This window comes from Shewanella sp. SP2S2-4 (assembly GCF_031932025.1).
Lineage (GTDB): Bacteria > Pseudomonadota > Gammaproteobacteria > Enterobacterales > Shewanellaceae > Shewanella > Shewanella baltica.
Genome location: NZ_JAUOER010000023.1, coordinates 1 through 57,671 on the forward strand (window position 1 = coordinate 1; position 57,671 = coordinate 57,671).

General features: G+C 46.0%; 42 protein-coding genes. 23 read left to right on the forward strand and 19 right to left on the reverse strand.

Going from position 1 to position 57,671, the window contains the following annotated elements:
* Window positions 1–856: 856 nt before the first annotated feature.
* Entirely contained in the window at window positions 857–3,454 is a 2,598-nt protein-coding gene (gene acnB, locus Q4Q54_RS16475; RefSeq protein WP_311989004.1) for a bifunctional aconitate hydratase 2/2-methylisocitrate dehydratase, read from the reverse strand.
* A 434-nt stretch (window positions 3,455–3,888) separates the two neighbouring features.
* Between acnB and hxpB the strand changes: the two genes are divergently transcribed.
* Window positions 3,889–4,548 carry a hexitol phosphatase HxpB gene (gene hxpB / locus Q4Q54_RS16480; RefSeq protein WP_311989005.1) on the forward strand — a complete coding sequence of 220 codons (660 nt, stop codon included), beginning with the start codon at window positions 3,889–3,891 and terminating at the stop codon, window positions 4,546–4,548.
* Between the two features lie 115 nt (window positions 4,549–4,663).
* Window positions 4,664–5,017: a DUF2845 domain-containing protein gene (locus Q4Q54_RS16485; protein ID WP_006083338.1), complete on the forward strand. Its 354-nt coding sequence runs from the start codon at window positions 4,664–4,666 to the stop codon at window positions 5,015–5,017.
* A 79-nt stretch (window positions 5,018–5,096) separates the two neighbouring features.
* On the opposite strand, the gene Q4Q54_RS16490 is transcribed toward Q4Q54_RS16485, so the two are convergent.
* The 9 genes from Q4Q54_RS16490 to ampD form a co-directional block, all read right to left on the reverse strand.
* On the reverse strand, window positions 5,097–7,139 hold the full coding sequence (locus Q4Q54_RS16490) for a M13-type metalloendopeptidase (protein WP_311989006.1): 2,043 nt from the start codon (window positions 7,137–7,139) through the stop codon (window positions 5,097–5,099).
* Window positions 7,140–7,370: 231 nt separating this feature from the next.
* Window positions 7,371–9,587, reverse strand: coding sequence for a patatin-like phospholipase family protein (locus Q4Q54_RS16495; protein WP_311989007.1), 2,217 nt, complete (start codon window positions 9,585–9,587; stop codon window positions 7,371–7,373).
* Window positions 9,588–9,817: 230 nt separating this feature from the next.
* Complete coding sequence (locus tag Q4Q54_RS16500) at window positions 9,818–14,290, reverse strand: EAL domain-containing protein (protein ID WP_311989008.1); 4,473 nt, start codon at window positions 14,288–14,290, stop codon at window positions 9,818–9,820.
* Window positions 14,291–14,429: 139 nt separating this feature from the next.
* Complete coding sequence (lpdA, locus tag Q4Q54_RS16505) at window positions 14,430–15,857, reverse strand: dihydrolipoyl dehydrogenase (protein WP_006084361.1); 1,428 nt, start codon at window positions 15,855–15,857, stop codon at window positions 14,430–14,432.
* A 147-nt stretch (window positions 15,858–16,004) separates the two neighbouring features.
* Window positions 16,005–18,002, reverse strand: a complete 1,998-nt coding sequence (gene aceF / locus Q4Q54_RS16510) for a dihydrolipoyllysine-residue acetyltransferase (protein ID WP_311989010.1) — start codon at window positions 18,000–18,002, stop codon at window positions 16,005–16,007.
* A 12-nt stretch (window positions 18,003–18,014) separates the two neighbouring features.
* Entirely contained in the window at window positions 18,015–20,681 is a 2,667-nt protein-coding gene (aceE, locus tag Q4Q54_RS16515) for a pyruvate dehydrogenase (acetyl-transferring), homodimeric type (protein WP_006083344.1), read from the reverse strand.
* Window positions 20,682–20,762: 81 nt separating this feature from the next.
* Complete coding sequence (pdhR, locus tag Q4Q54_RS16520) at window positions 20,763–21,515, reverse strand: pyruvate dehydrogenase complex transcriptional repressor PdhR (RefSeq protein ID WP_006083345.1); 753 nt, start codon at window positions 21,513–21,515, stop codon at window positions 20,763–20,765.
* 239 nt (window positions 21,516–21,754) lie between these two features.
* Window positions 21,755–22,606 carry a beta-lactamase regulator AmpE gene (gene ampE, locus Q4Q54_RS16525; protein WP_012090379.1) on the reverse strand — a complete coding sequence of 284 codons (852 nt, stop codon included), beginning with the start codon at window positions 22,604–22,606 and terminating at the stop codon, window positions 21,755–21,757.
* Window positions 22,607–22,675: 69 nt separating this feature from the next.
* The gene (ampD, locus tag Q4Q54_RS16530) at window positions 22,676–23,239 is read right to left on the reverse strand and encodes a 1,6-anhydro-N-acetylmuramyl-L-alanine amidase AmpD (protein ID WP_311989011.1); all 564 of its coding nucleotides are present in this window, start codon (window positions 23,237–23,239) and stop codon (window positions 22,676–22,678) included.
* A 270-nt stretch (window positions 23,240–23,509) separates the two neighbouring features.
* On the opposite strand from ampD, the gene nadC reads away from it, so the two are divergent.
* Together nadC and Q4Q54_RS16540 are read left to right on the forward strand one after the other, a co-directional pair.
* The gene (gene nadC / locus Q4Q54_RS16535) at window positions 23,510–24,391 is read left to right on the forward strand and encodes a carboxylating nicotinate-nucleotide diphosphorylase (protein WP_006083348.1); all 882 of its coding nucleotides are present in this window, start codon (window positions 23,510–23,512) and stop codon (window positions 24,389–24,391) included.
* Window positions 24,392–25,070: 679 nt separating this feature from the next.
* Complete coding sequence (locus Q4Q54_RS16540; RefSeq protein ID WP_310795177.1) at window positions 25,071–25,481, forward strand: prepilin-type N-terminal cleavage/methylation domain-containing protein; 411 nt, start codon at window positions 25,071–25,073, stop codon at window positions 25,479–25,481.
* Window positions 25,482–25,528: 47 nt separating this feature from the next.
* Here Q4Q54_RS16540 and Q4Q54_RS16545 read toward each other — a convergent pair whose 3' ends face one another.
* Window positions 25,529–26,950, reverse strand: coding sequence for an O-antigen ligase family protein (locus Q4Q54_RS16545; RefSeq protein WP_311989012.1), 1,422 nt, complete (start codon window positions 26,948–26,950; stop codon window positions 25,529–25,531).
* Between the two features lie 318 nt (window positions 26,951–27,268).
* Here Q4Q54_RS16545 and pilB point away from each other — a divergent pair, with 318 nt between their 5' ends.
* The 8 genes from pilB (at window position 27,269) to Q4Q54_RS16585 (ending at window position 34,368) form a co-directional block, all read left to right on the forward strand.
* Entirely contained in the window at window positions 27,269–28,981 is a 1,713-nt protein-coding gene (gene pilB / locus Q4Q54_RS16550) for a type IV-A pilus assembly ATPase PilB (protein ID WP_259214674.1), read from the forward strand.
* 148 nt (window positions 28,982–29,129) lie between these two features.
* Window positions 29,130–30,401, forward strand: a complete 1,272-nt coding sequence (locus Q4Q54_RS16555) for a type II secretion system F family protein (protein ID WP_259214673.1) — start codon at window positions 29,130–29,132, stop codon at window positions 30,399–30,401.
* A 39-nt stretch (window positions 30,402–30,440) separates the two neighbouring features.
* Entirely contained in the window at window positions 30,441–31,355 is a 915-nt protein-coding gene (locus Q4Q54_RS16560) for an A24 family peptidase (protein WP_311989013.1), read from the forward strand.
* A 148-nt stretch (window positions 31,356–31,503) separates the two neighbouring features.
* On the forward strand, window positions 31,504–32,121 hold the full coding sequence (gene coaE, locus Q4Q54_RS16565; RefSeq protein WP_311989014.1) for a dephospho-CoA kinase: 618 nt from the start codon (window positions 31,504–31,506) through the stop codon (window positions 32,119–32,121).
* Window positions 32,114–32,848, forward strand: coding sequence for a cell division protein ZapD (gene zapD / locus Q4Q54_RS16570; protein WP_311989015.1), 735 nt, complete (start codon window positions 32,114–32,116; stop codon window positions 32,846–32,848). The genes coaE and zapD overlap by 8 nt, the downstream gene beginning before the upstream one ends.
* Window positions 32,849–32,921: 73 nt before the next feature.
* Complete coding sequence (gene yacG / locus Q4Q54_RS16575; RefSeq protein WP_311989016.1) at window positions 32,922–33,131, forward strand: DNA gyrase inhibitor YacG; 210 nt, start codon at window positions 32,922–32,924, stop codon at window positions 33,129–33,131.
* Window positions 33,132–33,208: 77 nt separating this feature from the next.
* Complete coding sequence (gene mutT / locus Q4Q54_RS16580; protein ID WP_107402786.1) at window positions 33,209–33,601, forward strand: 8-oxo-dGTP diphosphatase MutT; 393 nt, start codon at window positions 33,209–33,211, stop codon at window positions 33,599–33,601.
* Between the two features lie 230 nt (window positions 33,602–33,831).
* Complete coding sequence (locus Q4Q54_RS16585) at window positions 33,832–34,368, forward strand: thioredoxin family protein (RefSeq protein ID WP_311989017.1); 537 nt, start codon at window positions 33,832–33,834, stop codon at window positions 34,366–34,368.
* Window positions 34,369–34,432: 64 nt separating this feature from the next.
* On the opposite strand, the gene Q4Q54_RS16590 is transcribed toward Q4Q54_RS16585, so the two are convergent.
* Window positions 34,433–35,359: an exopolyphosphatase gene (locus tag Q4Q54_RS16590; protein ID WP_006084375.1), complete on the reverse strand. Its 927-nt coding sequence runs from the start codon at window positions 35,357–35,359 to the stop codon at window positions 34,433–34,435.
* Window positions 35,360–36,676 carry an ATP-dependent RNA helicase RhlB gene (gene rhlB, locus Q4Q54_RS16595; protein ID WP_311989018.1) on the reverse strand — a complete coding sequence of 439 codons (1,317 nt, stop codon included), beginning with the start codon at window positions 36,674–36,676 and terminating at the stop codon, window positions 35,360–35,362.
* 152 nt (window positions 36,677–36,828) lie between these two features.
* Between rhlB and trxA the strand changes: the two genes are divergently transcribed.
* Together trxA and rho are read left to right on the forward strand one after the other, a co-directional pair.
* The gene (gene trxA / locus Q4Q54_RS16600; RefSeq protein WP_006083360.1) at window positions 36,829–37,155 is read left to right on the forward strand and encodes a thioredoxin TrxA; all 327 of its coding nucleotides are present in this window, start codon (window positions 36,829–36,831) and stop codon (window positions 37,153–37,155) included.
* 209 nt (window positions 37,156–37,364) lie between these two features.
* Window positions 37,365–38,630, forward strand: a complete 1,266-nt coding sequence (gene rho / locus Q4Q54_RS16605; protein ID WP_006083361.1) for a transcription termination factor Rho — start codon at window positions 37,365–37,367, stop codon at window positions 38,628–38,630.
* A gap of 53 nt (window positions 38,631–38,683) precedes the next feature.
* On the opposite strand, the gene Q4Q54_RS16610 is transcribed toward rho, so the two are convergent.
* Window positions 38,684–39,610: a LysR family transcriptional regulator gene (locus tag Q4Q54_RS16610; RefSeq protein ID WP_311989019.1), complete on the reverse strand. Its 927-nt coding sequence runs from the start codon at window positions 39,608–39,610 to the stop codon at window positions 38,684–38,686.
* A 134-nt stretch (window positions 39,611–39,744) separates the two neighbouring features.
* Here Q4Q54_RS16610 and Q4Q54_RS16615 point away from each other — a divergent pair, with 134 nt between their 5' ends.
* Entirely contained in the window at window positions 39,745–40,767 is a 1,023-nt protein-coding gene (locus Q4Q54_RS16615; protein WP_311989020.1) for a zinc-binding alcohol dehydrogenase family protein, read from the forward strand.
* Window positions 40,764–41,048, forward strand: coding sequence for a putative quinol monooxygenase (locus tag Q4Q54_RS16620; RefSeq protein WP_006084381.1), 285 nt, complete (start codon window positions 40,764–40,766; stop codon window positions 41,046–41,048). Before Q4Q54_RS16615 ends, Q4Q54_RS16620 begins: the two co-directional genes overlap by 4 nt.
* A gap of 48 nt (window positions 41,049–41,096) precedes the next feature.
* Here the strand turns inward: Q4Q54_RS16620 and Q4Q54_RS16625 are convergent, their stop codons facing one another.
* From Q4Q54_RS16625 to Q4Q54_RS16640, 4 genes are all read right to left on the reverse strand, one after another.
* Complete coding sequence (locus tag Q4Q54_RS16625) at window positions 41,097–41,828, reverse strand: fumarate reductase iron-sulfur subunit (RefSeq protein ID WP_311989021.1); 732 nt, start codon at window positions 41,826–41,828, stop codon at window positions 41,097–41,099.
* The gene (locus Q4Q54_RS16630) at window positions 41,828–43,834 is read right to left on the reverse strand and encodes a fumarate reductase flavoprotein subunit (RefSeq protein WP_311989022.1); all 2,007 of its coding nucleotides are present in this window, start codon (window positions 43,832–43,834) and stop codon (window positions 41,828–41,830) included. Before Q4Q54_RS16630 ends, Q4Q54_RS16625 begins: the two co-directional genes overlap by 1 nt.
* A gap of 108 nt (window positions 43,835–43,942) precedes the next feature.
* Window positions 43,943–44,614, reverse strand: a complete 672-nt coding sequence (locus Q4Q54_RS16635; RefSeq protein ID WP_300480132.1) for a fumarate reductase cytochrome b subunit — start codon at window positions 44,612–44,614, stop codon at window positions 43,943–43,945.
* A gap of 172 nt (window positions 44,615–44,786) precedes the next feature.
* A complete protein-coding gene (locus Q4Q54_RS16640; protein WP_311906481.1) occupies window positions 44,787–45,509 on the reverse strand; it encodes a fumarate reductase cytochrome b subunit in 723 nt (240 codons plus the stop codon).
* A 384-nt stretch (window positions 45,510–45,893) separates the two neighbouring features.
* Here Q4Q54_RS16640 and prmA point away from each other — a divergent pair, with 384 nt between their 5' ends.
* The 3 genes from prmA (at window position 45,894) to fis (ending at window position 48,240) form a co-directional block, all read left to right on the forward strand.
* Window positions 45,894–46,775 (forward strand): 50S ribosomal protein L11 methyltransferase, encoded by an 882-nt coding sequence (prmA, locus tag Q4Q54_RS16645; protein WP_311891999.1) that lies wholly within the window; start codon window positions 45,894–45,896, stop codon window positions 46,773–46,775.
* 174 nt (window positions 46,776–46,949) lie between these two features.
* The gene (gene dusB / locus Q4Q54_RS16650) at window positions 46,950–47,918 is read left to right on the forward strand and encodes a tRNA dihydrouridine synthase DusB (RefSeq protein ID WP_006083370.1); all 969 of its coding nucleotides are present in this window, start codon (window positions 46,950–46,952) and stop codon (window positions 47,916–47,918) included.
* A gap of 16 nt (window positions 47,919–47,934) precedes the next feature.
* Entirely contained in the window at window positions 47,935–48,240 is a 306-nt protein-coding gene (gene fis / locus Q4Q54_RS16655) for a DNA-binding transcriptional regulator Fis (RefSeq protein ID WP_006083371.1), read from the forward strand.
* A gap of 178 nt (window positions 48,241–48,418) precedes the next feature.
* Here fis and Q4Q54_RS16660 read toward each other — a convergent pair whose 3' ends face one another.
* On the reverse strand, window positions 48,419–49,300 hold the full coding sequence (locus Q4Q54_RS16660; RefSeq protein ID WP_311989023.1) for a hypothetical protein: 882 nt from the start codon (window positions 49,298–49,300) through the stop codon (window positions 48,419–48,421).
* Window positions 49,301–49,489: 189 nt separating this feature from the next.
* Here Q4Q54_RS16660 and hsdR point away from each other — a divergent pair, with 189 nt between their 5' ends.
* The 4 genes from hsdR to Q4Q54_RS16680 all read left to right on the forward strand — a co-directional run bounded on the left by hsdR (window position 49,490) and on the right by Q4Q54_RS16680 (window position 57,636).
* Window positions 49,490–53,053, forward strand: a complete 3,564-nt coding sequence (gene hsdR, locus Q4Q54_RS16665; protein ID WP_311989024.1) for a type I restriction-modification system endonuclease — start codon at window positions 49,490–49,492, stop codon at window positions 53,051–53,053.
* 303 nt (window positions 53,054–53,356) lie between these two features.
* Complete coding sequence (gene fic / locus Q4Q54_RS16670) at window positions 53,357–54,478, forward strand: protein adenylyltransferase Fic (protein WP_311989025.1); 1,122 nt, start codon at window positions 53,357–53,359, stop codon at window positions 54,476–54,478.
* 114 nt (window positions 54,479–54,592) lie between these two features.
* Window positions 54,593–56,188 (forward strand): N-6 DNA methylase, encoded by a 1,596-nt coding sequence (locus tag Q4Q54_RS16675; RefSeq protein WP_311989026.1) that lies wholly within the window; start codon window positions 54,593–54,595, stop codon window positions 56,186–56,188.
* A complete protein-coding gene (locus Q4Q54_RS16680; protein ID WP_311989027.1) occupies window positions 56,185–57,636 on the forward strand; it encodes a restriction endonuclease subunit S in 1,452 nt (483 codons plus the stop codon). The genes Q4Q54_RS16675 and Q4Q54_RS16680 overlap by 4 nt, the downstream gene beginning before the upstream one ends.
* The last annotated feature ends 35 nt before the right edge of the window (window positions 57,637–57,671 follow it).

The following is a 57,671-nucleotide window of genomic DNA, read 5'->3' on the forward strand; positions in this document are numbered from 1 at the left end:
ATTTGTTTCCGCATTCTTTTCATAAAGAGAAGAAAGCGAAACCAAAATTATGTACATATTGCTATGAACACTCTTCATCATTGATTTAATTCTTTGACTGCCAACCCGAAGGTTAAGCAGTTTCGATTAACTCAACACCTGTGAGTGTCCACACAGATTTCTTGTTTTATCTTGTTAAAGAGCAACTCAATATTCGTAAGAGAACTTGAGTACCACACTGAGCGCCGAACGCTTCCAGTTGGCTAGGGCTGCGTATTCTACGCATTTCCCGTTTCGCGTCAAGGAGTTTTTGCAAACTTTCTCAACGCTCATCAATCAGTAAACTCATCGATGAACTGTCACATCAGGCTGCTTAACGCTGTCTGCCGTGTCAGTGGATGCGCATTATAGGGAGCAGGAGATTTTGTGCAACCCCTATTTTAAGGAAATTTGCAGTTAATTCTAATTATCTAATCTAACCACACCATACCCACCACTTACCCCCAAAGTTATCCACACTTTAGTCAAAACAATGCCTTTACTCTGCATTTTTCATAGCAAAAGCCCATGGAATGATCTGTTGGTAAATATGAAAATAGAAGGTTCAGTCTTTCAAAAACTAGATTCAGTGAGGTGAAGCCGGACACTGATTGGGATAGCGCCTTTAGTGAACAACCTAAAGACAGATGCACTTGGCTATTTATGCTTATTTATTAATGCTTCGTTATTTATAGAATCCTAGCCTGTTATATGGAAGAGACGAAGCATCACTATTTAGATGAGCTATTTGTACATATATATGCGCAGAGAGAAACTTACCCACAAAAAAGCCAGCTTACGCTGGCTTTTGACATCAAGTTACCTTAACGGTAATCGATTATACGGCTGACTGGAAGATCACTTCTGAGGCTTTCTTAGTGTAAGACTCAATTTGATCGAAGTTCAAGTAACGGTAAGTGTCAGCCGCTGTCGCGTCCAACTCTTTGGCGTATTCTTGATATTCTTCAGGTGATGGCAGACGACCTAACAGTGCAGCTACCGCAGCCAGTTCAGCAGAGGCTAAGTATACATTAGCATCTGTACCTAAACGGTTAGGGAAGTTACGAGTCGACGTCGATACCACAGTCGAACCTTCAGCCACACGTGCTTGGTTACCCATACACAGTGAACAACCTGGGATCTCGATACGCGCACCTACACGACCGAAAATCGCATAGTAGCCTTCTTCAGTCAACTGATCTCTATCCATCTTAGTCGGTGGTGCAATCCACAGACGGGTTGGCAGAGTTTTAGCAAACTTATCTAGCATCTTACCGGTTGCGCGGAAGTGACCTATGTTGGTCATACAAGAACCAACGAACACTTCGTCAATCTTAGTTTGCGCAACAGATGACAGCAGAACGGCATCATCAGGATCGTTCGGCGCACACAGGATTGGCTCTTTGATGTCGTTCAAATCGATTTCGATTACCGCAGCGTACTCAGCATCTTTATCGGCGCTCATCAGTTCAGGATTCGCTAACCACTCTTCCATACCTTTGATACGACGTTCAATGGTACGACGATCGCCGTAACCTTCAGCGATCATCCACTTCAGCATGATGATGTTTGAGTTCAGGTATTCGATGATAGGTTCTTTGTCTAACTTGATAGTACAACCGGCAGCAGAGCGCTCAGCTGAAGCATCAGACAGTTCGAAAGCTTGTTCAACTTTCAAGGTTTCAAGACCTTCGATTTCCAGTACGCGACCAGAGAAGATGTTGACTTTACCTTTCTTCTCAACGGTAAGCATGCCCAGTTCAATGGCTTTTAATGGGATAGCATGTACCAGATCACGCAGTGTGATACCGGGTTGCATTTTGCCCTTGAAGCGCACTAATACTGATTCCGGCATGTCGAGCGGCATAACACCAGTCGCCGCAGCAAACGCCACTAAGCCAGAACCTGCTGGGAATGAAATACCGATTGGGAAACGCGTATGTGAGTCACCACCCGTACCAACGGTATCTGGCAGCAGCATACGGTTTAACCATGAGTGGATTACGCCATCGCCTGGACGCAGTGATACACCGCCGCGGTTCATGATGAAATCTGGCAGAGTATGATGTGTGTTCACATCAACAGGCTTTGGATAAGCCGCAGTGTGACAGAATGACTGCATAGTCAAATCAGCACTGAAACCTAAACAAGCTAAATCTTTCAGCTCGTCACGGGTCATAGGACCAGTGGTATCTTGTGAACCAACGGAGGTCATCTTAGGTTCGCAGTATTGGCCAGGACGCACGCCAGCTACGCCGCATGCTTTACCAACCATTTTCTGTGCAAGCGTATAACCTTTACCCGTATCAGCCACGTCTTGTGAACGCACGAATACGTCAGATACGCCTAAACCTAATACTTCACGGGCTTTGTCAGTTAAACCACGACCAATGATCAGTGGAATACGACCACCAGCACGAACCTCGTCTAACAGCACTTCAGTTTTTAAGCTGAATTCTGAAATCACTTCGTCGCTGTCGTGACGCTTAACCACACCGGCGTATGGGTAGATGTCAATCACATCGCCCATTTCCATTTTGTTTACGTCAAGCTCAATTGGCAGTGCGCCCGCATCTTCCATAGTGTTGAAGAAAATCGGTGCAATTTTACCGCCAAGGCAGAAACCGCCAGCGCGCTTATTGGGTACGAATGGAATGTCATCGCCCATAAACCACAGTACTGAGTTAGTCGCTGATTTACGTGATGAACCGGTTCCCACAACGTCGCCCACATAGACTAGTGGGAAACCTTGCGCTTTTAACGCTTCGATTTTTTTCACTGGGCCAACGGCGCCAGCAACGTCAGGCTCGATACCATCACGGGCGTTTTTCAGCATAGCTAACGCGTGTAATGGAATATCAGGACGTGACCAAGCATCTGGTGCTGGTGACAAGTCATCGGTGTTGGTTTCACCAGAGACTTTAAATACTGTCAGAGTGACTTTGTCGGCCAGTTTTGGACGGTTTAAGTACCAATCTGCATTCGCCCACGCTTCAACCACTTGCTTAGCAAACTCATTGCCTGCTTCCATCTTCTCAACCACATCGTGGAAAGAATCAAACATCAGCAGAGTGTGAGATAAGGCTTTAACGGCTAAAGGTGCTAACGCTGGGTTATCCAGCTGCGCGATTAGAGGTTCGATGTTGTAGCCGCCTTGCATAGTGCCTAATAACTCAGTAGCACGCTCAGCAGACAAAATAGGTGATTTTTCAGTGCCTTTGGCAACCGCATCTAAGAAAGCAGCCTTAACATAAGCGGCTTCATCAACACCTGGGGGAATTCGATTTTCAAGCAGGTCGAGAACGAAAGCCTCTTCACCTGCGGGTGGGTTTTGAACTAACTTAACCAGTTCAGCCACTTGATGTGCATCTAATGGCTTAGGGACTACGCCCTCTGCAGCACGTTCTGCGACGTGTTTACGATATGCTTCTAGCACGGCAACATTCCTCTTTGTTTGGCGCTCTAACAACGAAACTGCACGTCTTCTTAATTGAAGCTGACAGTCCGACATGATCGACCCGTATTTCCGGCCTGCAGTATACTACAGCTTTGCAAAAGTATGAATCAGGTCACACTCGGCAAAAAGCGAAATAAGGACTAAATCCGGCGGCGAATGCCAACTTACGGGAATATTAAAACAAGTGAAATTAGACAATAGTTTGAAAACAGACAAAAAACCATACACTACAAATAGTTAACAATGTTTCATTAATTTTAAATCGAACAGGCAATTTTCAGCGCCCTAGATCAAATATGTGTAAATTTTTCTCATCTTGCGCCATTTTGGCTTTTAAGATGCAGTGCGAGAACTTACACTCAGGCTTAATTTACTGCATATCTCAGTTATTTCCCCAGTCCATCGGAGCACCAATGACATCCCTTAGCATTCAAGCCGTTATTTTTGATATGGATGGCGTTTTAATCGATTCAGAACCCCTATGGCAGCAGGTCGAGTATGAAGTGTTATCCGCACTTGGCGTGCCCGTGACCATAGAAACGATTCAACAAACCACAGGTTTACGTATCGATCAGTGCGTCGATTATTGGTACCACAAGGCTCCTTGGCCTCACTACGACAATGCCAAGATCAGCCAAGCGATTGTTGATAAGGTCGCGAGTGAAATTCTGATTAGCGGCGAAGCTATGCTGGGCGTTCACGAAGCAATTGATCACTGCCAAACACTGGGTCTTAAAATCGGCTTAGCTACTTCATCCCCAAATACTATTATCCAAGCAGTATTAACTAAGTTAGATCTCAGTGAAAAGTTTATGGCGATAGAATCGGCTGAACACCTGATCTACGGCAAGCCACACCCTGAAGTGTATTTGAATTGCGCTAAGGCGTTAGATGTCGATCCCCGCTATTGCCTTGCGATCGAAGATTCTTTTAATGGCTTAATTGCCGCCCGAGCGGCCAATATGCAAACGCTTGCGATCCCCGCGCCAGAGCAAAGAAGCGAAGCTAAGTGGGTTATCGCCCACCATCAGGCTGAGAACTTATTGGCCTTGCCGACACTCTTAGCTCAATAACGCCATAACACGCCTAGTCTCTGCTGGGCGGATAAGCTTAGTTTTAGCTATATGGATAATGAGTCTTTGTCGTGTGGATGAATAGCAGAATGATGTATGTCCGAGAGGGGAGCCAATGAAGTACCTGTCTTTATTATCACCCGTATTATTACCCATGGGCTTAATACTCATGTCCGTCAGCTTGTCCGCTAATGCGGGTGGTGCTATGCACTGCAAGCAACAAGTGGTCAACACTGGCGATACCTTAACCACTGTGCTGGAGAAGTGCGGCTCACCCAGCGATATTCGTGAGTACAGTCTGCCAGCGACTTATCTCAACTCAGACGGCGACCGAGTGATCGATCCCAGCAAGTTGCCGACTGAGTATCAAGAATGGACCTATGACTTTGGACCGACACGCTTAATGCGCCGGCTTTATGCCACTGATAATAAAGTCACTAAAATCGAATCCTTAGGTTACGGACATTAATCAGCAGCATCCTAGATTATTGTCGTCAATAAAAAAGCCAGACATTGTCTGGCTTTCTTGTTTCAATCAACTGAATGTATTACCAAATTTTTACACGTTCATCTGGCGTCAAATACATTTTATCGCCTTCTTTCATCTCGAAAGCTTTATAGAAGGCTTCCACGTTACGCGGCGTCCCCATAGCGCGGTAGTGACTCGGTGAATGCGGATCTGTCAGCAAACGACGGCTCAGCTCTTCATCACGGTAGTTACGACGCCATACTTGCGACCAACCCACAAAGAAGCGTTGCTCACCCGTTAATCCATCAAGCACTGGCGCTGGTTTGCCATTAAGGCTCATTAGATACGAGCGTGCCGCTACGGTTAAGCCGCCTAAGTCGCCGATGTTTTCCCCTAAGGTCAAATCACCGTTAACAAACTTGCCGGGCAGTGCTTCATAACCTGAGTATTGCGCTGACAGTTGTTTACCGCGTTTTTGGAACTCTTCGCGGTCTTTATCTGACCACCAATCCCGCAGGTTACCGTCGCCATCGTACTTAGCGCCTTGGTCATCGAAACCATGGCTGATTTCATGGCCGATCACAGCTCCGATACCACCGTAGTTCACCGCATCATCGGCATCCATATTGAAGAATGGCGGCTGCAGAATCGCAGCAGGGAATACGATTTCGTTTTTCACTGGGCTGTAATAAGCGTTCACCGTTTGTGGCGTCATGCCCCATTCGGTACGATCGATTGGCTTGCCAAGCTTGTTGATCATGTCTTGATATTCAAACTGTGCGTAACGCATGTAGTTACCGACTAACTCGTCAGCCTTGATATCTAAACCTGAGTAATCTTTCCACTTATCTGGATAACCGATTTTATAGGTAAACTTAGCCAGTTTTTCTTGGGCGGCGACTTTGGTTTCTGGCGTCATCCACTCAAGTTCATTGATGCTGACTTCAAAACCTTTGATCAAGTTTTTGATCATGGTTTCCATACGCGCTTTAGCTTCTGGCTTGAAGTATTGCTTAACATACTCTTCGCCCACTAACTCACCAATCACTTGGTCGGCGCCATCAACGGCTTTTTTCCAGCGTGGTTGTTGCTCTTCGATACCCATTAAGGTTTTACTCTTAAAGGCGAAGTTCAAATCAACAAAGTTTTTGCTCAGTAACTCGGCGTAGCTATCTACTAAGTGGAACGCGAGATAATCCTGCCAAGCCGATACAGGGAAGGTCTCGAAACCTGCACCGAGTTTTTCGAAGTAAGAAGGTTGGCGCACTATGATGTCAGTGACTTTGTCGCCTAAACCTGCGCTGGTCGCGAAGGCATTGAAATCAAATTGACCCGTTAACTTTTGCAGTTCAGCGCGATCTAACTTGTTGTAAGCCTTATTGGCGTCACGAGATTCCACTCGGCTCCACTGACTTTTGGCGATCATCATTTCAATATCGGCAACGTTTTTAGCCGCGCGTTTAGCATCCTTGTAACCCGCTTCGGTCAGTATGTCTGTCACATACTTGGCCATGGCTTGGCGATTAGCGGCAAACTTAGGGTCATCTTTCAGGTAATAATCTCGGTCCGGCAGCGTAAGGCCCGACTGACTTAGATACACGGCGTACTGAGTTGAGTTTTTGGCGTCATTATTGACGTAAAAACCAAAGGGAATACCAGAGCCGGTCGTCAGCAATTTACCCATAACGGCAGGTAAATCAGCATGTGTTTTTGCGCTAGCAATATCGGCCAGCAATGGCTTAAGCGGAGTCACACCTAAGGTCTCAAGCAAATCGGCATTCATAAAGCTGGCATTGAAATCACCAATCTTCTGCTCATTAGAACCTGCCGCTGGATTCTTTTTAGCAGCCGCTTCGTCGATGATCTTTTTCAATGCATCTTGGCTTTGATCGTACAGCACAGAAAATGCGCCGTAGTTAGACTTGTCGGCAGGTATAGGCGTATTCGCCAACCATTTACCGTTAACGCTGTAATAGAAATCGTCTTGATGGCGAACTGAGGCATCAAAGTTTTGCAATTCAATGCCAGAAACCGCGGCGACTTCAGTTTTAGGCTCAGTACTACAAGCGGCTAAACCTAAACTCAGGGCGATACCCAGTGCCAGTGTGCTTATCTTCTTCATTGTTTTCCCCAGCTTCCTTAAGAGTTATTATTTTTCCCGCAAAACCTTAGCATCTTGGCACGCCCCACAGTAGCAAGATTTTGTAAAAGGATATGACACTTTAGCGACGCGCGAACCGATTCAGGCACTATGCCATCAAGACCGTTTAGGATTTTTATCGCACAAAAAATAAGGGCACGACCTCAGTCATGCCCTTAAGCTCTTAACATCAATCTCAAACTAGAACTCAAACTAGAAGTTTTTACCCACAAATAAATAGAAGGACTTATCGCCAAGATCTGTGATCCCAAAGCCGATTGCCGCAGGTCCCATGGAAGTATCAGTACCAATGTAGAGACTCGATGCATAAATCAGATCAGTGAGAGTGACTTCAGAGCGCTCATCCCAGACATTCCCCGCTTCCAAACTCCAACCTAGATACAAAGGATAATCTGTCATTCCGAGCGCATCACGCCCGAGATCATATTGATAAACAAAGGCGCCAAAGACTTTATGCGCGCCTGTCAGTGAGTCTTTATGGTAGCCAGATAGATTTAAAAATCCACCCAGCTCAGATAGATGCAGCGTATTCATCCCATCATTATCGTTGGTTGAAATCGATGCCTTACCCACAAAAGCATGATTGCCGACACTCAAGGCGCCCTTCCAGTCGGCCTCTATCTGCACACTGTATTGGTTTTGGTTATCGTCGATAATGTCATCGAAATCTTCATTGCGCACATAGACGTTTAAGGTCACGCGATTACCCGATGTCGGGAAACTAATACTGTCTAAGCTGTCGTAGCCGAATCTAAAGTAAGCTCCATAGGAGCTAAAATCTAAGTCCCGTAACAGCCAGGCATCATTAATTATCGCGCCCTTCTCCGCCACTAAACCCAGTTCAATCGTGCCCTGTGATGTGTAGTTGTAGCCGATACCCAGTTCTATGGTGTGGGTTTTCTTGTCAAAGGTTAGCAGACGATTGTTATTATCGTATAAGTCCCAATTACGGGTATCGTATTGATAACGAGCGCGGCTAAAGAATTGTTGGTCTCTGTCTAATGGCTGATAGAACTCAGTCGCAAATAACTTTTCCATACCGAGTTTGATTTCATTGCGCCACTCGCCGCCATTGAAGGTCAAATCCGTCATGGTATAGGCCATGTCAAAACTGATGGCAGATTCAGAGTTAAAATCATCCTCCCAGTTAAAGCCTAGTTGGAAATAATTTGGCCCCCAAGACTTAGCTTTAGTAGTCACAGTCAGTACTCGGCCGTCTTCACCCTCGACAAACTCAGCATCGACACGCTCAAACTTATTGAGGGAGTAAATACGCTTTAACGCCTCATTCAGCTCGTCCTTAGACACAGCTTGCCCAGGTTTAATGTTCAAGGTTTCCGTTAAGAGATTCAGACTCACCTTAGATTGGTTATCGAAGACAATTTCATTAACAGAATGACGCACATCCGCCATTAACAACTTACCTTTGGCTTTTTTGGCCTCGACGTAGGCGGCATATTCCTCAGGGCTCACGCTCATGCTGCTCAGCTTATCAAGCTGTCCATTAGCGGCTTCTTTGCCGAGGGTTAATGCCAAGGGCATGATAGTGAAATCTGTAGTGCTCAAGGCGTCGATCGCGGGACGGATCAACACATCCTTATCAGTCAGCAGCAGTTTTTGTTTTTCGGTGCTGGCATTGGTCAAAAAGTTGGAGAGCTGATCGAGTACGGCAATAGTGCTGTCTAATTTATCTTTTTTGACTAGAGGTGAACCAATATCGACGGCAATAATAATATCGGCGCCCATGGCCTTAACGACATCGACAGGCATATTGTTGGCAATACCGCCATCGACCAATAACTTACCGTCAATTTGAGCGGGCTGCAGCGCACCGGGAACCGTCGCAGAGGCTTGCATGGCTTTGACCATACTGCCGTGACTGATCACCACAGGTAAGCTGGTTTCTAAATCGGTCGCCACTGCACGGTAAGGAATGGCTAAATCATCAAAATCACCAAACTGCTGTACTAGATCGGTAGACTGACGCAGAAGTTGCGACATAGTTTGACCACGCAGCAACCCACTTGGCGCCCTTACTTGGCCTTCGTTATAACCAATGTTCAGTGGAATGTTGTAGCGATCGCGTAACTGTTTATCCCTATAACTCAAAATATTGCGCGGGATAGTATCCGAGTAGCCACTGTCCCAATCAACACCCATCATGATCGCTTCGACTTCGCTGGCGCTGTAACCCAAGGAGTACATGCCTGCGACATAGGCACCGATACTCGTGCCCGCGATGTAATCGACCGGGATATTATGTTCTTCTAATATTTTAAGCACCCCCACATGGGCTGCGCCTTTAGCGCCACCACCACTGAGTACGACACCAATTTTAAGGCGCTCTGCCGCCATCGACGGAGTCATGCACATACACAAAATAATAGAAGCGAGTAGTTGACGCATCATGGTGAGGTTACTTTTTTATGGGATAAAAATCCGAGTTATATTACCAAACTTATCGATTTAACCGTCAGTCATATTTTATCTGGACCGACTAGTGATAAGACTGTGTACTATTTACACAAACAGGTGAAGTTTAATTGAATAAATGCCGAAACAAAATATCAATCCTAACTGAATATATCGTCATTTAAATTTCAAGGACGCTAGTGAATATCTTGCTGTTATAGCCTAGCTTAATGTTCAATAACGACGATTCTGTTATCTGTTTCTAAATAGCGTTCAAAATCATCCACGCACATAGGCTTAGCAAAATAATACCCTTGAATAATATAACAGCCGCGGCTAAAAACTTGCTCTAACTGTTCAACCGTCTCAATCCCTTCGGCAACCACATTTAATTTAAGGTTACGGGCTAATTCAATAATACTGCTCACAATCGCCTGATCGGCCGTATTAGTGGCGATATCAATTAAGAAGGAGCGATCGATTTTTAAGGTGTTTACTTCAAAATGGCGCAAATAGGCCAGCGAAGAATATCCCGTTCCAAAGTCATCAATGGCAACTTCAATCCCTAAGGATTTCAAACGCGTAAGATGGTCTTGAGCAACATGCAGCTCCTTCATCAATACGCCTTCGGTGATTTCTAAACCTAAAGATGCCGTCGGCATTTGGGTGTCATGCAGGATTCTTTGTATGTCTTCAATAAAATCTGGCTGCCTAAAATGCACCGCCGAAATATTAACCGACAACTTAAAAGTAGCGCCATAACGCTTTGCCCAATGCGCCCCCTGTACACAGGCTTGCCTTAACACCCAACGATCAATATCCACAATTAAGCCGCAGGCCTCGGCAACTTTAATGAAAATATCGGGACGAATAAAACCGTCCTGCGGATGTTTCCAGCGAATTAATGCTTCCATTCCTATGGGCTTATCGTTACGTAAAATATCAATTTGCGGCTGGTAATAAAGCTCAAACTCTTGCCGTTCGATGGCTTTACGTAAATCGGCCTCAAGCCGTAAATGATAGAGGGCTTGGGCATTACGTTCAGAAGAATAATATTGGAAATTCCCCCGCCCTTCTTCTTTGGCGTGGTACATAGCGAGATCGGCATTCTTGATAAAAGCCTCAGGCTGCACCGCATCGTCGGGCCAAATACTGATGCCAATACTGGTCGAAATATAAAACTCACGACCATATAACTTAAAAGGCGCCACAATTTGTTCCAGTAGTCGCTCGGCAATGTGATTGATCTCGTCAATGCTATTGGCATTTCTGAGTAAAATCACAAATTCATCGCCGCCAAAGCGGCAGAGCATATGCTCGCTAGCAATACAAGATTGCAGTCGGCTTGAGGCTTCGACCAGTAAGGCATCGCCCATGCTATGTCCATAGGAGTCATTAACATGCTTAAATCTATCGAGATCTAAGAAGAGTAACGCTAATTTCTCACCCGTTTGCTGCGCGGCCTGAATCGACTGTAATAGACGGCTAGAAAATAAGGAACGGTTTGGCAACCCAGTAAGCACATCGTAATTAGCTAAGCGGCGTAAATCGGCCTCAGTCCGTTTACGTTCGGTAATATCCGAGAATACCACCACATAATGGGTCACTTTACCGTTAGTACTTTGCATCACCGACACGTTCAGCCACACGGGGCAAGGTTGCTGACTGGCATTGATTAACTCACGCTCGCCCGTCCAAGACTGGCTATCACTAAGAAGTTGCTGGATTTCCGATGCCAAACCGTCATTCATCTGCACGAATTGAGCAAAGGATTGACCGACTAAATCAGCAGAATCGATGCCGATAATTTGTTGTGCAGCGTAATTCGCCACGCGAATACTGCCTTCGACATCTAAAATCAGTACACCTTCAGAGGTGTTACCAAAGGCTTTTGCCAGCAAATTCACTTCATCTTCTAACTGGCGTTGCACGGTAATATCACTATAAATACCCGCGACCCGCTCAACCTCATTGGAGTGTTTATTACGCGCAACGGGTCGCCCTTTTACCCTTAACCAGCCCCAATTACCCTCCTTGCGCTGATAACGATATTCGGCTTCGAATCTATCGTTCTCCCCCGATATCATGCTATTCCACTGATCGATCACTTTTTCCCTATCCTGTGGATGCACGGGCAAATCCTCTAAACTCACCACAATCTCATTGGCATGGGTACCAAGCACAGAACCGCGATTATCGAGGTGAAATGCCTGCGTATTCTTATGCCATTCCCAGAGATCTGAGTCACTGCCGCGTAAAGATTGCCTTAGTCTGTCATCACTCTCAGTTAATGCCTGATTCATTTGTTTAAAGGTATTGATCTGACGTTGTCGGTACCAAGCAAGACTTAAGGCAATAATGGAAAATAACAGCAGTAAAATGCCCTTAAAACCTTGGGATAACCACCAATGCTGCTCAACATAAAAGGGATAGGTAAAAGGTTTGTCTGACCATATGCCATTCACCTGACTCAAAATATCTAATACATAACCACCCGCAGCTAAACCTGCGAGGTTAATCTGCGCCTCCCCCTGAAGCAGCACATAACGACTCTCTTCATCTTGATGACGTAAGCGATATTTAAATTGGATGGGCGAATCATCGAGATAATCTAAGTTAGTGATTTGAAAACTAACCATATTGGCTTCGGGTTTGATGGTCATCAGGTTACGCGGCAACAAGGAAACTTCTGTCGTGTTGTTATAGTAAACAGAGACAGATTCAAGCATCACATGGTCATCGGTAATGCGGTTAGCCAGCCTATCGACATCCAGTCGCATCACGCCCTCGGGCGTGCCTAAGTAAAAGCCTGTTTTAGGTGAGTAAAAATAGGCGCCTTCGTTCATCTCATCGGAAATTAAACCATCGAGTTGATTAAACATTGCGATATTGCCTGTTTGAATATCCTGACGAATCAAAGAATCCGAGCAGCCCACAAGATTAGACTTAGGCGTTTTTTGAATAAAAAACACTGAGCTGCAATTTAATTGCCATTCGGAAGTCAGTGAAATTAACGATCCCGTTTGCTGATGGTATTCGAATAAACCTTTTTCATAGGAGCCAAACCAGATCACCCCAGGTGACATTTCTTCAATATGACTGACCGTTGGCTGTGCCGCAAAGGCGTTAAATAACTGCCGCTGATCATGAAACTCGTTTTGGCTGTCGATATAGCCAAAGACTTTTTTACCACTAACCCACAGACGACCGTCAGACGTACGATAAATCGTGCGGATAACGGGTCGCTTGGGGCCATCAAATTTGTCCGATGATTTATCAATATCAAAGGGCTGAGGTTCGTACAGTCCCATTTCCCAAAAATACAGCCCTGATGTGGTCGCAATCCAAATGCGTCCTTTCAGTTTAGGGTCGAGGTAGGTTTTATAAATGAGCTTATTTTTAAAGCCATCATTACCGTGAGTCCACTTAGCAAAACTGCTGCCTTGCAAAGTGTCTTTATCGACAACAAAGAGACCGCTAGTTGTCGATAGCAGCAAATAATGTCCCTCAAACTCACTGATATCATAAATGCTTTCATGGGGATTAAATCCCTCAATCTGCACATTAAATGCTTTACTACTGCCTTTAGCAATAAAATCCAAATTGGAAGAACCTAGCCAAACGCCTTCATCACTGGCATGTACTGACCAAGTCATGGCATCGCTCAATTGATAGGGTTCATCGCCGGTATAAGTGTCGAGGATAAAATCAGGCTGTGACGCCAATAAAGCCAATCCATCGCCTGAACCTCCGACCCACATCAAACCCGCATCATCAAACAACATGGCTTTTAGCGTTTCCATGTCGGCCTCAACCTTCAACTCCTTTTGATAGTTTTCAATCTGCCGCGTTTCGGGCGACCATTTCAATAAACCGATGCGACTGGAAAACCACAGATCCCCTTTAGCATCCTCAATGATCACTGTGCTCCAATCGGGCAATTCTGGCACGGGGATAATCTGCCTAGAAACTTGATCTAATTGATAAACGCCGCGGCCAGTCGCAATCCAGATCCTATGCTGAGAATCCTCTAACATATCGAGAATACTGCCCATAGATTCGGTCCAAGAGTATTGGAATACCCGCTCGCCATTTTGCTCTAGCAACTCTAATTGCAAGGTTCCCGCGACCAGCATTTGACCATTCGGCATGACCAGCAATTTACGCCAAGGAAGATCGCGGTTAACCGGCAATTGAGTAATAAGGCGCAGCTCGGACTTTGAAGGGGAGAATTCATATATCTGGCCATTATCGATTAACAATCGCCATGTTTTACTATTTTTTCGGGCTGCCGAGACCAGTGCACCACCGGGAAACTGCGGGAATAAATAGGGAGAACCAAAGGCGGTAAATTGATTTTGGACAATATCGTAGAGGTAAATCGCTGCGTTAGTGCTGACCAATAACTTATCACGTTCTATGTTCACCACTGAGGTTAAAAAGTCATCCGCCAGTCGCGATTCGGTGCCGATTTTATCGATACGCCGCACCTTAGAATTACTGACTCGATACAAGCCCTGCTCAGTCGCTGCCCAAACAAAACCGTAATCATCTAAGGCCAAACCGCGGATACTGGTGACCGCTAAACCGTCCCTATCAGTAAAAACTCGCTGCACAAAACCGCCCGCCCAAGCCGAGTGGACGCAAGTCAGTGAAAGGATGAAACATGTCAGAATTGTTCTAATTATTTTTGTTTGCATGTGACGGCTTACTTCATACCATAGTTGTACTGTAGCAGCTCAATCCTATCAATTCATCCGCTTGTTTACATAAAATTTACAAAAAAATACAGGCAATAAAAAAGCGCTCAAATGAGCGCTTTTTTAATCGACAGCTAAATTACTTTTTCTTTGCCTTTGGGTTTGGCAAATCAGTAATAGAACCTTCGTACATTTCAGCCGCTAAGCCCACTGATTCGTGCAGTGTTGGGTGAGCGTGAATGGTTAATGCTAAATCTTCAGCATCACAACCCATTTCAATCGCTAAACCGATTTCGCCTAACAGCTCGCCGCCGTTAACGCCAACAATAGCACCACCGATTACGCGATGAGTGTCTTTGTCGAAAATCAGTTTAGTCATGCCTTCGCTCGCATCAGATGCGATAGCGCGGCCACTTGCAGCCCATGGGAAAGTTGCGGTTTCGTAAGCAATACCTTGCTCTTTCGCTTCTTTCTCAGTTAAACCAACCCAAGCGACTTCTGGGTCTGTGTAAGCAATTGATGGGATCACTTTTGGATCGAAGTAGTGCTTCATGCCAGCGATAACTTCAGCCGCTACGTGGCCTTCGTGCACGCCTTTGTGAGCCAACATAGGTTGACCAACGATGTCACCAATTGCATAGATGTGCGGTACGTTAGTACGCAGTTGCTTATCAACCTTGATAAAGCCACGCTCATCAACGTTAACACCTGCTTTTTCAGCATCTAACGACTTGCCATTAGGTGCACGGCCAATTGCTACCAATACGGCATCGTAACGGACTGCTTCAGTTGGTGCGCTCTTACCTTCCATAGAAACATAAATACCGTCTTCACGGGCTTCTACCGCTGTGACTTTGGTTTCAAGGATCAGGTTGAATTTCTTCTTGATTTGCTTAGTGAATACGCGAACAACGTCTTTATCAGCTGCTGGGATCACTTGGTCGAACATTTCAACCACGTCGATCTCGCTGCCTAAAGAAGCGTACACAGTACCCATTTCTAGGCCGATAATACCGCCGCCCATCACTAACAACTTGCCTGGAACTTCTTTCAGTTCTAATGCGTCAGTCGAATCCCAAATACGTGGATCTTCATGCGGAATGAATGGCAGTTTGATTGGGCGAGAACCCGCAGCAATGATAGCTTGCTCGAATTGAACCACTTTGACAGTGCCATCTTCAGCAGTCACTTCTAGCGTGTTAGGGCCAGTGAATTTACCAAAACCGTTAACCACGTTAACTTTACGCATTTTGGACATACCGCCCAATCCGCCAGTTAATTGGCCAATGACTTTTTCTTTAAAGCCACGTAACTTATCTAAATCGATAGTTGGCTCGCCGAAAACCACACCGTGAGCAGCAACGGCTTTGGCTTCTTCGATAACTTTAGCAACATGTAATAGGGCTTTAGATGGGATACAACCCACGTTAAGACACACGCCGCCTAAAGTGCTAAAACGTTCAACGATAATGGTTTCTAGACCTAAGTCCGCTGCACGGAAAGCCGCAGAATAACCTGCAGGACCTGCACCTAATACCACTACCTGAGTTTTGATTTCGTTACTCATGTTTTCCTCTAATTCTCATTCAATCCGTTGGAGGAGCTATCCTGCCAACCGAAAATGCGCCAGCGCGTAAGGTGGGCGCATTTTAACCTGTGTTTGATACTGATCACAATAAACAAAAGGCCACTCAAGATGAGCAGCCTTATATGCTTACAGAACCAAAGTACGAATATCGGACAGAATTCCTGACAGCGTCACACTAAAGCGTGCAGCCATAGCACCATCGATCACGCGGTGATCGTATGACAGTGACAGCGGCAACATCAATTTAGGTTCGAACTCTTTACCATTCCACTTAGGCTTAATTTCAGATTTAGACACACCTAAAATCGCCACGTCTGGGTAGTTAACGATAGGCGTAAACGCTGTACCGCCAATGCCACCTAAACTAGAAATAGTAAAACAGCTACCTTGCATGTCAGCAGATTTCAGCTTGCCATCACGGGCACGGATAGAGATATCAGCCAGTTCACGAGATAACTCGATAATGCCTTTCTTATCCACGTCACGCACGACTGGCACAACCAAACCGTTTGGCGTATCAACCGCCACACCGATGTGGAAATACTTCTTCTGGATCAGTGATTCGCCATCGCTACTTAAGCTTGAGTTGAACACTGGGAACTGTTGCAACGTTTTAGCCACAGCTTTTAGCATAAACACTAAAGGCGTGATCTTGTAATCGGCTTTCTTCTTCGCCGCTACATCGTTTTGCTGCTTACGGAACTCTTCCATTTCAGTGATATCAGCTTCATCGAACTGAGTCACGTGCGGAATAGTTACCCAGTTGCGGTGTAAGTTAGGGCCAGAAATCTTCTGGATACGGCTTAATGGAATCTCTTCCACTTCACCAAACTTACTGAAATCAACTTTAGGTGCTGCAATCACTTGCAGACCGCCGCCGTTACCTGAACCCACAGAGGTTGCCGCAGTCGCTTTCGGACGAGACAGTTCGTATTTCACATACGCCTGTACGTCTTCTTTCATAATGCGACCTTTACGGCCAGAACCTGTCACTTGGGTCAAGTCGACACCAAATTCACGGGCTAAACGACGTACCGCAGGAGACGCATGTACCGCACCGGTAGACACAGGTGTACCTGCACTTGGGTGGTGTGGTACTGGAGGACGGCTTGCAGGTGTTGGGGCTGCAACGGGCGCCGCGCTCACTGGAGCAGGAGCCGCAGCTTGAGCAACAGGTGCAGGAGCTGCACCCACTGTCACAGTTTCAATCGTCGCAATAACGCTACCTTGAGAAACCTTGTCACCCACTTTAATAGTCAAAGACAGCAGTTTACCGGCGAATGGCGCAGGCACTTCCATGGTGGCTTTGTCAGTTTCAAGGGTAATCAAACCTTGGTCAGCAGTGATTTCATCACCGACAGACACGAGCACTTCGATCACATCGACATTGCTGGCATCGCCAATATCCGGCACTTGAATTTCTTTTACCGCAACCACACTTGCCGCTGGTGCAGCAGGTGCTGCGGCCACTGGCGCTACCGTAGCGGCAGGAGCCGCTTGGGCAGCAACAGTTGGCGCGGCTGCAGGTGCAGCGCCGCCCACTTCAAGCATGATGACTAAAGAGCCTTGCGACACTTTATCGCCAACTGCGACTTTAACGTCTTTAACCACACCCGCGAAAGGTGATGGTACGTCCATGGTCGCTTTGTCTGTTTCTAGGGTAATTAAACCGCTATCAACTTCAATCTTGTCACCGACAGCAACCAGGACTTCGATAACCGACACATCAGTGTCGCCACCGATATCAGGTACAGTGACTTCAACCACTTTGGTTGCGCCCGTCGCAGGAGCAGCAGCCACAGGGGCAGGAGCCGCTTGAACTGGTGCAGATGCTGGTGCCGCCTGAGCGGGTGCAGCAACTGGAGCCGGAGCAGCAGCTGCCGCGCCCGCTGCTTGCATCATAGCAATCAAAGTACCTTCAGATACTTTATCGCCCACAGCCACTTTCAATTCGGCTAAAACACCGGCGAAAGGCGCTGGAATATCCATAGTCGCCTTGTCGCTTTCGACGGTAAGAATCGATTCTTCTGCCGCTAGGGTATCACCCACAGCCACACAAATTTCGATCACTTGCACTTCATCGCCGCCGATATCAGGAACAAAAACTTCTTTTAATTCAGCCATTTTTATTGCCTCTTACGCGTACTGTGGATTGATCTTGTCAGCGTCGATACCATATTCTTTAATGGCTTTTGCTAACACATCGACAGGCAGCTCTTTGCGATCAACCAGTGATTTCAGTGCCGCAATAACGATGAACTTAGCGTCCACTTCGAAGTGGTGACGTAGATTCTCGCGGCTGTCTGAACGACCGAAACCGTCAGTACCTAACACTTTGTAATCGGTAGGAATGTAAGCACGTAACTGTTCGCCGTAAATCTTCATATAGTCAGTCGCGACGATTGCAGGTGCATCACTTGAAATCACTTGGCTGATATAGGCTTGTTTTGGCGTTTCGGTTGGGTGCAGCATGTTCCAACGTTCAGCAGCTTGACCATCGCGAGTCAATTCGTTGAAGCTAGTTACGCTAAATACGTCGGCAGTAATACCGAAGTCTTTCGCCAGTGCTTGCGCCGCTTTACGGGTTTGTTCAAGGATAGTGCCACAGCTCATTAACTGAACTTTGCCTTTACCTGAGCCCGCAACCGTTTCTAACTTATAGATGCCTTTCACTATGCCCACTTCCGCGCCTTCTGGCATGGCTGGTTGCTCATAGTTTTCGTTCATTGTGGTCAAGTAGTAGAAGATATCTTCTTGATTCTCGCCGTACATACGACGGATACCATCTTGTACCACAACGGCAATTTCGTAGCCGTAGGTTGGATCGTAAGAAATACAGTTAGGGATAGTGTTCGCCAATACGTGGCTGTGACCATCTTGATGCTGTAAACCTTCGCCGTTAAGCGTTGTACGACCTGAAGTACCACCGACTAAGAAACCACGAGCACGCATGTCACCCGCTGCCCAAGCCATGTCGCCAATACGTTGGAAACCGAACATTGAGTAGTAGATGTAGAACGGGATCATAGGTGTATCGTTGACAGAGTAGCTTGTCGCTGCCGATACCCATGAAGACATAGCACCGAGCTCGTTAATCCCTTCTTGCAATACTTGACCAGTTTTATCTTCACGATAATAAGCCACTTGGTCAGAGTCTTGCGGTACGTATTTTTGGCCTTCGTGAGCATAAATACCCACTTGACGGAACAGACCTTCCATACCGAAAGTACGGGCTTCGTCAGGAATAATTGGCACAATGTTTTTGCCAATTTTCTTGTCTTTCAGCAATGCTGTCAGCACGCGAACGAACGCCATAGTCGATGAAATTTCACGGCCGTTTGAGCCCTGCAAAATCGAATCGAAAATCTTCAGTGACGGCACTTCCATCTCTTCAGTGAACTTTTGACGACGTTGTGGCACGCTACCATGCAGCGCTTCACGACGGCTCATCATGTACTTCACTTCTTCAGAATCTGGACCTGGGTGATAGAAAGGCAGATCTTCTAACTGGTCATCTGGGATCGGGATATTGAAACGATCGCGGAAGTAACGGATAGACTCAACGCCCATCTTCTTCACGTTGTGCGCGATGTTTTTACCTTCACCCGCATCACCTAAGCCGTAACCTTTAACGGTTTTAGCTAGGATAACTGTTGGACGGCCTTTGGTTTTTTGTGCATGTTCCAGTGCAGCGTAAACTTTAACTGGATCATGACCGCCACGGTTTAAGCGCCAAATGTCATCATCTGACATGTTCGCCACCATTTCGGCCGTTTCAGGATACTTACCAAAGAAGTGTTCGCGTGTATAAGCGCCACCTTTGGCTTTACAGTTTTGGTATTCACCGTCAACGGTTTCTTCCATCAACTGCAGTAGTTTACCGCTGGTGTCACGGGCTAATAATGGATCCCAGTAACGACCCCAAATCACTTTAACAACTTCCCAGCCTGCGCCGCGGAATTCGCCTTCAAGTTCTTGGATGATCTTACCGTTACCACGTACAGGGCCATCAAGACGCTGTAAGTTACAGTTAACGATGAAGACTAAGTTATCTAATTCTTCACGGGCCGCTAAACCGATAGCACCTAAGGCTTCTGGCTCGTCACACTCACCGTCACCTAAGAAACAGTAAACAGTTTGTGCTGAACAATCTTTCAGACCACGGTCAGTCAGATATTTCAGGAAACGGGCTTGATAGATGGCTTGGATTGGACCTAAGCCCATAGAAACCGTTGGGAATTGCCAGTAATCCGGCATCAGTTTTGGATGTGGGTATGAAGACAGACCCTTGCCATCCACTTCTTGACGGAAGTTAGCCAGTTGCTCTTCGCTTAAACGACCTTCTAGGAATGAACGCGCATAAATACCTGGGGCGATATGGCCTTGGAAATACACGAGATCGCCACCGTCTTTTTCATTCGGTGCACGGAAGAAGTGGTTAAAACATACGTCATAGATAGTCGCGCTTGAAGCGAAACTTGAGATATGGCCGCCCAACTCTAAATCTTTCTTAGAACCACGCAGAACCATAGCCAAAGCGTTCCAACGGATGATGGCGCGAATGCGACGTTCCATCTCTTGGTTGCCAGGCATGTGAGGCTCTTGACCCGCTGGGATAGTGTTCAAGTAAGCCGTTGTGGCATTGTAAGGCAAGTGAGTGCCATTACGACGCGCTTTATCGATCAGCTTCTCTAGTAAAAAATGCGCGCGCTCTGGGCCTTCCTGTTCCAACACGGCTTGCAGGGCATCAACCCATTCCTGAGTCTCTAATGGATCTACGTCTTGTAGCATATCTTCAGACATGACACTGTCCTTCTCTATATACATGATAATGAATGGTGTTTGCGGCATATTCCGATTTAGCAGGCAGCTAAACTACAGAACTTAAGCGCCACTCTTTAAACGGCGCAAGCTTCGCTGCAACCGGCTATCTTCTTCCCGCACAGATAACATCACCTCTTCGATGTAACTTAAGTGTTCATTCGAGGCTTCTCTGGCGGCTTCGGGATCACGACGAACGATGGCAGCGAGCAAGGCCCGTCTGTGATCGTTAGCCATAGTAGAAGCTTCTTCGCGGCGGCTTAAAAGCTCCAAGTTTTGCGCCACATTTTGATGCAGCACAGGGGTTAAACTGAGAACGAGGTGTAACATAGCCACGTTATGTGACGCTTCGGCAACGGCACGATAAAAGCGCACAATGGCGGCGGCTTGTTTTTCAATATCGGTGGCGGCTTCCACCTCGAGGATCATACGTTTGATATTTTGCATATCGGCGTCAGTACCACGCAGCGCCGCAAAATAAGCCATCATACCTTCGGTAGCATGACGGAACTCCAGCAAGTCGTATTGACTCTCTGGATCAGAATTCATAAGTTCAACGATAGGATCGGCAAGACTCTGCCAGAGTTGCTCTTTGACATAAGTACCACCGCCTTGGCGGCGCATTAACAGTCCTTTTGCCTCAAGCTTTTGGATAGCTTCACGCAAAGAAGGTCGAGACACTTCAAACTGGATCGCCAGTTCGCGTTCAGGCGGTAACTTCTGACCGGGCTGCAAACTGCCCTCTAAGATCATCTGCTCTAATTGAGCCATAATCACATCAGAAATTTTTGGCTGATTAATTTTACTATAGGCCATCAGGCGCTCAGCTCCGTTGTAAATTGGTCTTACCAATTTTTTTGAGTGAGCGCACTTTATCAAATCAGCGTTTTGATGTCCAGATTGAAGATCACTCCTTAAAAGCGATCTCGATCGAAAGCACTCACGAAGAGAGAGCATAGCGGAAAAAAATGTCTATGGGGTCAGACCATTTGACAGAGCTGAGCTATCTCAGCTCAGACTGCCAAATTCAGCTATCGCTGTGACGCTGATATTGCTTAACTCACCAATCCAAAAATGGTCAGCAGTGACAGTACCGCGACGATAAGTGTAAAGTTGCGTTTACTCAGTACTAATAATGCCAAGGTTGACTGTACACATATAGGTGCACTCGCGACCTCAGGTAAAGGTTGCGCTGCTAATGCCGTCTCAACAACGACAGTGCGAGCACTGGTATTTATGGTCAAACCATGATGGCGCCACGCGGCTAACCCTTCGCTAAATTGGCCACTTAACGCATAACCAAAAGCAAAGATGCGGCTAGGTAACCAATCCAACACGCTAATCACTTCGTTGACTAATGGCAGATCAAGGGATTTACGGGCATTTTCTTCTGCATAAAAACGCACAGTGCAATACAACACAGCACCGACTGGCCCCAGAAAAATGAAGAACAAAGCAACGGCGCCGTAATAACGATAATTAATCCAAGCAACACTTTGACCCACTTTAGCGCCAAGGTCTTTCTCGGATACCGCATCCAAACACTCGCTACAATCGAGCTCAGCGGCATAATGGTAACAAGCTTGGACGTCAGAACGACAAGCCGCTTGCATATATTTCTTGAAAATATCACGCTGTTTCTGATGGTTAAAACAAACCACCGCTACGACAATCCATAGCGCTAAACTTAATAAGCCCCAAAACATTCCCGCCACTAACCAAGACAACACATACACCAACAGGGCTGGCAGCACTAACGCCAGCGCCATCATAACGCTCGTCAGTGAGGCTTTATCACCAAAAAACGTCGTTTGGTAGGACTGCAGTAAACGATCAAATTGCCATGATGAAGGAAGAAATTTAAGTCGCTCCACTAAAATGGCGACCAAGAGTGAAAATAATGCCATGGGCTGTACCTCTATAATTTGTCCATAAATAGTCTAGGTTTGTGTGAAATACGTCTAAAATCCAAAAACCTAAGAGCGCAACGCCTGAGTATATTCCTTTAGCTTCCCTAAATATCTTTCCCAATCAAAACTTTGCCCAGGGTCTGTTTTGCGCATTGGCGCAATATCACAATGACCCACAATTCGTTCGGTACTCAGCGATGGATACTCAGCCAACAGAGCTTGCGTCAACGCTGTCAGTGACTGATATTGCTCAGGTGTGTAAGGCTCAGTATCAGTGCCTTCCAGCTCAATACCAATGGAGAAATCATTACAATTCTCTCTCTCGCCATAACGAGACACCCCAGCATGCCAAGCCCTGTCGTTACAACTCACGTACTGCACACGCTCGCCATTACGGCGGACCAAAAAGTGCGCCGAGACTTCCAAGCCCTGCAGCTGTGCAAAACTGGCATCCGCATTCGTATCTAAACACCCTTGAAATAATTGATCAATATAGGGTAATCCAAAGCAACCTGCTGGCAGGCTAATATTGTGGATCACCAATAAACTCAATTCACCCAAGGGACGTTGATTAAAATGTGGTGACTCACAACGCCTTGCACCCTCACACCAACCCAATTCAAACCGCATTATGAGCTTATCCTCTATGCCACATAAACTGAGTTACTCTAACAGTATTCAGCCAAGCAAAGAAGAAACCCAGCACACGGAACAGGCTGACTTCATCATCTTTTAATATTGAGATCATGGAGCAAGCCATTCACTCCCAACTTAAATAAGCCAGAGGTTGAGTCCTGCAGCACAATCTTCCAAGCTGTTCCGTGAGACCTAAGGCCGTGGTAATCTTAACCTAAGATGCAAGTAGGTCGTCAGTAATTAAAGAATGCAAGGACCCCGCTCATGTTAGAAAACGATATTCGCCAGTCAGTAAAATCCGCACTCAGTGAAGACTTAGGCGGCACCGAAATCAACGATCAAACCAAGGCCATCGCTTATGGTGATATCACAGCAATGTTGATCCCTGCTGATAAGTACGCTGAAGCCACCCTTATTACCCGTGAAGAAGGCGTTTTTTGTGGAAAAGCATGGGCCGAACAAGTTTTTAATCAACTCGGTGGGGAAGTCGCACTGCATTGGCATGTGGATGATGGCGATCTGGTGTTACCTAACCAACTACTGTGTGAACTCTCAGGCCCAGCACGCACGATTCTCACCGGCGAACGCACGGCAATGAACTTTATCCAAACTCTGTCTGGCGTTGCGACCTTAACTAAGCATTATGTCGATAAACTGGTGGGCACTCACACTCGCCTATTAGATACTCGCAAAACCATTCCAGGCCTGCGCACCGCCCAGAAATATGCTGTCACCTGCGGCGGAGGTAAAAACCATCGCATTGGCTTATATGATGCATTTTTGATTAAAGAAAACCACATTATGGCCTGTGGTGGCATTCGCCAAGCCGTAGATACCGCCCGCAACTTGTACCCGAATAAACCCGTTGAAGTCGAAGTGGAATCACTCGAAGAACTCGCCTTAGCACTCGACTCTGGCACAGATATCATCATGTTAGATAACTTCGATATCACTAAAATGGTCGAAGCGGTTGAAATGAACAATCAATATAAAGCGAAAGGCGCCGGCGCTAAGCTTGAAGTCTCCGGCAATGTCACCTTAGACACTTTAGCCGAATTTGCTAAAACTGGTGTCGACTATATCTCAGTTGGTGCACTCACTAAGCATGTTCGCGCCCTAGACTTATCGCTTAGATTGAAAGCTTAAAACCGACTTAAAGTAAACCGTAACATTTGTTAAATCACAAAACGCTTTGCATGTACCAGACTCAAGAAGCAAAGCGTTTTGCCCTTATGATACGAATATCAGCAATGGCTAAACTCCTTCAAAAATCAATCGAAAATCCGCCATCACCTTGACTCTAGCGCTAATACCAGTCAATCAAACTGACATTGTCAAAATTTTGTTATAACACAATGTGTTTAATCTCCTATTTCTTAGACAAATGAATCATTTTATTAGTACTTTATGAGTAAAAGTTGTTTCATTTTATGCAACTTTGTACTAACTTTTACAAAGGCGAGATGGCCGTTTGGTCAACCTCACCTAAGGTCAGCACTGGAATGCCTGTCAAAATACTCTAATTTGCGTTTCAGGAGCACATTTTGAGGGGCATTAGCCTAAGGTGCGGTTACCGAAAGGATTTATTCAAACAGACATTAGCTCAGTAAAGTGGCTTTGGATAAATCAGCATGAGTCATTACACATGGGTCATTCAAGATCATCGGTGTACTGTTAATGTTACATAGATCATATAAATGATTTTATTAGCATCAATGAGTAAAAAAGTTTGACGAGTCAAAACAATTTATAGTGTAAAACAGCGTTTAGGTTTAACACTCTATTCAATCAAAGTAAGTCACTAAATAGTTAGCTGGAGAGAAAAATGAAGGCCATGAATTTAAAGAAACAAGCTCAGGGTTTTACTCTGATCGAACTAATGATCGTAGTTGCCATTATCGGTATTTTGGCTGCGGTAGCATTGCCTGCTTATAAAGATTACGTCACATCAGCCCAAGGTGGAGCCGCAATGAAAGGCGTTAGTGCTTTTGCCCAAAAAATTCAAGCATGCAACACAACTGGAATTGGCTGTACAGGTATACAAGCTGAAGTAGCAAAAAACACAAAAATGACTGCTTTGGCAGCGGAGCCATCACAAGGTGCAGGCGTTACTTTGGTCTGGACAGAACCTAAGTGCACACTTACAGCAACATTTGATGGAAATGGTGGTGTATCATACGCAATGACAGGTTCCGAACAATCCATCTGTAAAAAAGGCGCTGGTCTCGGCAGCTAATCTCGCAAATTCTTCTAAAGCCCCATCTTGGGGCTTTGTTATTTATATCAATTAATTATCCCGGTTAACCATAATCTTGGATAAAGTTGTTGATTAAGCCCGGCATCACTAAGGCTAGCGATTAACAGCGCACCACAGATTATCACTATTGCCACTAGCCCCACTTTCCAAGGTAACGCTATCACTCGCAATTGATATTGGCGACAATTAAGCGCCAATAACGCGACTAACAATGCTTGGGATAATGGCATCACAATTACCCCATCAAACATGGCATAAATCCATACTGCGCAAATAGCAAATACCAGCACAATATCGGTTACGTCCATATTTGTGTCGATGTTGGTATCGATGCTACTTTGTAGTTTTACAGCCAAATACTCATTCGGCTTTGCCCCCAATAATGTCAGCCTCTTTAATATTGTCCGTAATTTCATCACTGACCAACTCGCCAGCAAGATAAATGAAAATACACCAAACTCATATAAAAACTGCAGTAGAGCATTATGGGGGTGGGCATTAGGCAAAGGTCTTGCTTCTGCCCATGCAAAACTCATTGGCCCGTAACCTAACCAAACACATTCAGGGATCGTTTGCAAAATATAAATCCACATGTCAATGCGACCTGAGCTATTGGTTCTTAATTGCCAAATTTGGCTATCAAAAATAAACAGTGGAATAATAATGATCAACACTAACCACAAAAGCGTGCCTAAAGCCACAGCCTTCATAATTGGGAGAATAAAGGCTTTACGCAGGTCGACAGGTAAAAAACTATACACAACAAAAGCTGCCACCACCATTGCGAGTAATGCCCCGCGAGCCTCTGATTGCAGCAAGATTAACCACAACACACTAAAGGCCAACATGGCTGCCTGCTTATATTTATTGAGTTGTTCAATATAAAAAGATAAGCACAAAAGCGGCATCATAATAACTTGCAACTGATTGAAAAACCTAACATTCATAAAGCCAGCAACTAAAGAATGCACATCGGGCCGATTAGCATCGAAGGCATGAAAAAGCAGTAGCAAAAAAAACTTAACTGAAATACAAACCGAAAAAAATAATGCAAACCAAAAAAAATATTGCAGCACAACAGTTTTGCCTATATCCGCAATCAGTACACCGACGATATAAAACAAGCAGAACAACAATAAAAAGTTGGCTAATTCAAGCAATGACCAAAATGGGTGTTTACTATTTAATGCAGAAATAAAACCCAAAATAAATATTACACAGACAACCCAACATGTGTAAGGAGAAAGTATAGTTATCAGTACAGATTTTCTGCATGAAAGCAACACCATAGCGACCACCACAAATACGATAACTAAAATCCGTTTCAGATCATAAGAGTTACCCAGTCCAGCGAAACCACTGAGATAGCCAGAAAGAAGAGAACCCATAAAAAAAATGGCAAAAAATAAAAAAAGAATTATTCGAGAAAAAGCATGAGAGAGTATCAACTTGAACATCCTTATTGACGACTTAGATCATAGCAATGATTATTAAATATCATATTGTTGATTTTAAAAGGAAACTATATTTTCAAAAAGGACTTTATTCATATAAAACAATAAAAGTCGATTTTAAAATGCCCCCAATCAGAACACTAATAAAGATCCGATAGTAGAAATTAACGGTATCTGCTCGCGACAGCATATACATTAAACTGCATCTCTATGATGAACATCATTTTTCTGCGATTATGGAGCCTTTATTATAAATGACAAATGCTTTTTTTGGCGCTATTATGAGCTACTTTATCAAGATAGGAGTATGTTATGCCATCTACAGGCCTTCACTTAGGGCTGTCGACCCTTTTTATCCGCAAAGGTCTGCTAAATGAAGAGCAGATGGCTAACGCTATCACTAAATCTCGACAAAACAAACACGCCCTTGTAAGCACCTTAGTTCAAAGTAAGCTAATCTCTGCCCGTGCAATAGCCGAGCTTTGCTATGAGGAATATGGCACTCCACTTCTCGATCTCACTGAATTTGATCTTGCTTCCATCCCTGAAGAATTTCTTAATAAAAAACTCATTGAAAAACACCGCTGCTTACCCTTGTTCAAGCGTGGGAATCGCCTCTATATAGGCACATCCGACCCAACCAATATTGCCGCCCTTGAAGATTTCCAATTTAGTGCAGGCCTGCATGCCGAAGCGATTCTGGTTGAAGAAGATAAACTTGCTAAAGCGTTGGAGAAAATTCTCGAAGAAGATATTAGTGGTCTCGATTTAGGCGGCATGGACGAAGCAGCGCTGGCAGCGATAGAAATTACTGATACAGACAGACGTAGCGAAGAGTCTACTGGTGAGAGTAGTGACGATGCGCCTATTGTCATTTATATCAATAAAATTTTGACCGATGCGATTCGTAAGGGTGCGTCGGATCTACACTTTGAACCCTATGAGAAACGCTATCGCATACGGTTTCGTATAGACGGTATTCTGCACGAAGTCTCTGAACCACCTATTAGCCTCGCTGGTCGTTTATCGGCGCGCCTAAAGGTAATGTCGAAACTCGATATCGCCGAACGGCGCGTGCCACAGGATGGTCGAATTAAGATGAAACTATCCCGCACTAAATCTATCGACTTTCGGGTTAGCACTCTGCCGACCCTGTGGGGTGAAAAGATTGTAATGCGGATTTTGGACTCGTCCTCAGCACAACTAGGCATCGAAAAACTCGGCTACGAGCCCGACCAAGAAAAACTCTACCTTGAGATGCTGGCAAAACCCCAAGGGATGATTTTAGTGACGGGTCCAACGGGCTCAGGTAAGACCGTCTCCCTTTACACTGGGTTAAATATTCTCAATACCGAAGAGCGTAATATTTCTACCGCAGAAGATCCGGTTGAAATTAACCTTGAAGGTGTGAACCAAGTTCACATTAATTTAAAGGCAGGCCTCACCTTCGCATCCGCTTTACGTTCATTTCTACGCCAAGACCCTGATGTGGTGATGGTGGGCGAAATCCGCGATCTGGAAACAGCCGAAATTGCCATTAAAGCGGCGCAAACAGGACACTTAGTCTTATCGACCTTGCACACAAACTCGGCTGCTGAAACCTTAACCCGTTTAATCAACATGGGTGTACCTGGCTATAACATAGCTAGCTCTGTGAATTTGATTATTGCCCAGCGCTTAGCGCGTCGTCTCTGCCCCGAATGTAAACAAGCTGAAGTGATACCCGAGCATGAATTACTGCGCCTTGGTTTTGCCCAAACACAAATTACTCAAGGCTTTACCACCTTTAAACCCATTGGCTGCGAACATTGCTCTGCGGGCTACAAGGGGCGGGTTGGCATTTATGAAGTGATGAAAATGTCTGACGAAATAGCCCGCACTATCATGGAAGGGGGGAACTCTTTACAAATCGCCTCCCAAGCTAAAGCGCAAGGAATGCGGGATTTGCGTCAATCAGGATTATTGAAAGTGATCCACGGTGTTACTAGTATTGCAGAAGTCAATCGCGTAACCAGTTTTGGCTAAATCCAATCTTTATGTCTAAAGTTACGTCTAAAATTCAGGCAATAGCGCATTATTACTCGTATATTTGAATCTTAGAGTCCAAACTATTTCGCAAGCACAGCGTTCAGTTAACTAGAAATCTAGAACGATTTATTTACAGGAATCATTTATGGCTACGGCAACGACAACAAGAAAGCCTCGCACCAAGAAAGCCGAGCAAAAAAGCCAACCCAAAATCTATACTTTCGAATGGAAAGGTGTTAATCGCGACGGCAAGAAAACCGCAGGTGAGCTCAGGGGCGCAACCGCAGCCGAAATCCGTAGCCAGTTAAAATCCCAAGGCGTTACCCCAAAGAGTGTTCGTAAACAGTCCTCTGCGCTATTTAAGTTAGGTGATCCAAAAATCACCCCTATGGATATTGCTGTAATGACTCGCCAAATTGCGACTATGCTCGCGGCGGGCGTGCCTTTAGTCACCACAATTGAACTACTCGGCCGTGGGCACGAGAAAGCTAAGATGCGGGAACTTTTAGGAAATATCCTCAGTGAAATTCAATCGGGTATTCCTTTATCAGATGCTATGCGCCCCCATAGGCGCTACTTCGATGAGCTATATGTTGACCTAGTTGCAGCAGGCGAGCACTCAGGCTCACTGGATTTGGTTTTTGATCGCGTGGCGACATACAGAGAAAAAACAGAAGCCCTCAAATCAAAAATTAAGAAGGCCATGTTCTATCCAGCAGCAGTTGTCATAGTCGCAATCTTAGTCACATCCTTATTACTGTTGTTTGTGGTACCGCAATTTGAGGAAATCTTCAAAGGCTTTGGTGCTGAACTGCCCGCCTTTACTCAATTAGTACTGCATATTTCACGCGGCTTACAATCCTCTTGGTATATATTTTTAGCAGCTATCGTCGGCGGAGTATTTTTGTTCGTTCGAGCCCACCGAAACTCACAAATGGTGAGAGATCGAGTAGACGAAGCTGTGCTTAAAATCCCAGCCATTGGGCCTATTTTACACAAAGGTGCGATGGCTCGATTCGCTCGTACTTTAGCAACCACTTTCGCCGCCGGCGTGCCGTTAATTGATGGTTTAGAATCCGCAGCTGGCGCATCGGGTAATGCAGTCTATCGAAAAGCGATTTTAAAAATTCGTCAAGAAGTCATGGCGGGGATGCAGATGAATGTGGCTATGCAGACCACTGGGCTTTTCCCCGACATGTTAGTGCAAATGGTGATGATAGGCGAAGAATCAGGTTCACTAGATAACATGCTCAATAAAGTCTCTACTATCTACGAAATGCAAGTAGACGATGCCGTAGATGGCTTATCAAGCCTGATAGAACCGATTATGATGGTGGTCATCGGTACTGTCGTCGGCGGTTTAATTGTTGCTATGTACTTACCTATCTTCCAGATGGGTAAAGTTGTTAGCGGCTAGTTTAATTTCTCATCCTCAAAATATAAATAAGAACATTAAATGTCAGAATTCATCTCCCTTTTAGGCCTGCACCCTTATCTCTTTATTGCTCTAAGCTTTATTTTTGCCGCTACCATTGGTAGTTTTTTAAACGTGGTGATCCACAGATTTCCTGTGATGATGAAACGGGAGTGGCAGCAAGAATGTAATCAGTATTTACAGGAATACCACGAAGACATAGTCAAAAAAATAGGGATAGACCAACTCAATAAACCTATAGATGCCTTCCCTGAAAAGTATAATCTTGTTGTGCCGGGCTCAGCCTGCACCAAGTGCAAAACGTCGATTAAACCTTGGCATAATTTACCCGTATTAGGCTGGTTAATGCTCAAGGGAAAATGCGCCGCCTGTCACGCCCCTATTTCTGCTCGCTACCCCATTATTGAATTCATCACAGGGCTACTTATCGCGACTTTAGCTTGGCATTTTGGTCCAAGCTGGCAGTTTGTTTTTGCGAGCATACTCACCTTTGTGCTTGTAGCACTGACGGGTATCGATCTTGATGAGATGTTGCTCCCCGACCAAATGACGCTACCGTTACTTTGGCTCGGCTTGATCATCAATCTAAATCATACCTTTGCGAGCCCAACCGATGCTATTGTCGGTGCGACGGCAGGCTATTTGAGTCTATGGTCCATTTTCTGGTTGTTTAAAATCCTCACCGACAAGGAAGGCATGGGCTATGGCGACTTTAAATTACTCGCCGTTTTCGGTGCTTGGCTTGGCTGGCAAATGCTGCCACTGGTGATTTTACTTTCGTCACTCGTTGGCGCAGTCGTTGGCATCACTATGATTGTTAGTAAACGCCTGAAACAAGGTAATCCCATCCCATTTGGGCCTTATATTGCTGCTGCAGGCTGGATAGCCCTAATATGGGGTCAACCTATAGTGGATTGGTACTTAAGTACGTTATAGAACAAGCTTCACTTAAGGATAACGGAACGTTCGCAAGCTCACTCACTGAACGCTTCGCTTACCGTAAGGGCGAAGCCCGTTCCGTAGACTGTAAGGACGAAGTCCGTCCTAGCAGCGTAGCGCCCTTCATAGCTTTTAAGAGAGTTTTATGTCCAAATTTGTTGTTGGCCTTACTGGCGGCATAGGTAGCGGTAAAACGACTGTTGCCAATTTATTCGCCGCAGAAGGGATTACCTTAGTCGACGCTGATATCATTGCCCGCGACGTTGTCGCTCAGGGTTCAAAAGGACTTGAGGCCATTGTTAGCCATTTTGGCATTGAGATGTTAACGCCTGAGGGTGAACTCGATCGCGCCAAGTTGCGGCAGCGGATATTTAGCCATCCTGAAGAGCGCGAATGGCTAAACCAACTATTACACCCCATGATCCGCCAAGAAATGCTCACGCAGATAGAAAAAGCGACCTCTGCCTATGTAATTATGGTCGTGCCCTTGCTATTTGAGAACGGGTTAGATAGGTTAGTCAATCGGACTTTAGTGGTGGATATTTCACCTGAGTTGCAAATAAATCGCACCGTAAAACGTGACAATGTTGATGCATCTCAAGTTAATAACATCATTAGTAGCCAATGTAGTCGCAGCGAAAAACTCGCTAGAGCCGACGACATTATTGATAATCAAGGAGAGATATCAACCTTAAAACGAGAGGTGCAAGCATTGCATCAGCGCTATTTACAACTTTCTGGTACTGATAACGCCCATGACTGAATTAGTTTACGAACAGCCCTTAAACGAGAAAATTCGCAGCTACTTGCGGCTCGAATACCTCGATAAACAGCTGCAAAGTAATCTAAATCATGACCACCAACATAGATGTTTTTATCCGCTGTTTTCCCTCTGTGAGCTATCCGAACGCTGTGATTATCGTAATGAAGTATTAAAAGATATTGAGCGGCACTTGCTGCAACTCAGCAAATGGCAAGAATTAGATCACGTCGACCACCAGCAAATCGACCTTTATATCAATGCCCTCACCCAAGCCCGCGAACCGTTGCAAAAGCCCGACCGCTTCGGCAGCCAACTAAAACAAGACAGATTCATTTCCGCACTAAGACAACGCTTTGGCATGCCGGGCGCCTGCTGCAACTTCGATCTGCCACAATTGCATTATTGGCTAGCAAAGCCTTGGGAAGAAAAACAGCACGATTATCGCACTTGGATAGCGCATTTCGAACCTTTACTCACCCCCATCACACTATTACTCCAACTAACTCGTAGCACGTCCCATTACGACAATGCCGTTGCCCACGCAGGCTTTTATCAAGGTGACAGTGCCCAAGCACTTGCTTTGGTGCGAGTCAAAGTCGATGCCTCCCACGGGTGTTATCCTACGATTAGCGGCCATAAAAACCGTTTTGCCATCCATTTTGTGCAGTTTGAACAACAACGCCACTCCGACCGTTCGATTGATTTCTTACTGGCTACCTGTGCATGAAGCCTTTACACTAATGGCCTGAAAGACATTAGTATTGGCGGCCGCTGTATCGCCGTTAACCAAGAGAACAATTATGCCATTGACCGTTAACTGCCCTATCTGCAAAGCCCCTGTCGAGTGGGTGCCACAATCTGCATTTAAACCTTTTTGCAGCGAGCGCTGTAAGCTCATCGACCTCGGCGATTGGGCGTCAGAAAAGCATGTCATCCCAGTGAAGGCCGAATTTGATCCCGAAGCAGTTGATGAATTTGATCTCGATGAAGGCGACTTTTTTAAAGAATAATGCGAAGCGCTAACAGCTCAGCTTACGCTCATCGCAACGATTAATTTGCCCAACTCTCTACTCAATAGATAAATATTATGACTAAACGCATCCATGTCGCCGTCGGCATTATTACTAACTCGGCCGGTGAAATTCTGTTGGCAAAACGCCCAGACCATTTACATCAAGGTGGGAAATGGGAATTTCCTGGCGGCAAAGTTGAGGCGGGCGAAACGGTCACTCAAGCGCTGATCCGTGAACTCAAAGAGGAAGTTGCACTCGATGTCACCGATAGTCAGCCATTTATGGCGCTGAGTTTCGATTATCCCGATAAACAAGTGCTACTCGATATCCATTCGGTCACTGAGTTTAACGGCACAGCCCAAGGCCTCGAAGGTCAGCTTATCGCTTGGGTCACTAAAGCCGATTTAATTAATTATGACTTCCCCGAGGCTAACAAGCCTATTTTAGAAAAAATTCTCGCTCAGTAATCGAGCCATCTACCTCATTATTTCAATGCGCTCTATCCCCGAATCGCAATTCGGGGATGAACTTTTTCAATGCCTTAACTCCGAAAACTATGCAATCCTGTGATCGTTAAGCTTATAGATATTAGCAATGCGTGATCTAGCTTGCAGCAAATCAATGATCCGCTTTAATCGCATCAAGAATAATGTTTGAATCAAGCTTCATTCTTTCTCTTCGATTTTAAGGGCGCATCATGCACAATAACGTTAAGGCATTCATAGCCACTACTGCCTTATTTTTTAGTTGTCAGGTACTAGCCAATGGTGGCTGTGGATTTGAAGAACAACAACAGGGCTTAATTGCGACCTGCAGCGAGGAGAAACAAGAAGTGATTTTAACTGGCATAGTAGAAGCACAACATTTAGTCACAGATCTCAATGAGTTTGCCGAAGGGTATAAAAGCTACCAGGTCGACACTGCGGCAATCACTCCGCTTAAAAGCGTCACCGAACCAACTGAAATTATTGTGATCATTGGTACTTGGTGTCCAGATTGTCACCGTGAAACACCGCGCTTTATCCGTATCATGGAAGACGTCGCCAATCCCAATATCAAAGTGACCTATATTGGTGTCGACCGGACGAAGAAAGATCCCGAAGGCTTAGCTGCCAAATACGACTTTACCCGTATTCCAACCTTTATTGTGCTACAGCAAGGTAAAGAAGTTGGCCGTATCGTAGAGCGCCCAACCGTTTCCTTAGAGAAAGATCTCGCCGATTTATTGAAATAAGCGACGCAGTACACAATAAAGGCCGCATAGCGGCCTTTGGTTTTTATCATGTTTCAATAAAATATTAGCTCGCTTCGTCAATAATTCGCTGCGCGAGCATCACTAAAACACCTTCACGTAATGCGCCGCCAGATAAGGCTAAATGCTCTATCCCCAGCAACTCAAACAAAGCCAATAAAATAGCGACACCCGCTGCAAAAGTCGGTGCTCGCTCGCTACAAAGCCCAGCGATCCCCGTTAAGCCAATGTCTTCTTGTGCGAGAATTTCAGCCTTCAGCAGAGTGAGCACATCGAGCGTTATCGTTTCAGATAAGCCACGGTGAAGCAGGACTTCAACCACAGATTGCACCGCGCCAGAGGCGCCAACAACACAATGCCAGCCTAGATCGCGTAGCGTTTGTCTATGCTCAGCTAATGCGGTTAGCACTTGCTGCTTAGCATCATCAAAATCTAACTGCTGCAGCGGTAAGCTACTAAAAAATTGGCGATTATAAGTCACGCTACCAAAGGGCAAACTGGTTTTGAACAACACTTGATGCCCATCACCGATAATAAACTCAGTACTCGCCCCGCCGATATCTATCACTAAACGGCGCCCTTGACCACAGGTGGTTGCCACCATGCCTTGATAGATAAGCTCAGCTTCACGCATGCCTGAGATGATTTCAATTGGATGACCAAGGAGTGGCAATGCACGCCGATTAAACTCATCGGCATTACTGATACTGCGAAGGGTTGCAGTAGCAATCACAGCAACATGATTTGCTTCAATCTTATGTTGCACCAACATTTGGGCAAACATACTCAAACAGTCGAGGCCGCGCTGCATCACGTCATGGCTTAAGTTGCCATCGTCGCCTATACCTTCGGCGAGCCTCACCTTGCGTTTATATTTCGCAATAATATGCGGCTGACCACCACGAGTTTTGGCGATCAGCATATTAAAACTGTTTGAGCCTAATGTTATAGCGGCATAAGCGGGTGTTGGCATTTACGAATGTCTACGTGTCCTATCATGACGAGGAGGGCGAGCACCACTGCGCTGCGCACCTGGACGACTTGTCCCAGAACGATCACGCAGGTTTCGAGTGCCGCTCGGGTGTTTACGGTGGATCTTCGCTGGCGTTGGAATATCGGCCAATAAAGCTTCACTGTCGTAATTACTCACTGGAATCGAATGATTAATATAGCTTTCGATTGCTGGCAAGTTCAACGCGTACTCTTCACAGGCAAAGCTTATCGACATGCCCTTATTACCCGCACGACCCGTACGACCGATTCGGTGCACATAGTCTTCACAATCATCAGGTAAATCATAGTTATACACGTGTGAAACGTCAGAAATATGTAAACCGCGAGCCGCAACATCGGTAGCAACCAATATATCTAATTGGCCACTGGTAAACTGCTCAAGAATACGAATACGTTTTTTCTGTGGCACATCACCCGTTAACAAACCCACGCGATGTCCATCACCTTCAAGCCAAGACCAAAGCGTTTCACAGCTGTGCTTAGTGTTAGAGAAAACGATGGCCTTTTCTGGCCAATCTTCTTCAATCAAGGTCAGCAACAAACGCATCTTCTCTTCTTGCGAAGGATAGAAGATTTCTTCTTTGATGTTTTTAGAGGTTTTTTCTTCAGGAGTGATTTCGACTTTAACTGGCTCGTTCATATGATCGTAAGCCAGCTCTTGCACTTTCATCGACAAGGTTGCCGAAAATAGCATATTAAGACGTTGATTTGCCTCAGGCATACGTCTAAACAAGAAGCGGATATCTTTGATAAAACCTAGATCGAACATACGATCGGCTTCATCTAATACTACAGCCTGAATCGAATTCAGACCGATAATGCCTTGGCGAACGTAGTCGATAATTCGACCCGTAGTACCAATCAAGATATCAACACCTTGATCTAATACTTTACGCTGCACATCGTAACTTTCGCCGCCATAAACAATACCCACCTTTAAGTGAGTGTGTTTAGCGAGTAAAATCGCATCTTTAGCAATCTGAATCGCCAGTTCGCGAGTCGGAGCCATAATGATGGCGCGGGGCTGATTAATCAGTCGACCTTCAGGTACGGGAGTCGATAATAAGTGATTAAAAGTGGCGACCAAAAAGGCCATTGTCTTGCCAGTGCCCGTTTGTGCTTGACCAGCGATATCTTTTGATTGAAGTAATACAGGCAGTGATAACGCCTGGATCGGCGTACAAAATTCGAAGCCATTCTCGGCAAGGGCCTGTTTAACCTCAGGATGTAGAGGTAGGTCGGCAAACCTTTGGGTAGATAGATGTGTTTCGCTCATAGCGCAAGCTTACCTGTTGAGGTTGCAATAAGATACTCGATCGTTTGAAATAGCCACATTGTAAAAAGGTAACTTGAAAAGCTATTTTTCAGCCCCAATATACATGGTAAGCCATTAACAAACCAGCAATGGCACCCAAACTGGAGAACATCATGAGCGATAAAATTATATACTTGAGTGACGACAGCTTCGAAAACGACGTATTAAAGTCTGATTTGCCAGTATTGGTAGACTTCTGGGCCGAGTGGTGTGGTCCTTGTAAAATGATCGCTCCAATTTTAGACGATGTGTCTGAAGAATATGCAGGCCGCGTGACTATCGCTAAATTAAACGTTGACCAAAACAATGTTTCTCCAGCGAAATATGGCGTTCGTGGCATCCCAACTTTACTGTTATTCAAGAACGGCGAATTAGCCGCAACTAAAGTTGGCGCACTCTCAAAAACGCAATTAAAAGAGTTTATCGACGCGCAAATCTAATTTGATGTGGTAATGAGTGACCTCCGGCACAAGCTATAAATTAATTGTGCCGGAATTTCCCTAAATTTCTGGACGCCCCGCTTTGTTAGTGCTACTTTAATAACCAGATTCTTTCTAATAACCTCTTCTCGCTCGTCAATCACTATCCTGAATTACATCCTTACTGATTGATCGCGGTAAGCTTTGTCGCGTAACACAAGACCCCCAAAATGAACTTAACTGAATTAAAAGACACGCCGATTTCTGACCTAGTCTCGCTAGCTGAAAATATGAAGCTCGAAAATATGGCCCGCGCTCGCAAGCAGGACATTATTTTCTCAATCCTTAAAGCCCACGCAAAAAGTGGAGAAGACATTTTCGGCGGTGGGGTATTAGAAATACTCCAAGACGGTTTCGGCTTCTTACGCAGCTCAGACGGTTCTTATTTAGCTGGTCCAGATGACATCTATGTCTCACCAAGCCAAATTCGCCGCTTCAACATGCGAACGGGTGATACCATTTTTGGTAAAATTCGCCCACCGAAAGAAGGCGAGCGTTATTTTGCCCTATTGAAAGTCAACGAAGTTAACTTCGATAAACCAGAAAACTCCCGTAATAAAATCCTCTTTGAAAACTTAACCCCACTCCACGCAGAAGAACGTATGCGTATGGAGCGTGGCAACGGCTCAACTGAAGATATTACCGCACGTATTCTGGATTTATGCTCACCGATTGGTAAAGGTCAACGTGGTTTGATCGTTGCACCACCCAAAGCCGGTAAAACGCTATTACTTCAAGGTATTGCTCAGAGTATCAGCTACAACAACCCAGAAGTGGTGTTGATGGTATTGTTGATCGACGAACGCCCAGAAGAAGTGACCGAGATGCAACGCCTCGTTAAAGGCGAAGTAATCGCATCAACCTTCGATGAGCCAGCCAGCCGTCACGTTCAAGTTGCCGAAATGGTGATTGAAAAAGCCAAACGCTTGGTTGAACACAAGAAAGACGTGGTTATCCTACTCGATTCTATTACTCGTCTAGCCCGTGCCTATAACACTGTTATCCCGTCATCGGGCAAAGTGTTAACCGGTGGTGTGGATGCAAACGCCCTGCATCGTCCAAAACGCTTCTTCGGTGCGGCACGTAACATCGAACACGGCGGCAGCTTGACCATTATCGCCACTGCTTTGGTTGATACCGGTTCTAAGATGGACGAAGTGATCTACGAAGAATTTAAAGGTACAGGTAACCAAGAACTGCATCTGTCACGTAAAGCGGCAGAAAAGCGTGTGTTCCCTGCCATTGACTTCAACCGCAGTGGTACGCGTCGTGAAGAAAAACTCACGACTCAGGAAGAACTGCAAAAAATGTGGATCCTGCGTAAGATTTTAAATCCTATGGATGAAGTCAGCGCAATGGAATTCTTAATCGACAAATTGGCTATGACCAAGACTAACGAAGAATTCTTTACCGCCATGAAACGCGCTAAGTCTTAATCTCAGCGAGTCGCTAAAAAGCCGCATCATGCGGCTTTTTTGTTTTTTGAATCCTAAGGTTTTTGCACAGCCAGTATTTTACCTAAGCTTTTACTCAAAGCCTGTGCGCGCTGCCGCAACATTTCCCGCAGCAACAAGACAACAGGCGTCACATGCTCGCGTCCTGGGCACACTAAGTACAAATCGACTGGCTCACCTTGATACTCAGGCAACAATCGTACTAACCGCCCTGAAATTAAGTCATCGGCCAGATCTAGACTCGACTTAAAGACCAACCCTTTACCAGCCACAGCCCAACGGCGAGCAATTTCCGCATCGTTAGCACTACGATTGCCCGTGACACGCACTTTATATTCTTGGCCGTCGCGCCTAAATTGCCATTGATCGTGCGTTCGCTCATCTAACTTATAAAACAAGCAATTATGCTCAACTAATTGTTCTAGTGAATCTGGTACACCAAACTCGGCCAAATATTCTGGCGAGGCGCACAGGACACGATCAACACTGCAGATAGGGAAAGCAACTTGGTTAGAATCCTGCGGTTTGCCATAACGCACAGCGACATCAATTTTATCGTGATAAAAGCTGCTGATATTGTCGCCAAGGTGCAAGCGCACTTGTAGCTGCGGGAAATCGAGCAAGAACTCATCGAGCCAAGGCACAAACAGATTACGACCAAAATCCGAAGAAACCGACAGGCTTAAGGTGCCGGATATCTTACCTTTATCACTGGCGATGGCTTGCTCGCCGAGCGCTAAATCGCTTAGCGCACGTCGACAATGAATAAGATAACGCTCACCTTGTACAGTCAAACGTAAGCTGCGGGTCGTGCGGATAAATAAGCTAGTATCAAGCTGTTTTTCAAGCCGTTTTATTGCGGCACTGGCAGAAGCGGCGGAGATATCCATCTCGGCCGCAGCGGCAGAAATGTTGCCACAATCGGCGACCCGCACGAACAAAGCTAAATCATTAATCAACATGATTATCAAAAATCCTTTGAAAAAATTACAAACTTTACCCTGTTTATCTCTTGGCTAATATTCCACACAATGGCCACTCGATACAAGTACACTCAAACAAATCGACCCCAGCCTGTACATCCAGAGGAATAAACATGAAAGCCATTGGTTACCAAACTGCAGGTGCAATCACAGCACCCAATGCATTAGAAGACATCACGTTAGCCGAACCGACGGCGACAGGTTTTGACCTCTTGGTGGAAGTCAAAGCCATTTCCGTCAATCCGGTCGACACTAAAATCCGCGCATCCAGCTCGGCGCCAGCGGGCGAATATAAGATCATCGGCTGGGATGCGGTCGGTGTCGTCAAAGCAGTTGGCGAAAACGTCAGCCTTTTCAACGTCGGCGATGAAGTGTGGTACGCGGGCGATATTAGCCGCAGCGGAAGTTATGCCCAATATCAATTGGTTGATGAACGAATTGTCGGCCATAAACCTAAGAGTCTAACCTATGCCCAAGCGGCGGCATTACCCTTAACCGGAATTACAGCATGGGAGATTCTATTCGACCGCTTAGGTTTGCCCCAAGATGGTTCGGCAACTGACGCCCGTATTTTAATTATCGGCGCGGCAGGTGGCGTTGGCTCTATCATCACTCAGCTGGCGGTAAAACTCACAGGGGCAGAGGTGATAGGCACTGCCTCTCGCCCAGAATCCGCCGCTTGGGTGCAACAGCTCGGCGCCGATGCGGTCATAGACCACACTAAATCACTCTCGGGCGAACTTGCCAATATTGGCATTGCTGATGTGACCCATGTGATTAGCTTGACCCAAACTGATCAACACTTCGATGAGATCGTACAAGTGCTTAAGCCACAAGGGAAACTGGCGTTAATCGATGATCCTAAAGGCCCATTAGATGTGATGAAACTCAAGCGTAAGAGTCTGTCATTGCATTGGGAGCTGATGTTTACCCGCAGCCTGTATCAAACCGAAGATATGGTAGCCCAGCATCACTTACTCAATCGCTTAAGTGCCCTTATCGATACAGGCGAGTTACAGAGTACGTTCGGTGAGCACTACGGCACCATTAATGCCCAAAACTTAATCAAGGCCCACACTCTGATTGAGTCAGGCAAAGCCATAGGTAAAATTGTTTTGGAAGGTTTTAACCAATGAAAATAACGGTATTTGCCCAAATCATAGCGAATCAAGGCCAAAGCGACGCGCTATTTAAGATACTCAAGCAACTCGTGACCGACACGCATACCGAGGCTGGCTGCATCGAATACAAACTGCATCACTCATTGGATGATGAAAATATCTTTTGGATGTACGAAATTTGGCAATCCCAAGCGGCATTGGATGAGCATATGGCGAGTGCGCATTTCCAAGCATTTGTCGCCCAAACGGCAGACTTAATCAGTCGAGCTGACATCCATAAAAGCTACGCCTGTTAATCAATAAAAAGCGCCAAACGAGTTGGCGCTTTCATTTTTCATAATGAATTAAATCAAAGTCATGGCCATCTTACGGCGTAAATAGGCGATTTGCTGCATGTGTGGTAAATCCTTAGGACAGTTGTCTTGGCAGCCGAGTAAGGTCATACAACCAAACACCCCATCTTGATTACCGATCACATTGTAAAAATCCTCGGCACTGCGCGCATCACGGCTGTCCATTTCAAAACGGGCGATTTTCATCATGCCCACAGCGCCGACAAAAGTTTCACGCATTTGTTTGGTCGCACAAGCTGAAACACACACGCCGCACTCAACGCAGCGCTCAAGCTCATACAGGCGCGCAGCTTCGTCTGGATCCATTGGATCTTCGAGGCGATGCACGCTGATGTCATTGGCCTTAGGGTGTAACCACAGCTTTAAGCGTTCGGCCAATTCCCGCATAAACTTACCGGTATTGACTGATAGGTCGCCAATCAACTCAAAGCCTGGCAGCGGCATTAGAGTGATTTCGCCCTTAGGATATTTGGCGGTTAAGGTACGACACGCTAACGTCGGGAAACCGTTAATCACCATAGCGCAACTGCCACAAATGCCCGCACGACAAACAAAGTCGAACTGCATCGAGGTATCTTGCTCTTCCCTGAGTTTATTGAGGGCGATAAAGACCGTCATCCCCGGCGTTTCAGTCAGCTGATATCGCACCATTTTGGGCTTATCGTTTGGCTCCTGCGGATCATAACGAAAGATATTAAAGGTTAACTGACGACCTTGGCTCATTATGATTTTTCTCCTAACGCATTGGCGGACGGGCTTTTTAAAGTATCACTTAAACGTTCATTATTAGGTTGTAAGCTTTCGGGTAATTCAAAGGGCATAAGTGCCCGCTGGCGTTGATAACGGTCAGCATCATCGCCTAACTCGGCTAAAATATTGGCAATCTGCTGTTCACGTTTTGCGGTATCGGGATGCACTATGGCGTTGTTAATACCATAGCCACGATAACCCGGAGGGAGTTCCATCTTCATTACATCGATCGCTTCGTAATTAAGCACAGGTTCGAGCGCATCGGGATCCGGCCAACTGGCTAAGGTACGATTTAGCCAATCGCGGTCATTGCGCTGCGGAAAATCCTCGCGAGCATGGGCACCACGACTTTCGGTTCGTGCCGCTGCGCCGCAGGCCACAGTCAGCGCGACTTTGAGCATGCGCTTGACCCGCAGGGCTTCGACCAGCTCAGGATTGGCGTGACGCTTCTTACACTTAAGCCCAAGTTTACGCGAACGTTCGAGCAGCACTTTAAGTTCAGCGACCGCCTTATCAAGCTCGGGACCATTACGGAAAATCCCCACATAATCCATCATGATGCGCTGCATTTCACGTTTGAGGGCAAAGGCGCTCTCGTGGCCATCACCTTCGATCAGCAGATCAATTTCACTCTGCACCTGCTGCATAAAGCGTTCTGCAAGCTGAGTGTCAATCTCAAGGCTATTGTTCTCACAGAAATCGGCGACATATTTACCGATAATCATGCCGCCAACCACGGTTTCGGCCAACGAGTTACCGCCTAAACGGTTAAAGCCATGCATATCCCAACACGCCGCTTCGCCGACGCTAAACAAGCCTTTAAGCTGCGGGCTTTCACCCGTAGCATTGGTTCGAATGCCGCCCATGGAATAATGCTGCGTTGGCCGTACTGGGATCCAATCCTTAGCGGGATCGATACCGAGGAAGTTCTCACAAATTTCCTGCACTTCCCTTAGGTTAGTTTCGATGTGTTTGCGACCCAGAAGGGTAATATCCAGCCACAAATGCGGTCCATAGGGGCTATCAACGCCCTTCCCTTTCCGTATGTGTTCTGTCATGCGGCGCGATACCACATCCCGCGATGCCAACTCTTTTTTATCGGGCTCATAGTCTGGCATAAAACGGTAACCGTCTTTATCGCGCAATAAGCCGCCATCACCACGGCAGCCTTCCGTGGTTAAAATGCCCACGGGCACGATAGCAGTCGGATGGAATTGTACCGCTTCCATATTGCCAAGGGTGGCAACGCCGGTTTCTAGCGCGAGCGCTTGGCCAATACCTTCGCAGATAATCGCATTGGTCGACACTTCATAAATTCGGCCATATCCGCCAGTGGCGATGGTGGTGGACTTAGCCACATAAGCCCTGAGTTCACCCGAAATCAAACAGCGAGCGATTACCCCATGGCAGCGCTTACCATCGTGAATAAGTGCCAAAGCTTCGATACGTTCATGGACGGGAATATCCATAGAAATCGCTTTGTTATCCATAGCATACAACAGCGAGTGACCCGTACCGTCGGCCGTGTAGCAAGTGCGCCATTTTTTTGTGCCACCAAAGTCACGGGCGTTAATTAGTCCATGGGCTTCCTGCGCCTCATGCAAGGTCACTTTTTGCGCGTTAACGATCACATCTCTTGGGCCAGCACTCACCCTCGACCAAGGCACGCCCCACGTCGCCAATTCACGCACCGCCTTAGGTGCACAGTGAGCAAACATCCGCGCGACATCTTGATCGCAGCCCCAATCAGAACCTTTTACCGTATCTTGAAAATGCACGTCTTCATCATCGCCCATGCCTTTTACGGCATTGCCTAAGCTCGCCTGCATGCCGCCTTGGGCAGCTGCAGAGTGGGAACGTTTTGCAGGAATGAGTGACAGAACTAAGGTATCGAGTCCACGTTCTTTGGACGCGATGGCGACCCTTAAGCCAGCAAGTCCGGCACCTACCACCAATGAATCGGTATAAATCAGTTTCACGCCTGCTCCTTAATCGGGTCATTTATTCTTATGTAGTTTGCGGTGTTCGACATTCTATTCACGATTAGCTTATTCATTGATTTACTTATTCATTGATTGCCGGCGGAATTAACTCGCATGGGGTAAAAATGCCAACAGTGAAGCTATGCCTACTGTGATAAATAGCACGCTCACAATGGTTTTGATCTTACGTAATCGACTGCGGCTATTGAGATCCCGCGCCGCGCCCCATTTCAAAGCCACACGGTAAATACCAATCGCCGCATGTAACTCCACAGTAAGCAGCAACGGCAGGTAAACCATCCACACACCTTGGTTCCAAATACGGTCGGCGCTCCCTTGGGGGCCAATGGTTTCGGGGGCTGAGCCAATAAGCCACAGATGCACAGGCAACAGCAGTAAAATCACCACACCGGTAATGGCTTGCCAGCGCCACAGACGCGTATCACTGTGGTTGATCACTTGCATTTGCTGCCGCAATGCCCTTTGCTGGCGCAAACTCATGGGTAACTTTTGCAGCGCAACTAATACATGCACTAACGCAAGAGCCGCGATGCCCATTGCAATACCCGTCACCACCCAGGGATAACCGTGGCCATCGTCGGAAAGAAAACTCAGCTCCATAGTGCGCGCCACCCAATTCATGGCATCGCTACCCAGTAAAATCGATGACACTAAGACTAAGTGGGTCCACAGAAAAACCGCGAGGATGACGCCAGACAAGCTCTGACTTAAATCCAGCCAAGCACTCCATTTTTTAATAGTTAGTTTGATCGCCATCCTCTCGCCTCATACCGTTGACCTTATCGAGCCAATCTCATTAAGTCTTACTGCAAATTAATATCGCTCACATATCCACACGAAAACGTGAGCCAGATCAATTGAGTGCTGAATAATTAACCTAACGCTTAAATAATAGCAGTGAAACAAAATCCTGCTGCCGGCTCAAAACCTACTCAGGCACGAAAGGCTGTACAGGAATACCCAGCTCACTGCCGATAAATAGATATGAAACTAGGCTCGCAGTACCAAGGCATAGCAAGTAAATAATCAGCACCTTGGCGAATTTTCGCAGGCCTGAGCGTTTGGTGGTTATGCCCCACTTTACCGCGACGCGATACAGGCCAATCATGGCGTGCACAACCACAGCAGGCAGCAACAGCACATACAGCAACCAAGCATTATCGTGATACACCCGCTCAGCCGATAAATGCGGGCCAATTTCAGGATTCAAAATCATAGTGAAGAGGTGAACTGGGACGAGGAAAAATAAAATAAAGCCGGTGATCAGTTGCCAAAACCACGCATGGGTGTCCTTGTGGTTGATACTACCCATGTGCAAGCGCAGGGCGCGCCATTGCCCGAGCTGCGCGGGAAAACGCCGCAGTGCTACCGCCGCATGCACTATCACCACCAATAGCATAAACACTGAAAACACTTTAGTAACTATGGGGAAACCGTGTCCTGTGCTGCTGAACATGCCACCTTCAAGCAACTGCACCACACGATAAAAGGCCTCTTTTCCCAGCAAAATGCTCGACTCAAAATGCATATGCAGCAATAAAAAGCTGCCGAGCATAATCCCAGTCGCACTCTGTAGCCTATCAGCCTTTGCTGACCAAGGATGACCTTGCGATGTACTCACCCTATTGTGAACTCGAGTTATGCTTGTCATCTTGGATTCACCTATGTCGTTTGTCGTTGGCACCTCTTGGCAAACTACACCATAGCAGTAACGCAGATCCGGCTTCAGCATCACAGATTTAAAGCGTGAGCCAACTCACCTGATTGAGTGCAACTCTTAGAACAAGATCACAAAAAACGCACCAAACCAAACAAAGGTAAAACCAATTAACCAATATATTTCATGGTGTTATACAAAAAATTAAAACTGACAATTCGCTTTCCAGCACCAATCGATGCGTGTTCGCTAACACTTTGTCTACGCAGACAAAAACGCTACACCGCGATAGTCAGTCGCAGAACCTTAAGCCATGGTTTACAATAGCGCGATATTTTGAACCCTTAGCGTTTGCACACTCAGCCACAGGATGCCCCCATGCCTTGGATCCAACTCCGAATCAACACCAATAGCGATGACGCTGAAACCATCAGCGACTTGCTCATGGAAGAAGGCTCAGTCTCTATCACCTTTGAAGATGGTAAAGACACCCCTATTTTTGAACCTAAACTGGGCGAAACCCCACTGTGGCGCGATACCGTTGTCGTTGCCTTATTCGATGCAGAAACCGATCTGACACCGACCATCGCCATGCTGAAAACCTTGCCTTTTCTCGGTGAGAACTTCAGCCATAAAGTCGAACAAATTGAAGATAAAGACTGGGTACGCGAATGGATGGATAACTTCCACCCCATCCAATTCGGCACGCGTTTGTGGATCTGCCCAAGCTGGCGCGAGATCCCCGATCCAACCGCAGTCAATGTGATCCTCGATCCCGGTCTTGCCTTCGGCACAGGCACTCACCCTACGACTGCATTGTGTTTAGAATGGTTAGACAGCTTAGATTTAAGCAATGAGGAAGTGATCGACTTTGGCTGTGGCTCTGGCATCTTAGCCGTAGCCGCACTGAAACTGGGCGCGAAAAACGTCACAGGTATCGATATCGACTATCAAGCCATCGACGCTTCACGTGCTAATGCCGAGCGCAATGATGTCGCCGACAAGCTAGCCTTGTACTTACCAGAAGATCAACCCGCCAATCTCAAAGCCGACGTACTGGTCGCCAACATTCTTGCCGGCCCACTGCGTGAATTAGCGCCTTTGATCGCAGAACGCGTAAAAACCGGTGGCAAACTTGCCCTTTCCGGTCTCCTCAAAGAACAAGCCCAAGAAATCTCTGACTTTTATAGCCAATGGTTCGATATGGACGCAGCGGCTCACAAAGAAGATTGGAGCCGCTTGACAGGCAAGCGTAAATAGCGCTAAAGGGTGGCGCAACATGCGCCACCGCTGGCTTCCAACTATTTAGCCTCTGACTTCTCGCCGATTAAAAGTCAAGAAAAAAAATTACCTCTAGGTCATTTATTGACCTTTTCACGGCCAACAAAAAGGGCTACTATAGCGCCCCTTTGAAGAGCTAAGGTGAAACATAAAATGCAGATTGGACCCTATCAACTGAACAATCAGCTGATCGTGGCACCAATGGCAGGTGTCACCGATCAAGCTTTCCGTAATCTTTGTCTTCGTTATGGCGCAGCCCTAGCGGTTTCCGAGATGCTTTCATCCAATCCTGAGGTTTGGGATACAGATAAAAGCCGCCAGCGCATGACGCATTCTGGCGAGGAAGGCATCCGCTCAGTGCAAATTGCAGGAGCCGATCCTGATTTAATGGCGCAAGCCGCGTTGTTCAATGTTGAACAAGGCGCTCACATCATTGATATCAATATGGGTTGCCCCGCGAAAAAAGTGAATAAAAAGCTGGCTGGCTCAGCGCTGATGCAAAACCCGCCGCTGGTAAAAGAAATTTTACAAGCCGTGGTCGCCGCAGTGAATGTGCCCGTCACGTTAAAGATTCGCACCGGCTGGGAGCCAGAACACAAGAATGGTGTTCAAATCGCCCAGATTGCCCAAGATTGTGGCATCGCCTCGCTCGCCGTTCACGGTCGCACGAGACAATGTATGTACAGAGGCGACGCTGAGTACGACACGATCAAAGCAATCAAACAGAATGTCTCGATTCCTGTCGTCGCTAATGGGGATATCGACAGTCCGGAGAAAGCCCGCTTTGTGCTGGAATACACCGGTGCCGATGCCTTGATGATAGGACGGGGTGCTCAAGGACGGCCTTGGATTTTCAGAGAAATCCAGCACTACTTGGAAACGGGTAATAAGCTAGCGCCCATTGAGGTTGCCGAACAGCGTCAAGTGATGCTGGAACACCTCACCAAACTGTATGATTTGTATGGTGAATACAAGGGTATCCGCTTCGCCAGAAAACATATGGGATGGTACCTAGACCAAGAAGCTCAGCGCCAATTTAGGGCTGACTTTAATCGGCTGGAAACCGCTGCAGAACAGTATTCCCTCGTGGAATGTTATTTTGATGAATTAGTACAGAATTAATAAAGAGCAGAATAGAATGTTTGATCAGACAACTAACACAGAAGTTCACCAGCTTACCGTTGGCAAAATCGAAACCGCAAACGGCACTATCAAGCCCCAGTTATTACGTGACGCAGTAAAGCGTGCCGTAACTAACTTCTTCGCACAGTTGGACGGTCAGGAAGCACAAGAAGTTTATGAAATGGTGCTAAGCGAAGTTGAAGCGCCTCTGCTTGACATCATCATGCAACACACTCGTGGCAACCAAACCCGCGCAGCAAACATGCTAGGTATCAACCGTGGTACTCTGCGTAAAAAATTGAAAAAATACGGCATGAACTAATCCGTAAGGATTAAACTGTTGTATTAAAAAGAAAAAGCCTGAAGAAATTCAGGCTTTTTTGCTATTTAATACACACATAGTTACACACAGTCAAAATCATGCTTGGTTTGTCATTCATCTCACGTTAACTGGTGCTCCTCCCCAATACCAGGCACTTGACTCCATCTAGACACCAAAATCAATAAACAACTCCATATACGCCCGTAGCACAACTTTGGCAGGTATCATCATCGAACATATGCCCTGCATTCATAGACTCATTACAGTGCTTACACTTTCCACGGGCAATCTTACTATCGTGGATAGCTTTTGCTGCAGACTTAACCTGTCGCGGTGTAGAACTAAGAGCCATTTTTCGTTGAATAACCCATTCAAAGCTCGGTTCATGCGGATGCGGCCAAGTGATTAAACCAATGGAGATGGCTATGTAATCGTTAAATATATCGATACTTATATCCTTATTATATAAGGAGCTTGTTACTTTATCAGATAGAACATCAAAGTGTTGTTCCACAAACCTGCCGCAAGCGCTGTAGGCACATGTGGCCGTTCCATCTTGAGACTTAAAATTGGCATCAATTAATTTATTGCACTTAGTGCAGATAAAGAATGCTGGTGACTGGTCTATTGCCCGCGTTACCGCTTTTAGACTGTGCGTTAACCTTTTAGGGTTCACGCCAATTTTTTTGTGGATTAGCTTATCAAAATAACCATTATTACACCGGACATGTGCTGTTACGATGAAATCCTCATCAAGATGAACGGTATAAATAGGTCTATTAGGTAACGTAATCGACCCCTTTAGAGAAAGGTCATCGCAATCGAGTGTAGGGGACTCTCTCACTTTGCTGTTCTTCGTTTCAGAGCCGTAAATGTGATACGAATGCCACTCAAAAGATTTGAAAGGACTGCCTATCTCATCAAGCAGTGCCATTGTTTCTATTGGTATTATTAAATCCATTAAAACCAGATAACGGTTAATTAAATCCGGACGCCCAGTAAAGCAGATGGCGTTTTGATCTAGCAGTGATTCAATAGTTGGAATGCAATCGAGATCCATGTCGTCTTCCATGTGACAAAATAAAGCTGTTGATTAAACGCATTCTAACCAAAGCACCGAAACAGTGTTAGCGAGAGTTTTCAACTCGTACCAATAATGAGTGGGTTAACAACTTCTAAACTTAACTGGTGATTAAACTGTTTGTAAAAGATATGATTACATTGAAAATAATCGCGCTACGAGGGAATGATGGCATTAGACACACAAAGTCAGAGTACTGAAAAGGACTCTGCTAACTTTAGTTTTCTCAAACCATACGACCCTATTTTTATCGATTTGGCCAGCAGTGCTGAACGTGCGTTTACCAGCGATCCCAACACCACCTTAATTAAGCTGCGCCAGTTAGGTGAAGCGATGGCGCAAGATATTGCGGCTCGGTGCGGCATAGAGTTTGATGACAAAACGACTCAAGCAGATTTACTCTTCAAAATTAATCGTGAGTTAACCTTAGAACCTGTGGTCCGCCAGTTATTTCATGCCTTAAGGATTGAAGGCAATAAAGCAACTCACCAATTTCGAACCCAACATAAAGAAGCATTAGAAGGCTTAAAGCTTGCTCGTAGCCTAGCGATTTGGTTCCATTATACATTTGGCGATCAAAAGACCGCATTTAAAGCTGGCCCGTTTGTCCCACCTGAAGATCCCAGTAAGCAACTGCAAGAGTTACAAACTCAAATTGAATTATTGCGTAGCGAACTTAACGATAACCACCAGCAATTAGCAGATAATCAGCAATTAACAACATTACTGGCCCGTGAGAAAGAAGAGTACGCGGTATTAGCTGAGCAAATGGATGCAGAGGCGCGAGCGTTGTCAAAGTTGGCCGCGCAGCATGAGCAAGCTCTCGTAGAGCAAAAGCATCAATTCGAATTACGCATTAAAGCGCTACAAGCTGAATTAGTACTGCTTGCTCAAGTCGATAACCAAGCGGCGACAAAAAACAAGAAACAACTTAGTCAGCAAGCGAGTAAAGCGGGTAATCACATTGAGTTAAGCGAAGAGTTAACTCGAGTGCTGATTGATCAGCAACTAAATGAGGCCAAGTGGATAGCGGATACCCAAAGGTTGGATTACCGCAAAGGCGCTCGGCCTGAAAAAGGTAAAAACCTCGCGATTGCAGAGTGGCCAACATGGCATAAAGGCCGCGCTGATTATGTCCTATTTTGCGGCTTAGTCCCCGTTGCTGTGGTGGAAGCAAAAAAAGAAAACACCAACGTTGCCGGTAAAATTTCCCAAGCCGAGCGTTACTCCAAAGGCTATAAACTGATAGCGCCTCAACAAGGTGCATGGGAAATTGAGGGACGCACCGTTGCATGGGCCGATGACGCAGACGGCCATTACCATATACCCTTTGCCTACTCCTGTAATGGCCGCGAGTTTAGTAAGCAACTGGCGGAGTTATCAGGCACTTGGTTTCGCGATACCCGTAAACCCAGTAACACCAAGCGGGCGCTACAACAGTTTCATTCGCCTGATGGCCTGCTTGATAAATTAAAGCGCAGCCGCGAAGCCGCCGAGCAAAAACTTCAACAGGAAGGCTTTGATTACCTCGGCCTGCGCGATTATCAGCAAAAAGCTATCGCAGCTGTTGAGTCGGCTTTAGCGCAAGATAACACTCAGTGTCTGCTGGCAATGGCCACAGGTACAGGCAAAACCCGCACTATTATTGGTTTGATGTATCGATTTTTAAAGGCCGAGCGTTTTAGGCGTATCTTGTTCCTTGTTGATAGAACCGCCTTGGGTGAGCAAGCGTGCGACTCCTTTGATGAAGCCAAGCTTGAACAAAACAAAGTGCTGTCGTCTATCTACAATATTGCCGAGCTTGGCGACATGAAAAGTGCAGCCGAAACTCGCATTCAAGTCGCGACAGTACAGGCCATGGTTAAACGGATTTTTATGTCGGATAACCCGCCCCCGCTGGACGAGTTTGACTGCATTATTGTCGATGAAGCGCACAGAGGTTATGCCTTAGATCAGCAAATGACCGAAGGTGAACTTGCCACTCGCGATGCCAGCCAATATCTGTCCAGTTACCGTCGGGTGCTCGATTACTTTGATGCGGTGCGTATTGGCTTAACCGCAACGCCTGCCAAGCATACAAGTGAGATTTTTGGTAAACCCGTTTACACCTACAGTTACCGTGAGGCCGTTGCCGATGACTGGCTTATCGACCATGAGCCACCGATCCGCTATGAAACGCTGTTAAACAAACACGGCATTAAGTTTGAAAAAGGCGAAACCGTCACCTCCATCAACACCCAAACCGGTGAAATTGAAACGGCCGATTTAGAAGACGAATTAAAGTTCGATGTTGAATCCTTTAATAAAAGAGTGATTACTGAGTCGTTTAATGAAGTCATCTGCCAAGAATTAATCAAAGAGTTAGACCCTTTTGGCGATGAGAAAACCATGATTTTTTGTGCAACCGATGTGCATGCAGACATGGTAAAACGCTTATTAGATAAAGCCTTTCTTGAGATGTATGGCGATGACTACAATCAAGCGGCTGTGGCTAAAATCACCGGTCAAAGTGATAAAGTCAGCCAGTTGATACGCCAATATAAAAACGAGCGTTACCCTAATATCGCCATTACTGTTGACCTATTATCAACCGGTATCGATGTGCCTAAGATTTGTCATTTAGTGTTTTTACGTCGGGTCAAATCACGCATTCTGTACGAACAAATGATGGGCCGTGCCACTCGCCGCTGTGACGACATAGGTAAAACGGCTTTTAAGATTTATGATCCGGTTGATATTTACAGCGCGCTTGAAGCCGTTAACACTATGAAGCCGATAGTGAAAGATCCTAACATTACCCTTGAGCAGCTGGTAGACGAGTTAACTGACGATACCTTTTTAGAGCGCGCCCTTAATGCCCCTGGTGAACAAGTCGGTTCAGGTTCAGGGACAGATAGTCACACCAATAGCCATGCCCACGACGTGCTTAATCAACTTGGGCAGAAAGTGATGCGGGTGATGCGAAAAGCGACTAAAAAAGCCGAAAATAAGCCAGAGCTTAAAGCCAAGCTTGAGCAACTTGAAGAGTTATGGGGCGTAGCACCAGCGAAACTCCACCAGCATCTACATCAAATTGGCCCCAGAGAGGCGGCACAATTTTTTAAGCAGCACCAAAGTTTGATTAATCAGTTAGCCGAAGTCCGTTATCTGGTGGGTAGCGACAATATGCCGATCATCTATGAAGGGCGTGATGAGTTCATAGAGCGTCAGCAAAATTATGGTATACACGAAAAACCCGCTGATTATCTTGAAAGCTTCAGTCACTTCATTAAGCAAAACATTAACCAATCAGCAGCCTTGTCCGTGGTGGTAAATCGACCTAAAGATCTCACCCGAGCTCAGCTAAAAGAGGTCAAATTACTGCTTGATGAGGCAGGCTATAGCGAAGCCCACTTGCAAAGTGCGTGGCGTAAAAACACCAACCAAGATATCGCCGCCAGTATTATCGGCTATATTCGCCAAGCCGCATTGGATGAGGCCTTAGTCCCCTTTGCCCAGCGGGTGAACAACGCCATGCAACGCATTTACAGCGAACATGATTGGAACCCAAACCAACGTAAGTGGCTAGACCGTCTAGCAAAACAATTGGTGCATGAGGCTGTGATTGATAAAGCCTTTGTGAATAATCGTTTTGCCAGTGACGGTGGTGCCAAACGCTTTAACAGTGTACTCAATGACCAACTCGATACCATTTTAGACGAGCTCAATGCCTACCTGTGGCAAGTGGGTTAGTGGGCAAGTAAGCTATCGAGCAGTGTTAAGACTGTTGTCGTCTGCACGTGTATAGATAGTCGTATTATCTATACACGTGCACTGAATTTGTATAGATATTGGTACTTTCTATACATGTCACTGAACACAAAATGGCAACCCTAACGCTCCCTTGATGTTGATGCTATCGACATGAGTCCCAAAAACAACCAAAACATGTCGATTAAACTAAGTTTTGTAAACATGTTTTCTTTACATGTCGATTGAATCGACATAAGCTCACCGCAATCTCTATTTATGTCGATAAAAGAAGGTTTTTTAAACATGGAATGGCAAGCTGAACAAGCATACAACCATTTACCGCCACTACCGCTAGACAGCGCACTCGCGGAGTTGGCCGAAACCTTACCCATACTCAAAGCCTGTATTCCTGCCCGCGCCGCCCTTGCAGAGCTAAAGCAAGCAGGTGAACTACTGCCCAATCAAGGCTTATTGATTAATTTATTGCCCCTGCTAGAAGCCCAAGGCAGTAGCGAGATTGAAAATATCGTTACCACCACCGACAAGCTATTTCAGTATGCCCAAGAAGATAGCCAAGCGGACCCGATGACCAAAGAAGCGCTACGTTATCGCACTGCGCTTTATCAAGGCTTTACTCAGTTAAGCAACCGTCCCCTGTGTGTCACTACCGCATTAGAAATCTGCAGCACTATTAAGTCCGTGCAGATGGACGTGCGTAAAGTACCTGGTACTAGCTTAACGAATCAGGCCACAGGTGAGGTTATTTATACGCCACCAGCAGGCGAGAGTGTCATTCGTGACTTACTCAGTAACTGGGAAGCCTTTTTGCATAATCAAGATGATGTTGATCCACTGATCAAAATGGCTATGGCCCACTACCAGTTTGAAGCCATCCATCCTTTTATCGATGGCAATGGTCGTACGGGTCGTGTGCTCAATATTCTCTACCTTATCGACCAACAACTGCTTAGCGCACCTATCTTGTATCTGAGCCGCTATATCGTCGCGAATAAGCAAGACTATTACCGTTTATTGCTTAACGTGACGACTAAGCAAGAGTGGCAGCCGTGGATCATCTTTATCCTTAACGCTGTCGAGCAAACGGCTAAATGGACCACCCATAAAATTGCCGCAGCGCGCGAACTTATCGCCCATACCACAGAATATGTGCGTCAGCAGCTACCCAAAATTTACAGCCATGAGTTGGTACAAGTAATTTTTGAGCAACCTTATTGCCGTATTCAAAACCTCGTCGAAAGTGGCTTAGCCAAACGTCAAACCGCCTCAGTTTACTTAAAGCAGTTATGCGACATAGGCGTGCTTGAAGAGGTGCAATCGGGTAAAGAGAAGCTCTTTGTCCACCCTAAATTTGTCACTTTGATGACCCAAGACAGTAACCAGTTCAGCCGTTATGAGGGTAATTAAAACAGGGTCATTAAACGCTAGGTCATGACAGCCAATAAGCCTGAACCTATCTATAAACCAAATACCTAAGCCTAATGCATCAATCATTAGCCAAATTACAAAATTGAGAATCCAATGAGCATAACAAGCAGCAACAGCGAAATCGTCCAAAAACTGTGGAACCTGTGTGATGTCCTGCGCGACGACGGCATTAACTATTCCGATTACGTTACCGAACTGGTGCTATTACTGTTTATCAAAATGGTCCACGAAAATACCGAGGCAGGTTTACTCAATAAACACACCTTGCCAACCGGCTGCCGTTGGACCGACTTAAACGATAAAGATGGCCTTAACCTGCTCGATGATTACAAACGCATTTTACTCACCCTATCTACGGGCAAAGACAGCGAAGGCAATACCCTACACGCCGATCCGCTGATTTTAGCCATTTATGCCGATGCCCAAACCCGCCTGCGTGAGCCACGGCATTTAAAGCAGCTGATAAAATCACTGGATTCGATTGACTGGTTCAGCGCCCAAAAAGACGGTTTAGGTGACTTATACGAAGGCTTGTTAGAAAAAAACGCCAACGAGACCAAATCTGGCGCGGGCCAATACTTTACCCCGCGTGCCTTGATTGACTCTATGGTGCGGGTTATTAACCCACAAGTGGGCGAAGTCATTCAAGACCCAGCAGCGGGTACTGCGGGCTTCTTGATTGCCGCCCATGAATTTATCAAAAATGCCGACAATTACGATGATCTCACCCTAAAAGAAATTGAACACCTGCGGAACAAGGCGTTCATTGGCGTTGAGCTTGTGCCCTCCACCCGCCGTTTAGCGTTGATGAACTGTTTACTCCATGGCATGGAAGGTGACGACGAAGGCGTAGTGCATTTAGGCAACTCCTTGGGTCAAGTCGGCATGAGTTTACCCAAGGCCGACATCATCCTTGCCAACCCGCCTTTTGGCACCAGCAAGGGCGGCGATGCGTCCATCACCCGTGACGACTTAACCTATCCCACCAGCAACAAACAGCTGGCGTTTTTACAGCACATCTACCGCAACCTAAAGCCTGGTGGCCGCGCCGCCGTGGTATTGCCAGATAACGTCTTGTTTGAAGCGGGCGTCGGTACTGACGTGCGCCGCGACTTAATGCACAAGTGCAACCTACACACTATTTTGCGTCTGCCGACAGGCATCTTCTACGCCGCAGGCGTGAAAACCAACGTCTTGTTTTTCACTAAAGGCAGTGCCAAAGACAAGTTACAAGAGGAAAACTGCACCACCCATACTTGGGTGTATGACTTACGTACCAACATGCCTAATTTTGGTAAACGCACTCCCTTTGGTGAGCAACACTTAACCCCATTTGAAGCAGTGTGTAATGTTCCGTTAGCAGAAAGAGTTGAAGGTGAGTGGTCTTTTAATGTCGAAGAAGTTGAAATCGAGAATGCCGAGGTAAACCAAGGCATAGAAAAGCGTCTAGCCCAAAGCCGCTGGCGCGTATTCAGTCGTGAGTTTATCCGTGATACCAAAGGTGATTCACTGGATATCTCATGGCTAAAGGATGCTAACAGCGTCGATGCCGCCGACTTAGGTACGCCAGAAGAATTAGCAGGCGAAGCCATGACCGAACTCAAAGGCGCGTTAGCAGATCTTGAGGCTTTAATGAAGTCCCTAGGTGCAGAGCTGGACGAAGAGCTAGATGCTGAGGTGAAGGGATGAGCGGTTTTGTTCTTGAAGGTTGGGTTGATACTCAGCTAGGTCAGATTGTCGATTATGGCAAGGCGGCTAAGAAAACGCTGGAAGATGTCGAGCCTGAAACTTGGATTCTTGAATTAGAAGATATCGAAAAGGATTCATCTAAGCTTCTTAGCAAAGTTAATGCGTCTGAACGCCCTTTTAAAAGCACAAAGAATGTGTTTAAAAAAGGTGACGTACTCTATGGCAAACTTCGACCGTATTTGAATAAGGTAATCATTGCGGGATCTGATGGTGTTTGTACAACTGAAATAATTCCCATCGATTCTGAGCCTTTTTGCTTAAACAGGTACCTTTTTTATTGGCTAAAGTCTTCTAAGTTTTTACATTATGTTGATGAAGTGAGCTACGGTGTCAACATGCCAAGGCTTGGGACTAAAGATGCCAATGCTGCGCCATTTCGCTTAGCCCCACTAGCCGAACAAAAAGTTATAGCCGACAAGCTGGATGAATTGCTGGCGCAGGTGGAAAGCACCAAAGCCCACCTTGATGCCATCCCCGCTATCTTAAAATCATTCCGCCAATCTGTCCTCGCCGCCGCCGTCAGCGGCAAACTGACAGAAGAGTGGCGTGAAGTCCATGAACTAAGTAGTTCTATTGATTACTCCGTTTTGGTCAAAGAGGAAAGAAAGCTTAAGGGATTCAAAGAAACTAAACACGGAAAGCAAGCTGTTGTCGAGAGTGAACCTTTTATAATCCCATACAACTGGCAATGGTTACGCCTTGGTCATATAGCACTAAAAATAACTGATGGAGCACATAATACGCCCCAAGTTTCTGCGCAGGGCTACCCATATTTAATGGCGAAAAACTTAACGGGCGGTAACTTAGATTTTTCTGAAAATAAGTGCATTTCTGAGAAAGAACATCGGGAGTTATTTCTTAAGTGCTTACCTGAAATCGGTGATTTACTGGTCGTCAACATAGGAGCAGGGACAGGAAATAATGTTCTTATTGACGTTGAGTTTGAGTTTAGCTTTAAGAATATAGCTATTATAAAGAAACCAAGTTTCGTCATTGCTAAATATCTTAAACACTTTTTTGATGCTCAAAAACAAAGAATTTTTGACGAACAAACCAGAGGCGGAGCTCAACCATTTTTGAGTTTGACAGTCCTTAATGACATACCGTTTGCGTTGCCTCCAATCAATGAGCAAACGGAAATCGTCCGCCGTGTCGAAGAGTTATTCGCTTTCGCCGATAAAGTCGAAGCACAGGTCAATGCAGCACAAACACGGGTCAACAATCTCACCCAGTCGATACTCGCTAAAGCCTTCAGAGGTGAACTTACCGCCGACTGGCGCGCTGCGAACCCTGAACTGATATCCGGTGAAAACAGCGCTAGCGCTCTGCTTAAACGCATCAAAGCCGAACGCGCTAAGCTTAAGCCGACAAAGAAAACAAAAGCATAATGAGTGTTATGGGTAGGATGGGTCTAGCGGGTGGT

Coding starts and splice junctions, on each gene's coding strand:
- hxpB (WP_311989005.1), top strand. CDS start 3,889: ATGACATCCCTTAGCATTCAAGCCGTTATTTTTGATATGGATGGCGTT.
- Q4Q54_RS16485 (WP_006083338.1), top strand. CDS start 4,664: ATGAAGTACCTGTCTTTATTATCACCCGTATTATTACCCATGGGCTTA.
- Q4Q54_RS16490 (WP_311989006.1), bottom strand. CDS start 7,139: ATGAAGAAGATAAGCACACTGGCACTGGGTATCGCCCTGAGTTTAGGT.
- Q4Q54_RS16495 (WP_311989007.1), bottom strand. CDS start 9,587: ATGATGCGTCAACTACTCGCTTCTATTATTTTGTGTATGTGCATGACT.
- Q4Q54_RS16500 (WP_311989008.1), bottom strand. CDS start 14,290: ATGCAAACAAAAATAATTAGAACAATTCTGACATGTTTCATCCTTTCA.
- lpdA (WP_006084361.1), bottom strand. CDS start 15,857: ATGAGTAACGAAATCAAAACTCAGGTAGTGGTATTAGGTGCAGGTCCT.
- aceF (WP_311989010.1), bottom strand. CDS start 18,002: ATGGCTGAATTAAAAGAAGTTTTTGTTCCTGATATCGGCGGCGATGAA.
- aceE (WP_006083344.1), bottom strand. CDS start 20,681: ATGTCTGAAGATATGCTACAAGACGTAGATCCATTAGAGACTCAGGAA.
- pdhR (WP_006083345.1), bottom strand. CDS start 21,515: ATGGCCTATAGTAAAATTAATCAGCCAAAAATTTCTGATGTGATTATG.
- ampE (WP_012090379.1), bottom strand. CDS start 22,606: ATGGCATTATTTTCACTCTTGGTCGCCATTTTAGTGGAGCGACTTAAA.
- ampD (WP_311989011.1), bottom strand. CDS start 23,239: ATGCGGTTTGAATTGGGTTGGTGTGAGGGTGCAAGGCGTTGTGAGTCA.
- nadC (WP_006083348.1), top strand. CDS start 23,510: ATGTTAGAAAACGATATTCGCCAGTCAGTAAAATCCGCACTCAGTGAA.
- Q4Q54_RS16540 (WP_310795177.1), top strand. CDS start 25,071: ATGAAGGCCATGAATTTAAAGAAACAAGCTCAGGGTTTTACTCTGATC.
- pilB (WP_259214674.1), top strand. CDS start 27,269: ATGCCATCTACAGGCCTTCACTTAGGGCTGTCGACCCTTTTTATCCGC.
- Q4Q54_RS16555 (WP_259214673.1), top strand. CDS start 29,130: ATGGCTACGGCAACGACAACAAGAAAGCCTCGCACCAAGAAAGCCGAG.
- Q4Q54_RS16560 (WP_311989013.1), top strand. CDS start 30,441: ATGTCAGAATTCATCTCCCTTTTAGGCCTGCACCCTTATCTCTTTATT.
- coaE (WP_311989014.1), top strand. CDS start 31,504: ATGTCCAAATTTGTTGTTGGCCTTACTGGCGGCATAGGTAGCGGTAAA.
- zapD (WP_311989015.1), top strand. CDS start 32,114: ATGACTGAATTAGTTTACGAACAGCCCTTAAACGAGAAAATTCGCAGC.
- yacG (WP_311989016.1), top strand. CDS start 32,922: ATGCCATTGACCGTTAACTGCCCTATCTGCAAAGCCCCTGTCGAGTGG.
- mutT (WP_107402786.1), top strand. CDS start 33,209: ATGACTAAACGCATCCATGTCGCCGTCGGCATTATTACTAACTCGGCC.
- Q4Q54_RS16585 (WP_311989017.1), top strand. CDS start 33,832: ATGCACAATAACGTTAAGGCATTCATAGCCACTACTGCCTTATTTTTT.
- Q4Q54_RS16590 (WP_006084375.1), bottom strand. CDS start 35,359: ATGCCAACACCCGCTTATGCCGCTATAACATTAGGCTCAAACAGTTTT.
- rhlB (WP_311989018.1), bottom strand. CDS start 36,676: ATGAGCGAAACACATCTATCTACCCAAAGGTTTGCCGACCTACCTCTA.
- trxA (WP_006083360.1), top strand. CDS start 36,829: ATGAGCGATAAAATTATATACTTGAGTGACGACAGCTTCGAAAACGAC.
- rho (WP_006083361.1), top strand. CDS start 37,365: ATGAACTTAACTGAATTAAAAGACACGCCGATTTCTGACCTAGTCTCG.
- Q4Q54_RS16610 (WP_311989019.1), bottom strand. CDS start 39,610: ATGTTGATTAATGATTTAGCTTTGTTCGTGCGGGTCGCCGATTGTGGC.
- Q4Q54_RS16615 (WP_311989020.1), top strand. CDS start 39,745: ATGAAAGCCATTGGTTACCAAACTGCAGGTGCAATCACAGCACCCAAT.
- Q4Q54_RS16620 (WP_006084381.1), top strand. CDS start 40,764: ATGAAAATAACGGTATTTGCCCAAATCATAGCGAATCAAGGCCAAAGC.
- Q4Q54_RS16625 (WP_311989021.1), bottom strand. CDS start 41,828: ATGAGCCAAGGTCGTCAGTTAACCTTTAATATCTTTCGTTATGATCCG.
- Q4Q54_RS16635 (WP_300480132.1), bottom strand. CDS start 44,614: ATGGCGATCAAACTAACTATTAAAAAATGGAGTGCTTGGCTGGATTTA.
- Q4Q54_RS16640 (WP_311906481.1), bottom strand. CDS start 45,509: ATGACAAGCATAACTCGAGTTCACAATAGGGTGAGTACATCGCAAGGT.
- prmA (WP_311891999.1), top strand. CDS start 45,894: ATGCCTTGGATCCAACTCCGAATCAACACCAATAGCGATGACGCTGAA.
- dusB (WP_006083370.1), top strand. CDS start 46,950: ATGCAGATTGGACCCTATCAACTGAACAATCAGCTGATCGTGGCACCA.
- fis (WP_006083371.1), top strand. CDS start 47,935: ATGTTTGATCAGACAACTAACACAGAAGTTCACCAGCTTACCGTTGGC.
- Q4Q54_RS16660 (WP_311989023.1), bottom strand. CDS start 49,300: ATGGATCTCGATTGCATTCCAACTATTGAATCACTGCTAGATCAAAAC.
- hsdR (WP_311989024.1), top strand. CDS start 49,490: ATGGCATTAGACACACAAAGTCAGAGTACTGAAAAGGACTCTGCTAAC.
- fic (WP_311989025.1), top strand. CDS start 53,357: ATGGAATGGCAAGCTGAACAAGCATACAACCATTTACCGCCACTACCG.
- Q4Q54_RS16675 (WP_311989026.1), top strand. CDS start 54,593: ATGAGCATAACAAGCAGCAACAGCGAAATCGTCCAAAAACTGTGGAAC.
- Q4Q54_RS16680 (WP_311989027.1), top strand. CDS start 56,185: ATGAGCGGTTTTGTTCTTGAAGGTTGGGTTGATACTCAGCTAGGTCAG.